We start from the raw sequence: 41,852 nt of genomic DNA on the forward strand, positions 1-41,852 counted from the left end.
AATTATCTCTGTAATATTTTTTAAAACCCATAGTTGACATTTTTACTGAATAAAATTATCCTTTTTGAGGTGACATTTTCACAGACTATTGACATAATGGTGATAAACATCTTGACCCTATCGCACTTTTAAGCTATAATTCGATTCGTTGACTCTTGTATTGACTTTTGACAAGGAAAGAGTGAGGGATCATATGGAATTGGTAACAGAGATAAATACGCTACGCCAAGAACTGCACAATATAATATTAAAAAACCAAAAGCTGTGTAGTGAACCGGTAGTCAAATACAGTCAAAAGCTGGACAAACTGATTGAGCTTTATTACTCTCAAACGTACAATGCATCAAAAAAAGGGGCTTCAAAAGAGTGAGCCCTTTTTTTATTCCCCTTCTTCCTTTATCAGCTTTTTTACCCTCTTTTCAAACTTTTCTCTGTCCATCATGACTATTCTACCGCACTTTAAACATTTTATCTTGAAATCTGCTCCCACTCTTATTATTTCCCATTGGTCATTGCCACAGGGGTGTTGCTTGCGCGTCTGTACGATATCACCTACCGAATACTGATTTGGCATCACTGTTTCTCCTCCTTTTCGGACTGAATTATAACCCTGCGGGGATAAGGTATCCCTATATCGTTTTCATCGAAAGCCTCTTTGATTCGCTTTTTCAACTCTCGTTCTACTTCCCAATGTTTTAAGGGTAAAGTACGGGCTACGGCACGAATGGTTATCTGGGAATCCCCCATATCTATAACCCCCAAAACCTGGGGCTGTTCAACTATGTTTTTATTCTCCTGAGCATACCTCTTTGCAACGTCTTCTATGAGCTTAATGGCCCTATCAATATCGGTCTCGTAAGGCACGCTTATGTCGACCACAGCCAGCACATTGCCCCTCGTATAGTTTACCACTTTTTGTACTTGTCCGTTAGGTATAATGGTCAAATCGCCTTTAAAACCGCGTATCTTGGTAATCCTTAAACCTATTTCCTCCACCGTGCCTGTCGTATCGCCTATAGTAACAAAATCTCCCACTGCATACTGGTCCTCAAACAATATAAAAAATCCACTGATCACATCCTTTACCAAACTCTGAGCTCCAAAGCCTATGGCCAATCCCCCTATGCCAGCCGTAGCTAAAATAGAAGTAGTATCCACAAATTGCCCCAAAACAGTAAGGCCTGTAACAAAATATACGGTATATTTCAATATGCTATGAGCCAGAGCCCGTAGGGTATTTACCTTTCTTACATCTACACCAATTTTTGCCTGAATCTGTGCATTAAAAAATCTATCTATTAAAACCTTGACTATCCTGTATACAACGCCTGCCAAAAACAATATGGCCAATATCTTCAAAGCTATGAAAGCTAAATGTTGGTAGTTTTCTATTGTGAATCCTTCAATCCAGGCATTCAGTTCCCTGCCAATGCTAAGCAAAAATTCCTTCACAATATTGATTCCTCCTTCTCCTCATTAAACGCCTCTATCTTTTATGGCTTGCTCATGCTGCACGCCTCCACAAAAGCTTTAAATAGTAGCAACATGTTTTGATGATGCCTATACATCCGCTCAGGATGCCACTGAACCCCTACCGCAAAGGTATGCTCTCTGGATTCGATAACCTCAATGACGCCGTCATCGCTTCGGCCGGTGGCACAAAAAGGAGGAGCCACTTCTCTTACAGCCTGATGATGAAAGCTGTTTACCCGTATATGCTGCTGCCCCATTATAGAGCTTATCCTGGAACCGGGTTCAAGCCTGACCCCGTGAATGGGATGCCACCCGGGCGCTGTTTGACGATGATTTATGGTAACTTCAGATTTCAATTGAGTGGCTATATCCTGATAAAGCGTCCCACCCATAGCCACGCTCATCACCTGAATCCCCCTGCATATGCCCAGTACAGGCTTGTCATTGTCCATAGCCCAGGCGCAAAGCCTTATCTCTGCCTCATCACGAATTGGATTTACCTGCCCTAAAGCGTAATGGGGATATTCGCCAAAGTAATGGGGGTCTATGTCGCCGCCTCCTGTAAACATGATGCCGTCCAGTCTGGAGGCCAAAGAACAAACATCCTCAACATCGATATATGGCAACACCACAGGCAGCCCTCCAGCCGCGTATATGGCCCTACAATAGTCGCTGTGCAGCTGAATCCTATCAGCCTCCAAATCATAATCGCAGGTAATACCTATCAAAGGCCTCATGCTCCCTACACTCCCATTTTCATCATAATATCTTTTTATTCCATGTTACGCAACCCCGTTTTATTTTTATACTCCTCTATTTTAGAGCCACGCTTTAACTCATAGGCCCTGTACAATATGCTAAATTTACGGAGACTATTTTATCACATTTTTATGCCTTATTCCCCCTCTTTTTGTAAAAAGATTTGATTGCAATAATTATTCTCAATTGATAATGATGGATATTATCTTTTGTTTGCCGTTCAAATAATTTTTGTTGATTTTTAAGCTATTTTATGTTGCATTTCTCCATGAAATGAAATAATATAATAGTAATTTTATTCTTAATTGAAAATGAAAGGAGTTTTAAACATGGGAAATGCTCGATACGATGCAGGGCAGAGAGCCAACAGAGTAGGCATTATAACAAACGCTCTGTTGACGCTGCTGAAGCTGTTAGCAGGTTTGGTGGCCCACAGCACTGCCATGATCGCTGACGCCGTTGAATCGGCTTCAGATATATTGACCACATTGATTGTAGCACTGGGATTGAAAATAGCAAATAAGCCCGCAGATCAGGAGCACCCATACGGCCATGAAAAGGCAGAGGCTATTGCGGCAAAATTCGTTGCCGGATTCCTGCTGGCAGCAGGGCTGGCGATTGGCTGGAAGGCAGTACAGCACCTGATCACAGGCGACGTCGAAACGCCCGGCGTTCTTGCCCTTTATGCGGCCATTCTAACTATAATCGTCAAGGAAGTTCTGTTTCAGTATACCATCATCGCCGCCAAAAGGATAGACAGCACGGCACTCAAAGCCAATGCCTGGCATTATCGCTCGGATGCCTTGACCTCTATGATAACCCTGATAGGGATTGGTGCAGCCAGGCTGGGCTATGCCGCAGCTGATCCGATAGCAGCCATACTGGGTGCCATACTCATTTTAAAGATGGCATATGAGATATATGCAAGGTCTATCTCAGAGCTGATGGACTCCTCGGCTCCCCCAGAAAAGGTGGAAGCCATACGCCAAATCATACTTTCAGTGCCGGACGTCAAAGGAATAGACCTTTTAAAGACCCGTAGGCACGGCAACATGATATACGTGGATGTTGACATAGTTGTTGACCGTCGCATAAGCGTGCTTGATGGGCACAATATCGCCAATGAAGTAAGAAGTGCTGTAATATCAAAGGTGGGAGATGTAAAGGACCTCATGGTACACGTAAACCCTTGCGAACCAGCATCTCTCCACTCCGCGTGTCAAAAATGCGATAAATCGTGCTAAAAATCAGTCGCCGAAGCGTTTATCTATCATGTCTGCTAGCTCGTCAAGACTTCTATGGTCGATCAGCTTCTCAGCGTCTTTACCATATTTCACAAGGTTATATAGTGGGATGAGCACATCGGCCTGACGTCCCTTCCTCTCGTTCCACGCCTTTAAATCCTCCTTTATCTCGTTGGGCGTCATATAGCTTTTGGGCCGGTATCCTAGGCTGATACAGCGAATCAGAAATCGCCTGTAAAGATACCGCACCTTCTGGGTGACATCGGACAGGTCTTCCCACCGCGGCTCCCTCTCAATCAAGGAGGTCAGCCAGTGCTTCCACCTACTGGCATATTCCTTTCCCAACGTTTTTAGGTCGATCACCTTTTCCTTCACATCCACATATCCAGCATCAGTCCCCATCCACTCCTCTTCCTGTATCAACCTTGCCAGCAGCTTGATAAGCCTCCTCATTACTCTATACAACATCATGGCAAGTGCAGCAACCAACGCAATTACAAACGCTATACTTAAAACATAAGCCAAAACCTCGAATATGTAGTCAAAGATATTTGGAGCTCTAGGCTCTGCCTCGGGCAGCATATCCAGCATCCCACCATCCGGCGGCATCTCCCCTCCCGGCTCACTCATAGGCACAAGGTTGCTTAAAAATAAGATGACCTTGACAATCAACAAAATTATGGCATTAACCAGCCATAAAACCGCTTCCTTAAGGCGGCTCAAATTTGCTACAATGCCTATCAATATAAATGTCAGGGCAATCAGCAGCCTGTTGTGCCGCAAAAGCCCGGAAGAAAGCACAGGCTCACCGTTTCTGGATAGAGTCGCTCTTTTGAGTTGTTGTAGGTTAAATATGATAAGGCTTATGCCGGTATAAATAAAGCCCATCCGCGCTACCAAACCTGCATAGGGCATGAGCGTCATTGAATGCTTGTAGAAAAAGTAGGCTACAAAATATATCAGTATCCCCACCCACAAGGCAGCAGAGGGGAAAACCTCCTCCCACCTGCGCTCAACAAAGGACATCCCTCTGAAAAGCAGCACAACCCCTACGCTGTATGAAGCCCACAGCGGCAGACCCCAGCCGAAAACGCTATATGCCAGAGAAAATGTAATGATGACGCCCAACAGTACAGATGCAATCTTCGGCTTTTTCCTTAAAACGGTCCTCAAAAGGATTCCCGTAATGTAATACACCACTAAAAAGGTCACCCAGCCAAGCGCTACAGATTCGGGAAAAGCAAAAGCCGCTAGCATCAAAATTAAAGGGAAAAAAGCGATGAGTTCTACTGCGGCCTGCATGCTCCGCTTAAGAAACGCCAATGCCTGATTCTTCATGCTCTTCACTCCTTATATCCTGTTGCGGGTGCAGCCAAAGAAATTCCACTGCATTGCCGTATTCCTTCAGCTTTCTTATCTGGTTCTCCATCCGCGGGCTTACGTAAGAGGTGATTATGAGAAAATCCATCCCCGTAACCCCTCTTGCCAGGTCCTGTTCCAGAAATGTAAAGAATGTCACGCTCCTTGCTATAACCAATTTAGCCAGGGCTTCATATATGGTGGTGAGATGCTCCAGGCTGCACCTCGGCAAGATGCGCACCGGTTCCCCTGGCCGGTCTATCAGGTATCCGTTGCTTCCAAACCCCACCTCTATTCCCCGGGAAATAATGTGCTGTGCAATGGAAGCAACATAGGATATGCCCTTTTCAATCCTTTCGGGTTCAGTGACAGCATTCCACATCTCTTCGGAAATGTCAACGTTTAAGTATATCATCAACCTTGGGTTTGCAGTAAAATCGAGGTTATTGACCTTTATCTTGCCAGTACGGGCAGTGGCTTTCCAGTTGATGCGGTTTAGAGGATCGTCGTAAGCATAATCCCTTACTCCTGCCACCATAAACGGGTCATCCACTATCCAGCGCTTCACCGTCACATCTCCCTGCCAGCTGTGAGACGGCAAAGGAATATCCTCCATCGGTATGAGTTTGGGATATACCAGCAGCTGTGCCGACAGCTGAAACTCCTTTGACACTTCCTGAAATCCAAACAAATCACCACAGGTCATCGTAACCGAATTGAGATAATAACATCCCCTCTTTAAGCACTTCACTTTGTGCCGCCGGATGATTCGAGTGTACGGCATCAAGCTGAAAAGGCTTTTGTGAAACTGTTGATGCTGTATATCGAGATTGAACTGCTTTTGAAATTTCAGATTTGCGCTGATTTTGGATTCTATGCGGAGCCATGGGACAGGCAAGAGCTTTTCATTGGATATCACTTCAACCATCTCCACCTCTTGCCCCTCAAACACGGCCGGAACGTTAAAATACCTATGGTATTTGAGGTTTTTTAGCCCCCACTTTCTGAATACCAGCCCTTGTATCATCACAATGACAACGGTTATAAATATAAACCACTGAACAGACATGGTTTAACCTTCCCTTTCCCACAGCCGTTCTTCGGTGGGCACCGGAACCTGCCGCAGTATTTGATCAATGATTTCATCCTGCTGACCGCCCTTGGCGGCCATTACATTTCTCAAAATCATCCTGTGCCTGAGTACCGGCTTTGCCATTGCCTTGACGTCATCGGGAATGACATAGTCCCTCCCTTGCAGTATTGCATATACCTGTGATGCCCTAAGGAGTGCCTGGCTTCCCCGGGGGCTTACGCCCAAATGCACGTCATTGTGCTTTCTGGTCATCTCAACGATATTCACTATATACCGAAGAATGTCATCGCTCACAAAGACGTTCACATAATCCCGTTGAGCGGCTATAATCTCTTCCCGGCTGACGACTGGGGAGATCTCGTCAAACGGGTTTCTCTCCTTAAACCTTTTCAAGATTTCAATTCCCTCCGAAGAGGATGGATAGCCCATCTGAACCTTTAGCAAAAAACGATCCAGCTGTGCCTCAGGCAGCGGAAAAGTCCCCTGGATTTCTATAGGGTTTTGGGTGGCGATAACCATAAAAGGCTGCTGCAGCTTCATGGTCTCACCGTCGATGGTGACCTGCCTTTCCTCCATGCATTCGAGGAGGCTGGACTGCGTCCTGGGCGTAGCCCTGTTTATCTCATCGGCCAGCAGTATATTTGTGAAAATTGGGCCAGGCCTGAATTCAAACTCGCCGATTTTTTGGTTGAAATAGTTTATTCCGCTCAAGTCGCTGGGCAGAAGGTCGGGCGTGAACTGAACCCTTTTAAAGGTGCAGTCCAAGGACTTTGCCAAGCATTTGGCAAGCAAGGTCTTTCCCATACCCGGCACATCCTCCAAAAGCACGTGCCCCGATGAAATCAACGCCACCAGCAAAAGGTCTATTATATCCTCTTTTCCCACAATCACCCGCTGTATGTTTGATTTTACCCTCTTTGCCAGGTCATAGATATGGGCAAATCGCATTCGTTACCATCTCCTTTTTTGGTGTCAATTCATTATATTCGCCATGGATCAGTTAATTCCTTGTACGATTTTCACCATATTTAAACTCTTTTTTGATTTAATGGGTCGCCCCGAACCTGAACATATTTTCATGAATATACTGTTATAAATCCAATATGAAAAAGGGAGGGGTTTTGTTGTACAATACAAGAGCAGAGATGCTCTTCTGGCTGAGCGTTATGTGCGATCATGCCATATTTTTGCAGAGCGCGCTGTCTTCAAAGGAAAAGACTATATGGCTTCTACCTCATTCCCCTGGTTGCAAACCACATGGCACGGGAAGAAAAATATTACCTGTCAAAAATTGAAGATTCCTTGGCCAGGCTTCACTAGATTTTGAGCATGGTTAATGGTATAATTAGGATAATTAATTCTGAAATCCTTTGAGAGCAACCGGGGGATGTAATGAACAAGGGTTCTTGCCGCATACCGCTGTTTTGCATTGCAACCAGCTTGTATTGGTTTTCAATGTATTCCTACGTGCCCATCTTATCGCCTTATGCCAAATCCCTGGGGGCATCCTACAAGATGATAGGCTTCATCGTAGGATCGTATGGGTTTACCCAAATGCTGCTCAGGATTCCCAGGGGAATCCTTTCGGATAAAATGGGCAATAGAAAATTTTTTATAATCATGGGCATTACCGCTTCTCTCATAAGCGCTGTAGGGATGTGGCTTTTCAAGGCGCCGTTTTGGCTGCTGTGGTTTCGCTCCCTAGCAGGAGTTGCTGCCTCGGCCTGGGTAGCATATACAGTCCTGTTCTCGAGCTACTTTGCCCAGCAGAACGCCCCTAAGGCCGTAGGAATTATAAACTCCTTTACCACAATAGGCCAGATGTCAGCCACTCTGATAGGTGGTTACGCGGCGCAACATTTCGGACAAGCCAGCACTTTCACGGTAGCAGCTTTTGGCGGGTTAATAGGTCTTTTATTGAGCCTGTTCATAGTAGAAAACAAAAACGTAGATCGCCAGCCCCTTACCGTATCGCAGCTCCTTTCAGTATCAAGGGATTGCAAACTGCTGCTGGTCTCGGGGCTTGCAATACTCGTCCAGTTCATCACCTTTGCAACCACCTACGGGTTTATGCCGGTTGCAGCCAAAAACATAGGCGCCAGCAATGCGCAGCTGGGGCTTTTGGCCACTTTCTCTGCCCTTCCTGCGGTATTTGCCTCGGCTGCAAGCGGCTCATTTTTCGCAAAACGCTACGGTGAAAAGGAAGTGATTGCTATGGGCTTCGTCATTATTTCTGCCGCCTGTGCCGCAATCCCATTTATTAAAAATATATATTTGCTGTACATATCCCAGGCCATCGGAGGAATAGGCCGTGGACTTGTATACCCCCTGCTTATGGCGCTGAGCATAAAATCGGTAGAAGACTCCAAAAGAGCCACCGCCATGGGCTTTTTCCAAGCCATATACGCCATAGGCATGTTCCTTGGACCAGCCTTTACAGGTCTTATAAGCGATACGCTGGGATTGACATGGGGATTTGTATTGACCGCTGTATTGGGGCTTTCAGGGACCTTGATTTCAGGCAGGTTTATAAAATAGGCAAAAAAAGGTAAGACCGCATATAATGCATATTATACGGTCTTACCTTAATAATTTTAATTGTCATTTGTTCCTAAAACACTCCTTGTCCATTGCAGTAAGTTATGCTAGACTAATTAAAAGGGTGTTGTTTTATGGGTTAACGATTGGGGGGATAAAAAATTGAGGAAAAGGCTGTTTGTCTGGGTCACAATTTTTATTTGTGCGTTTGTCTTTGCCATCCCCGCATATGCCATACAAGTCCCAGTGGAGATATCCAGAAGAAGGGCCTATCCGATTCAAAGCGACAACATAACCCTGGTTTCATTTCAGGCCACCCTGAGAGTGCGGCCGACATTCACAGCTGTTGATACGTCCATGGTCATAAGGAATGACGGCCCTTCAGAGGCAAGCATTACAGTGGGCATACCTTCGAAATATGATGACATAGTGGCCGTAAAACAGCCTTCAGTAATAGTTGAGGGGCAAAGTCAAAGGCTTACCACGGTACGTGCCGCTCAAAATCCAGAAATGCCCGATATGTTTTTGCCTCCCAATTGGAGTACATTTACAGTGAAACTAGCCCCCGGCCAATCTAAAGCCATTAAATCTTCTTTTACGATAGATAACAAATCTGATCAGACCGAACTTCGAACTATATATGTTCCTCTAAGACTTCTTAGCCTTTGGAAGGGACCTATTAACTACATTCAGGTTATAGCAGACTTGGACTTTTATCCCCCCTATGTGTTTGAACCCAATCCCTCAACCATGCCTTCTGAATACGATACCGGAGGCAGGTTGATATGGCGCTTTTTGGATGTCAGGCAAGCCGAAGATTTGCAGCTTTATTTTTACCCTGTTGAGCTGGCTGTGGCAAGCTATCTAAAACAAAAAGCGCAAAATAATACCGACGTGATCGACATAGTCAAATCATACGAAAAAATGGACTATGATGATGCCGTTGCATCGATTGCCAAATTCCTGGAGGCGAATCCTTCTTTTGAATTAAATAATGAATTGAAATATTTAAAAGCCCTGTGCCATATGGAGCTTTATCAGCCGGGGATGGCCTTTGAAATATTTGACCAGCTTCAAGCCTCCCCTGGCTTTGAAGAGCCTCTTTCCAATGTGATACGCAACAAGATAATCTATGACAGGGTATCCCTTTTGAAACTCATGGGAAGGGAACAGGAAATCCTAGATTACCTCAAAGGGGTACAACCCTCTTTAAAAAACAATGCCATTTTTATAAAATGGGTGGAAGATGAGATCAAAAGGCTGTCTCCCCCACCGCCTCCTCCTGAAGAATTAGAAGAAACGGATGAAACCGCAGATGACCAAACCGAATCCCACAATAGCGTCGAAACCAACGATGATAATATTGAATATGTTCACATATTGGGTTATGATGTTCCAGTAGAACTGGTTTTTATAGGCATATTGCTGCTAATTATAATAATGTATATGATACGCAGACGAAGAAATAAAAGGAAAAAGAGATACATATTTTGAAGAAACAGGGGAGTAGATATGAAAGAACTGCTGTTCATTGTAAATCCTGCTGCAGGAAATGGCACAGCGCTTGGTGCCATACCTTTAATTGAACAATTTTGCAGACAATGCCGTTTTAAATATGAGATAACAAAAACTCAATACAAGGGACATGCCACAGCTCTGGCAAAGAGTGCCATTTCTTTGTCATACGATGCCGTTGTGGCAGTAGGAGGCGATGGCACCGTTATGGAGGTTGCAAATGGTCTGGTTGGCTCATTAACTCCTCTGGGCATCCTGCCCACAGGTACAGGCAATGACCTCTCAAAAAGCCTAAACATTCCTTCCAAAATAGATAAGGCCCTATCTATTATCGCATATGGTAAACCTAAATACATAGATGCAGTCTCTTACGGTGATGGTTATTTCTTCAACGTTGCCAGCGTAGGCTTTGATGCCGAGATAGCCCGCGATATACAAAAGGTTAAACGCTGGATTTCCGGTAAAGCGGCTTACTACATAGCGGCATTCCTTAAGTTCATCACTTACAGGCACAAAGACGTTATACTCGAGATCGATAATACCAAAATTAGTGCGAAAATACTACTTTTTGCTATTGCTAATGGTACCTATTACGGAGGAGGAATGAACGTAAATCCCAACGGTTCTATAGATGACGGATACATCGATGCAATATTGATTACGCCCGTCCCGCGGTTTAAGTTCCCTTTTTTGTTTTGGAAATTCGTATCGGGGAAATACCTGGATCTGCCTTATGTTAAGGCTTACAGGTGCAAAAAGGTGAAAATACACAGCAATGAAAGCCTTCCGGTAAACGGAGATGGCGATATAATCGCGACAACCCCTGTCCAATTTTCTGTGTTAAATCAGGGTATCCTTGTATTTTGCTAGAGGTTTTTGCAAGGGGAGAGGGTAACATATGGACTTGTACATAATTTGGGAAGAATACGGCTACTTGATCACAGCTATTTCGGCTGCCTTATCTGTACTGGCGTTTACGATCGTAATAGTTTACTCGATAAAAACTCGAAAAATTATCAGAAAATATAAGCGTTTGATGAGGGGCATGGACAATAAAAATCTTGAAGCGTTGCTGATGCATCACCTTGATTGCGTCAAAAATAATGCCGTTAAAATCCAGGATTTAGAACAGAGATACCAGAATTTAGCGAAAGAACTAGAATTCTGCGTACAAAGGGTAGGAATTATACGGTACAATCCATTTGAACAGATGGGTAGCGATTTGAGCTTTTCGGTGGCCTTACTGGATAAAAACAATAATGGAGTAGTTCTGACAGGGTTGTTCACCAGAAGTTCTTCCTCCATATACGCAAAACCAATCCAAAATGGTACCTCTACCTATCCTTTATCTCAAGAAGAAATTGAAGCTATAAATAGAGCCATCAACCAAAACAGCCCTTCTACTAAGATCTAATTAGCTGTAAAACCAAATATAAATGGTGTATAGAAAACACCTCCTTGAGAAAAAATATCAGTGGAGGTGTTTTTTTATGAAAGTCATAGCCGTTCAAAGGGGGCTGGATTATATAAAAAATCAGTTAAACCAGCTGGGATATAAAGCGGTGTTTTATGACGAAGCCAATTACCCCATTGATGCATTGATATACCTTGAAGAAAACAACGACAACACTCTGCTTAATATTAACAAATATCTATCTCAGCAGTATACAATGCTAACTCCTGCCTATAATTATTCTGGCGCCATCTTGATCAATGCAAAGGACAAGGATATAGACGAGATCGTTCAAATAATCGAAAGGCGCGTATACAGCCCTTTATTTTAAGTCCAAACCGATGCCTCTGCCAACTTTGAAAAGCTCAAATACATTCCTCTGCTGATGATATCGGCCATATTCATGACCAGGCTCAACCTGGTGTTTTGCAGTATGAGATATTCTGCCAAACCGCCCACCATTTACTATTCCTATTATGTACATATCTCCTGCTTTGGGTAGCTTCTTGTTAACGCCCGCCCCCGGAACAATGGGACCTTTATCCACTATTATACACCCAACCTTTTCATGGCTTCCCAGACATGCATCAACAGCTATTATAAACGGACGTTTATGATTTGTTTTTATCGTACTAAGCGTACTGTGCAGGTTTTTGGCGTGTACTGGATTCTCCAAAGTACCATACACAAATACGTTTTGCCACTTGACCATCGAACTGAGTTTGTATCCCACTAAAGGGCCAAGGCAGTCTCCCGTTGATCGATCAGTGCCAATACACAACACGACAATGCTGGTGCATTCCATCTTGTACGCTTCTCTAAAAGTAAAAATAAATCTTTCAGTGAACATCGGTAATGCATTGGGATTTTTAATATCGATAATTCTATTCTCTATTGCTTGCACTGCCTTAAATTCCTCCTGCCTTTTTTATCTCATTTTTTCCTGCTACCCAAAAAGTCATTCAATATAATTTTTATGAAACCTGACTGAAACATAATGCTTGGGCCATAAAAAAATAATTGGCCATGTTAAAAGCAGGATTTTTTCACTTTTTGGCGAAATATCAATATTAATTTCGTATTTTCTTTTCTGATGAAATTATCAATTAATGGAGGATAAGATGAAGAAGATAAAACTAGCCTTACTCATTACATTAATTGTTCTCGCAATCGGCATAGTAATGCATACTCGACTGTATGAGACATTGTTCTATAGACATGAAAGCCTACAGGCCAGCAACTTATTAAACGGGCCTATACAGGTAGAACAAGACGCGCATGTACATTTTTTTAAAGACGGATTTGCAGTTTCAGGTACTAATACCAAATTTTACACGTTTGATGGTAAAGAGATGAGCTTGCCCTTTAAACCAGAAGATATAGCAGTGGTGGGCAATTCCCCTGTTATCAATCAATCTACTTCTCGATATGCGCTAGTAAACAATAGATTCGTATATGAGACTTCACATACACCTTTCAGGTTGGTGTATACCATTGAAGAAGGAAGTGAAGGATTTGATATACGTGAACTGGGTGATATGCTCTTGGTGGTATTAAAGACACAAGGTAACCTGTTAAAACCGTTACTCCTTGAAAAAGACAATGTGTATACCATCAATTTAGAAGGTATGGACCATTCACATTATATGGATGCGTCCTATGATCCTCTTACCAAGGGTTTCTCTATTCTTACCCTAGCTACTGATACTCCATACCCATCGACGCGTGTGTTTAATTTCATCGATGGCGATTCCCCGCAAGGAATGCTGTCATTGAACGATTCAATGTTTTACAAGATTTACAGGACCCAAAAAAGCATTGTTTTGGTTGGCATACATCAGATAATATGTTACAATATTGATGGTTCAATTAAATGGAGCATCAATGCCCCCAACTGTTATATCCATCAGTATGCAGCTTTAGGCAACGACCTGGTGCTCTATTTCCCAAAGGCAAGGTTTAATAAGGCCAACGCTGTGTATGTACGCAGCAACGGGGAAAAGGAATTATTGGAACTTCCATATGGACTGACCAATTTACAGCCATACAAAGAGCAGCAACTCATCGCCCTGAACAGAAACGGCGATTTGATCATTATAGGAAAAAACGGAAACACCGTCAAGGCTTATACTTTAGATGTACATCCAACAAAAGTATATTGGTCGCCTTTTGCCCCTGATCGTTTTTATGTATTAAGCAGAGATAATATGCTACATATATATGCGTTAAATAAAGTTAATTCTTGAAAGAGTCAACAACCCTCCGCTTAAAGAAAGTGAGGGCTTGTGAGGAGCCATGATTGACTAGCCTCTTAACACGATCAAGGAAGCAAATGGTTTTAGGCAATATGACAGAGTAAAATACGGAGGCATGCTTGGGATAATAGCGGGTTTAAGGAGTAGCGGGGGGTATTTTGCTATAAGAAGTCTTTCAGAAAAGAAGATACATGACAGTGCAAAACATAGCAGATTGAGACTTGTGGAGAAAACCAAGACTCTAATGTTAGAAAGGAGAGAAGAGCGCATACCTCTCCATCTTGAAGAAGATGGAGTCTCCTGCGCTCGGATATGATGAATTATATTGACTACATAATCTTGGCTGTTTTATCAATATGTGCACTAATCGGTATATACAATGGTTTTGTGGCTTCGGCTCTGAGTTTTTTGTCTTCCCTTTTTTCATGGTTGGCCTCCCTTATATTTCATCCCTTGCTCTCAAAATTTCTTGTACATCGGTACCCCGATTTAATAAAAAAGCTCGTATATTATACAGAAGGTGCATCCAAAGTTCAGTCGATTGAAGAACAAGCTCTCCATGTATCCTCATTGACAGAAGAGCAAATAATAGACATAGTGACTCGAGCCCAGCTACCTCCCCCTTTCGATCGTTTATTGATGTTTAACATGCTGAATGGCACTTTGCCGCATCTTACTACTGTTGGCGAATACTTCAACTATAGCGTGGCATATATAATACTCAATATATTATGCTTTATAACGCTCTTTGTAATAATTAAAATAACCTGTCAGGTCATCATATCCATTACAAGGGAGGTTATAGGTTTACCTGCTTTAAAGAAGTATGACTGGGTTGCAGGAGCTGGAATTGGGTTGATAAGAGGGATATTTTTAATGTTTCTGTTGTTCTCATTAGTACCAGTTATATTGGCTTTGGTTCCACTCGACATGATCTATTCATCAATAGAGAACTCTTTTCTAGGAAAGTTTTTCTTCAAACTAAACATATTTACTAATTTTATAAAGGGATTCGTATAAACGAATCCCTTTAATTGTTTCACGTGAAACAATTCTGGAATGTTTCACGTGAAACAATGCTATGACATCAGCTTCTCCACTATCCTTTCAAGATCGCTGTCACTATAATACTCAATTTGAATTACGCCCTTCTTTTTCCCTGGGGTAATCTGAACCCTAGTCCCAAAGCGTTCCTCCAGGCTAGCCTCAATTTCTAAAATATAGCCAGGCTTATTTGTACTTGTCTTTTTGTTCTTCTCTTTATCTCCTATACGCCCCTTTAAATTCCTGACTATTTGCTCAACTTCCCTAACACTCAGGCCCTTTTCAACTATCTTCTTTGCAAGCATTAACCTCATCTGCTCATCTTCGACAGCCAGCAGTGCCCTCGCATGCCCCGATGTCAATCTGCCATCCTCCAAATAGCTTTTGATCTCATCGCTCAAAGAAAGAAGCCGCAAGGCATTGGCCACAGCTGACCTGCTCCACCCTATCCTTTCGGCAACCTGTTCTTGAGTAAGCCCGTACTCCTCGATTAGCTGACGTATTCCCTGTGCTTCTTCTATTGGATTCAAATCCTCACGCTGCAAGTTTTCAATCAAGGCTATCTCTACCAGCTCGCGCTTGTCCACATCCCTTACAATAGCTGGTATATGGGTCAAACCGGCAAGCCGTGCCGCTCGCCATCTCCTTTCTCCCACAACGATTATGTATCTGCCGTTGTTTGGCTTGACTATAATGGGCTGAACGACGCCGTACTGCTTTATAGACTGGGCAAGTTCCATTATCTTTTGCTCATCGAACCGCTTTCTGGGCTGATTGACGTTTGGATCAATATCGGTTATTTTTATCTCTTGAATAGCTTCCCGGCCAGAGGAAATCATTTGCGCATCATAAGGCTGAAGAAGGGCATCCAACCCTCTTCCCAATCCGCGTTTAGCCAACTAAATCGCCTCCCTATCATTCTCTATGAATTCTTCAGCAAGCTCGCAATATGCAACAGCCCCTACGCATTTGGGATCATAAAGCGTTATGGGCATCCCATGACTTGGGGCTTCACCCAATCTGACATTGCGAGGAATAATGGTCTTATACACCTTATCGCGAAAATGCCTTTTTACATCTTCCACGACCTGTATTGAAAGATTGGTTCTGGCATCAAACATGGTCAATACAACGCCTTCAAGCTCCAGAGACGGATTTAAGTTCTTCTTTACAATGTTAATTGTATTGATCAGTTGGCTCAAACCCTCAAGGGCATAGTATTCACATTGAATTGGCACTATAACCTTATCTGAAGCAGTCAAAGCGTTTATAGTAAGAAGCCCTAAAGAAGGGGGACAATCTATAAAAATATAGTCGTACTCTTCCCTAATGGGTTCAATAGCTTTTTTAAGAATGGTTTCCCTGGCAATCATGGGTACCATCTCTATTTCAGCTCCTGCAAGCTGTATATTTGAAGGTATGATATCGAGATTATCTATTTTGGTAGACAATATAGCCTGCTTTACATCAATTCCATTTATTAATACGTCATAAATAGAACAGCCAATTTTATTCTTATCAATTCCCAATCCGCTTGTGGTATTACCCTGTGGGTCTATGTCTATAGTCAATACCCTTTTACCTAGAGCCGCTATACACGCACTTAAGTTTACATTTGTCGTTGTCTTACCCACCCCACCTTTTTGATTGGCTATAGAAATCACCTTTGACATGAAATAACAACCCCTTCATTTCATTTTCAAGCAGAGAATAACTGTTCTTTAAACTATATTATATTAAAATATCACATCAATTTAAAGGGCAATAAAAACAAAATACGGCATCACCAATTTTTGCGGTTATGCCGTATTTTACTTTTTTATAAAATATGAATTTTAATAACTTCCGTTTAACGCGCAGCATTACCTTTACGAATACTTAGGTATTTTTACAATTATTTCCACACTGTCCTCGTTGTCAATTTGCGTCATCTGTGGATTAAGCCCATACTCTTTTATCATGTTTACAGCTTTCTTAATAGTATTTATAAAAATCCTCACATCTTTCTTGCATGCCTGCTTCACCTTTGTGCGTTTAATGGTCCCAAGCTTGTCCGACTGAAGCTTTCTCAATATCCTCTCTATCAACATTTCAGTCTCTTTTACATTGTATTTTTTGCTTATGACCTGCTCTAAAACCTTCAATTTCAAATCATCATCGGGCAATCTGAGCAATGCCCTGGCGTGCCGCTCGGTTAGATTATTCTCCAACAACATCTTCTTTATATTGTCCGGGAGCTTGAGAAGGCGCATCTTATTGGCAATGGTAGATTGATTTTTCCCTATCCTCTTGGCCAACTCCTCTTGGGTAAAGCCATGATCTTGTATCAGACAGGCATACCCCATTGCCTCATCTAAATAATGTAAATCTTCCCTCTGAAGGTTTTCTATCATAGCTATAATTGCCGAATCCCTCTCATGGATGTTTAGGACTATTGCAGGTATATACTCCATCCCTATCATTTGACAGGCGCGCAATCGCCTTTCGCCAGCAATCAATTCATAAGCATCAGAGCCGACCTTTCTAACAGTTATTGGTTGCAGCACCCCATACTGCCTTATGGATTGAGATAGCTCTTCCAGCCCCTGCTTTGAAAACTCCTTTCGGGGCTGATAAGGATTTGGCCTTATCTTATCAATCGGGATCTGCTGCACCATCATGCAGTTACCCGATACGCCTTTTCTTATAACCCTTAACACCTCTATCGCCCCCATTCGCTTTATAATATTCGCCATAAATTCTTAAATTCCTTCTTAATTGCTTAAATTTTTTTGAAATTTTTGTTTATTATTATATTATTAAAATTTTCTCTTTTTATTTTCATTTTTCTTCATTTTTCTCTATATTTGTATGTTGACACAAAAAAATCGCCATCACAATGGCGATTTTTGAGGTTTTCCGGGCGATCGAGGATATCTATTCGGAGTCCTTTTTTCCTTTCGTATCACCACAATATTATGAGTTTTCTCTGAAAACGGCACTTTAATATTTCTTATCTCAACAAAGTTCCCACCCAGAACATCAATCGCGTTTTTTGACGCTTCAAGCTCTTCCAAAGCACCAGGCCCTTTATACGACAAAAAAAATCCTCCCGGGCGCAAAAAAGGGATGCAATATTCACAAAGCACCCTGAGAGGAGCCACCGCCCGGGATACCACCACATCAAACGCTTCTCTATACTGAGACCGTCCCAACTCCTCCGCTCTTCCATGAACAGCCGTTATCCCATCAAGCCCCAAAGATCTTATGACGTAGTTTAAGAAGTTCACCCGCTTTTTAGAAGCGTCTAGCAACACCATATCCAATTCGGAAATGGCTATCTTTATAGGAATGCCAGGAAAACCGGCACCAGAGCCCACATCCATTATCCTCATCCCGGGCTGCAAAATGTCCATAGTCAAAGGGCCAAGAGAATCCAAAAAATGCTGTATTATAATCTCCCTGGGTTCTGTAATGGCAGTCAAATTTACCTTTTCGTTGTATTCGACCAAAAGATAGACGTACTTCCTAAACTGTTCAACTTTTACGTCATCTATCTCGATACCCCACTGCAAAAGGCCGCTTTTCAAAAGTTCAACTTCACTGCTGAAGTTCTTCACTGGCCTTTTTCCTCCTCATCTTTTCCATGTAAATCATTAAAACCGATATATCAGCCGGCGATACTCCAGAAATCCTGGAGGCCTGTCCTATGGAACGCGGCCTTATCTCCTTGAGTTTCTGCCTTGCCTCGTTTCTAAGCCCGGGTATATCGTCGTAGGCTATATCCTCCGGTATTAGCTTATTTTCCATCTTTCTGAACTGCTCCGCCTGTTGAATCTGCTTCTTAATATATCCTTCATATTTTACCTGGATTTCGACCTGCTCCTTTTCCTGCCTGGTCAGCTCAGGATTGGCAAGCCCCAGCTCTTCATAGTCGCTGTATTGAATTTCAGGCCTTTTGAGCAGGTCATACAGCGTAATCCCACTCTTTATCAGTGAACTCCCCTTTTTTCTCAGAAAATCGAGTATCTTATCAGTAGGTCCTACCACTACTTCCTTCAGCCTGGCCAGTTCCTTTTCTACCATCTCCCTTTTTCGCATGAACAAATCGTACCTTCTGTCATCCACCAGCCCAATTTTTCGGCCTATTTCTGTAAGCCTTAGATCAGCGTTGTCCTGCCTGAGCAGCAAGCGATACTCGGCACGCGAGGTCATCATCCTGTATGGCTCATTGGTGCCTTTAGTAACAAGGTCATCAATCAATACCCCTATATAGGCCTGTGAACGGTCTAAAATCAACGGAGGCTGATCTTTTATATACTGTACAGCGTTTATGCCGGCTATAATTCCTTGAGCTGCAGCCTCCTCATAGCCCGAGCTTCCGTTTATCTGCCCGGCAAAGAACAAACCCTTTATTTCCTTGCTTTCCAGTGACAGCTTGAGCTGAGTGGGATCGATGCAATCATACTCAATAGCATAGGCGGGCCGCATAATCTGGACGTTTTCCAGTCCAGGGATAGTTCGATACATGGCAATCTGCACATCGATGGGCATACTGGTGGACATACCTTGCACATACATCTCAAGCGTATTGAGTCCCTCAGGCTCTATAAATACCTGATGGCTTTCCTTATCCCTGAATTTGACCACTTTATCTTCTATGGAAGGACAGTACCGTGGCCCAATTCCCTCTATAACGCCCGAATACAAGGGCGAACGGTGCAGATTCTCCAAGATGATTTCATGGGTACGCTGATTGGTATAGGTAAGCCAGCAGGACACCTGCTCCCTCTTTATGGTATCGTGCAAGAACGAAAAGGGTATTATAATCTCATCTCCGGGTTGCTCTTTCATCTTTGAAAAATCTATGGTTTTACGATTGACCCTAGCGGGAGTCCCTGTTTTAAATCTTCTAAGCCTAAAACCCAAGTCCTTCAAGCACTGCGATAGATAATTTGCCGGAAAAAGGCCGGAAGGACCGCTGTTTACAGAATACTCCCCTATGATCACTCGTGACTTCAAATAAACGCCAGTAGCTACCACAATCGCACGGCAACTGTAATACTCGCCGGTGCTTAAAACGACGCCTTCAACAGTCCCTCCCTTAACCTTTATCGAAATCACTTCACCCTGCCTTACATCAAGATTTTCTTGCCTTTCCAGCGTCTGCTTCATCTGAAGGTGATAGTTCCTCTTATCGGCCTGAGCCCTCAAGGAATGGACGGCAGGGCCTTTACCGGTATTTATCATCCTTATCTGGATAAAGGTCTTGTCGGTATTTATACCCATCTGCCCACCCAAAGCGTCTATCTCCCTCACCAGGTGACCCTTGGAAGTACCGCCTATTGAAGGATTGCACGCCATAAGCGCTATTCCCTCGAGGCTTATGGAAAAAACGGCCGTCTTGCAGCCCAATCGCGCCGCGGCAAGGGCTGCCTCACATCCCGCATGACCAGCTCCTATTACAATTACATCATAATCCCCTGCATAAAATTCCATAGCCGCATTCAACCCCTACTTTCCTACGCAGAATTCTGAGAATATCTTATCAATCAGGTCCTCTGTCACCGTTTCTCCGGTAATCATGCCCAGCGCATCACAAGCACTTCGTATATCAATTGAGACCAGGTCCACCGGCACACCGCTTTCCAAAGCCCGTAACGCTTCCACAACATGCTCTTTTGCCCTTAGCAGTACCTCCTGATGCCGCAGATTGGTTATGAGCACCCCATCGTTTGCTTCTACTTTGCCCTCCATTACGGTATCGTATATGCATTTCTCGATATCCTCTATTCCCTTATTTAAAACCATGGAAGTGTGTATGACGGGCGCATCCAATTCAATATCCTTTAAATCCAAAACGATAGGCTTATCGGTCTTGTTGAGCACCACTATTACCCTTTTGCTGGCTATTTCAGCCATAATTCGCCTGTCCTCATCATCAAATGGCCTGGATGCATCTAGCACCCACAATACCAAGTCTGCATCCTCAATGCTTTTCCTTGACCGTTCAACTCCCAGCCCTTCCACCACATCAGTGGTCTCCCTTATACCTGCCGTATCGAGTATCCTCACCAAAAGGCCGTTTATGCTGAGCGATTCCTCGATCACATCCCTGGTGGTACCAGGTATATCGGTAACGATAGCGCGGTTTTCTCTAAGTAAAGCGTTGAGAAGCGAAGACTTGCCCACGTTGGGTTTGCCCACAATCACTACCTTGACACCCTGCCTGATTATCTTGCCCTGTTCGGCCGTACTTAACAGATAGTCAATCTCTTTTACCGCGTCATTGAGTCGCTGCAAATAATCCTCTACCGGCACTTCTTCTATATCTTCTTCCGGGTAATCGATGGTTACCTCTATGTGTGCCATAATATCCAACAATTTCCCTCTTATACGGCGGATTTTTTCAGACAAAGCGCCCTCCATGTGCTGTACCGATGCCCTGGCCTGGGCCTCCGTCTTGGAATATATAAGCTCCATTATTCCCTCGGCCTGGGCCAGGTCAATCCTCCCGTTCAAAAACGCCCGTTTGGTAAACTCTCCTGGCTCTGCCAGCCTAGCCCCGTACTCAATGGCAAGCCTCAGTATCTGCCTGAGTGGAATAATCCCACCGTGACAGTGTATCTCGACTATATCCTCTTTAGTGTAAGAATGGGGGGCTTTCATGACTACCACAAGGACCTCATCGATGATCCGCCCATCGCCATCTACTATATGCCCATAATAAAATCGACGATTTTCAAAATCGGCCGGCAGTCTGCCGCTTTTGGTTCTGAACATCTTCCTTAAGATATCCTGGGATTTACCTCCGCTCATCCTCACGATGCCAATGCCGCCTACACCGATAGGCGTTGAAATTGCCGCAATCGTATCTTCTAAAGCCATTGCCATAACATCTCATCCTCTTTTTACTTGCCTAGCAAAATAGTATTTACTATAAGTTTATCATTTTAAACATAAATATTAACCCAGTAATTATCTACTGGGTTAACATGAAAAAATAGCCATTATTTCAGCTTTATAACCACTTTTCTGTACGGCTCTTCTCCTTCGCTGTATGTGGTCACATATGGATGATTCTGAAGAGTAGAATGTATGATGCGCCTCTCATAAGGATTCATTGGTTCAAGTACGATGCTCTTTTTGGTACGCTGCACTTTATTGGCCAGCCGCTTCGCCAGCTTCCTCAAAGTCTCCTCCCTCTTGCTACGATATTCTTCAGTATCTATGATGATCCGCTTGTAATCGCTCTTATTCCTATTTACAGCGAGATTTGTAATGTATTGAAGTGCGTCCAGCGTCTCCCCCCTACGACCTATTACCAATCCCATATTTTGACCGCTCAGCTTTACCATTATCTGTGACTCTTCCTCAGTTATCTCTATCTTCGCCTCAATCCCCATCAACTCTAAAACCCTGGACAAAAACTCCTTTATCTCGTCCTTCACGCTCCTCTTTATAGTAGCTCGAATTCTGGCATTCCTACCACCTATTATTCCGAATAAACCCTTAACGGGCTCTTCAAAAATTTCTATATCTAGGTTGTCCCTTTGTACACCCAGCTTTGCCACAGCCATCAAAATAGCTTCTTCAATGGTCTTGCCGGTGGTCTCCACGCTTCTCACGATTTTACACCTTCCCCTTTAGGTGAATTTGTTCGATTATATACAATTTGCTGGATTATTTGAAATATATTATTGGTCACCCAGTACACGCCAAATGCCGCTGTATACATAGCAGTGAACCATACTGACAAAATAGGAAAAATTGCAGTGAACCCACTTGTTTGTTGATTACCAGACGAGGCATTTGCCAGCTTTGTCTGATAATAAGACGTAACACCTGCAAGAATGGGGAGTATGAACAGGCCGTTCCACTCATTTGAAAATAGCTCTATAGGTCTTCCCACCACACTTACAAGGGGAGAGTCAGCAATCCATATGTTTTTAATCCAGAGAAATCTGTAAGCGCCGTACTGCGCATTGAGAAAGCTGTATATTTCTTGATTGCTTATGTTCTTGATTGCCTCCAAAAGCAAGGAGACATTTTCTGCCCCCGCAATCTCTTTCATCTGGTCAACGATTGGTAAATCGGTCCTGATAAATAATTGAGGTATGATATCCACCATTCTTTGCTTAATGGCGCTCGAAGACTCAACAGCTTTTGTAATTTGATCCAAAACAGGTATTATTGAAGGGTCATGATGCTTGATCACATCGATCAAAAAGCTCCCAAGCTCCATGCTTGAAATCTGCCTTAAAGCAGCAAACAGAGCAAAAAATATCGGGATCTGTATCAATAAAGGAAGACAACCCCCCAGCGGATTCACACCGTGCTTTTGATACAATTCAGCAGTCTTTCTGTTCCTCTTATCAGGGTCATACTTGTACTTTTCATTTATCTCTTTCAGCAGAGGCTGTAGCTCGTTGATCTTCTTTGTCGAAGCCCTGGCCTTTAAATCCAGAGGTAACAACACAAGCCTCATCAATATAGTAAACAGCACCACTGAAAGGCCGTAATTGTTGGTTATGTTATTTATAAGCTGCAATACGTTTGCCAAAAAATTGACAAATGAGCCCCATAATCCTGGATTGGCCGCCTCCGCAACGACGACTATATTTAGCATTAGTTGATCCATTACATTCACTACCCCCATTGACTACTCTACCGGGTCATAGCCTCCCGGATGAAATGGATGACACTTTAACACTCTTTTTATTCCCATATACAGTCCTTTTAAAACGCCATACCTTTCCACTGCTTGTACAGCGTATTCGGAACATGTGGGATAAAAACGGCAGCTATTGGGCAGCAAAGGCGAAATCGCTCGCTGGTAGCAACGTATAATGCCTATTAAAAAACTTTTCATCAATGCGACTATCAAATCAACCCATCTCCTTGAAAAGCTCTGCCCTTCTCAACAGATTGTCCACTGCTTCCTCAATCTTAGAAAACTCTACATCACGAGCATTCTTTCGCACTACAAAGATAAGGTCAAATCCCTCTTTAACATACGGAATCCTCTTACGATATATCTCTTTTAGCTGACGCCTTATCCTGTTTCTCTTAACAGACTTACCGAACTTTTTGCTTACCGAAAAACCTGCGCGGGTAACAGGAAGGCCCGAACGACGATACACCAGTACCAAATACTGATTGGCAACTGACTTTCCTTTTTTATAAGTATAATTAAAGTCTCTTCGCTTTCTCAACCTGTAAATCTTCTTCACTTTTCTCCTCCAGAGAATAACCCGCTTAATGTCAGAAAAGGCCACTTACCAGCGGCCTTATTATGCTGTCAAAACCTTTCTGCCCTTTTTCCTCCTTCTCTTGATTACCATACGACCACTCTTTGTGCTCATTCTCTTCCTAAAACCGTGTACCTTCTTACGCTTTCTATTGTTGGGCTGGTACGTTCTCAGCATCCCTTTCAACCCTCCTTCCTGCTAAAATTCGCCCTCCACTCCCCATAACATCCTTACAATACTTGAGTACGATAGTATGAGTACGATAGTATTATAAGCGAAACATCTCCAGCATGTCAAGAAAATCAAGATACTTCAACATTGATTATCCACAAATAATCTGATATTATATTATTGCTTGTTGATAACTTTGGGATATATAATAAGGAAGGAATCCCCTAAAGTTATACACACGTTGTGGATAACTCTGTGTATAACTTCTGAATTTTTCCCCAGCCGTACTTAAAAATTAAAGATTTTAGCTATGTGGATAATGTTGATAATCGACTTCAACTGTTGTTCAAAATTAACTGACGAATATTATTATTGATAATTTTGGCAAAAATATAACTTAGAAAGTTTTCCCAAAATCGTAGGAGGTTTTTTTGATGAGTAAAAACATCAACGACTTGTGGGCCAGAGCTCTTCAATACATGAAAGCCCAATTATCTGATGTCAGCTTTGATACATGGATAAGGGTCATACAGCCATTGCTTTTAAAGGACAACGAAATCGTGCTGAGCGTGCCCAACGAATTTACAAAGAACATCCTTCAATCGAGATATATGGAGACAATAGCCGGTTCTCTAAGAGAAGTGGCAGGAATACCTATTTACGTCAAATTTATCTTAGAAAACGAGGTAGAACATTACCTTGAAAGCATAAATAGCAGAGATGTGGACAACACCCAAACTCACAGCGTATTAAATCCGAAATACACTTTTGATACTTTTGTAGTAGGCAACAGCAACAGATTTGCCCATGCCGCGTGTCTTGCAGTAGCTGAGGCTCCTGCAAAAGCATACAATCCGCTCTTCATATACGGGGGCGTAGGATTGGGGAAAACTCATCTTATGCATGCCATTGGGCATTACATTTTGGCCCGTAACCCCAAAGCCAAAGTGCTGTACGTTACATCCGAAAAATTTACAAATGAGTTAATAAATTCTATACGCGATGACAAAAACGTAGAATTTCGCAACCGCTACCGCAACATCGACGTGTTGCTGATCGACGACATACAGTTTATAGCCGGCAAGGAAAGGACCCAGGAAGAGTTCTTCCATACCTTCAACGCGCTGCATGAAGCAAACAAACAAATCATAATATCCAGCGATCGTCCACCAAAAGAGATCCCAACGCTGGAGGACAGGCTGCGCTCCAGGTTTGAATGGGGTTTAATCGCCGATATACAGCCCCCAGACCTTGAAACCCGGGTGGCCATCCTAAAGAAAAAAGCAGAACTGGAAAACATAGAAATCGATGACGAAATACTTTTATTCATTGCCAAACGCATTGAATCCAACATCAGAGAGCTGGAAGGCGCCCTAATAAGGATTATGGCCTACGCTTCTCTTACCAACAACAAGCTGGATATATCCATAGCCGAGGAAGCACTAAAGGATATATTGTCCACTGCTCAGCCCAAAGAAATAACCATACCGTTGATACAGCAGGTGGTGGCCGATTACTTCCACCTGAAAGTAGACGATTTTAAGTCCAAAAAGAGGAGCAGGCCCATAGCATACCCAAGGCAGATCGCCATGTACCTGTGCAGAGAGCTCACCGACCAATCGCTGCCAAAAATCGGAGAAGAGTTTGGGGGGCGCGACCACACAACAGTTATACATGCATGCGAAAAAATCCAGGAGGATATGCAAAAAGACAGCCAGCTCAGAAGGACCATCGATGAGCTCAAGAAAAAGATCAGAGAGGGCTAAATATGCACAACATGTGGACAAAGTAGGACAAAATGGACAAGGATATCCCCATGACTATCCACAGGGGTTTTGTGGATTTCGCCCCTTTCGACATAAAAATCCACATATCCACAATCCTTATTACTATTACTCCTAGCTATCAAGATAAAATTCAACTACAATCAGGAGGTATGCCATGAAATTCAGATGCTTCCAAGAAAACTTATCTAACGCAATAGCCACAGTACAGAAGGCCGTTCCAACCCGTAGCACGCTGCCCGTACTACAGGGCATACTGGTAGAAGCAAAAGAAAACACAGTAAAGCTGACAGGTACTGACCTTGACATCACAATTGAAACGCGCATACCCGCAGAGGTCATTGAAGAAGGCTCTGTTGTCATGCCTTCACGCATCTTTGGAGATGTCATAAAGAAGTTTCCCGAGGCTTACATAACGGTGCAGCTCAACGAAAGATTTCAAATGGACATAATCTGTGAAGACAGCATATTCACTACTCTGCAGGGGTTGGAACCTTACGAATATCCCGAAGTACAGCAGGTGGAAAAAAAGGAACAGGTAAAGCTGAGACAAGACGTATTTAAAAAAATGATCCAACAAACCACCTTTGCTGTGGCTACAGATGAAACCAGGCCGATTTTGACGGGTGCCTTGCTGGAGATAGAAAATGGTTCGATTGTAATGGTTTGCCTTGATGGGTATAGGTTGGCACTAAGAAAGGAAATTCTTCCTGAAAATACTGTAAATACCAGCATAATTGTACCGGGCAAGTCCCTCAACGAGATCAGCAGAATACTGGAAGACGAAGAGCGTGACTTATATATAAATGTGGGAGAAAAGCACGTACATTTTGACCTGGGAGATACCCAGATCATATCGAGGCTGCTGGAGGGCGAATTTGTAAATTACAGGCAGATAATACCTCAAGAATATAAAACGCGGGTTAAAGTTGACAGGCTCCTTCTGCAACAGAGCCTTGAAAGGGCGTCTTTGATGTCGCGTGAGCTTGAAAACAACCTGATAAAGCTGAACGTTCAGGATGACAAGCTGGTGATCACATCGAATTCAGACATAGGTAAGATATACGAGCAGATTCCAATAATTGTAGAGGGGAAGAATATCGAGATTGCTTTTAATGCGCGGTATTTGTTAGATGTGATGCGCGTTATAAAGGATGACGAAATTTGCCTGGATTTTACTACAAACGTCAGCCCATGTATCGTGCGTCCTCTGGAAGGAGAGGCCTACTGCTACCTTGTGCTTCCTGTTAGACTATACAGTTAGGAGATGGAAATATGCAGGAAATTAGGATACACACCGAATACATAAAGCTTACTCAGTTTTTAAAGTGGGCTAATATAGCTGCTACGGGTTCTGAAGCAAACCAGATGATAAGAAGCGGTATGGTTAAGGTAAACGGGCAGGTGGAATTAAGAAGGGGCAGAAAGTTGTATCCTGGCGATTGTGTCGAGGTTAAAGGTGCGGGCCTATATTGCGTTATCGGGGGAGGAAGTGCTGAGGGTGCATCTGAAGGAATTGACCCTGAACAATTACAGAAATTACCAGAGTCTTAGTTTAAAATTTGACGGCGGTAGAATACTATTTGTCGGTAGAAATGCGCAGGGTAAGACCAACATACTGGAGTCTATATTCCTCACATGTACAGGGCGTTCTCACAGGACGCCCAGGGATAGCGAGCTTATAAGATGGGGGCAGGATAGCTGCTATATAAAGGTGCTGGTTGAGAGAAGGGTGGGATACAACTCAATAGAGGTTTTTTTGAGCCTCAAGGATAAGAAGAGGATAAAGATAAATGGAGTAACAATACAGAAGCTGGGACAGTTGATGGGCCACTTCAATGCCGTCATCTTTTCGCCAGAGGATTTGAGGCTGGTGAAAGAGGCTCCTTCAGAGCGGCGGCGGTATATGGACATGGAGATATCTCAGATAAGGCCTCAGTATTTCTATAACCTTCAACAGTATAACAGGATACTGGCGCACCGCAATAATCTTTTGAAAGAGATCGACAAAAACCCTGAGGCCAAAAAAATGCTGGCGGTCTTTGATGAACAGCTGTCTGAGGTGGGGGCGTTCATAATAAAGCAGAGGTATGAATTTATAGAGAGCCTCTCTAAAATAGCCAGGGAAATTCATGCTAGGATCTCTTCGGGAGCTGAAAGGCTGGATATAAAGTACAGGCCATCGATTAGGGCCAGCAGCCTGGATGCTGGCGATATCCGGAAAGAATTTTTTGCGGCTCTGGAAAAGAACAAGTGGGAAGATATACAGCGCGGGAGTACCGGGGTAGGTTGCCACCGTGACGATATTGGGTTTGAGATAAACGGCGTGGATGTGCGGGTGTTTGGATCGCAGGGGCAGCAGCGAACGGTGGCGCTATCGCTCAAGCTTTCTGATATCGAGCTCATGTATAGGGAAACGGGGGAGTACCCCGTTCTATTATTGGATGACGTAATGTCGGAGCTTGATGAGTGGCGGCATAGGAGGTTGTTTGAGGAGCTGGGGGATGTTCAGGTGTTTGTCACAGCAACTGATTTGAATAGCATACCGCCGTGCGAGTTAGAAAAGTTTGATATTTACGAGGTAGAAGAAGGTAAAGTAACAAAAAGGCAAATTTACGAGTAAAATGACTGATATTCAAAAACAGGGCTTTAAAACTGGGCAAAAAACAGTTATAATAGGGCTATAAGCGTGATTTTAGGCCGTATTGGAGGAATAACCATGATATTACACCTTGGAGGAGACGTAGTGGTTTCAATGAGGAATATCATTGCAATCTTTGATATAGAGACCATCAATGCATCCCGTATAAACCGGGAATTTTTGCATATTGCTGAGGAAGAGGGCTTTGTCCGAAGGATATCCGATGATGAGCCCAAAACCTTTATACTGGCTGAAATCGATAAAAAAAGCGTGGTGTTTTTGTCGCCTATTTCTTCTTCTACCCTTCTTAAAAGGAGTTCATTTATAGACGGGATTGCTTTGGATAGTAAAGAGACGGAGGGAGCATGAGATGGAGCACCACAGGAAAGATAATGTACCCGTGTATGACGAGACTCAAATCCAGGTTTTGGAAGGGTTAGAAGCGGTCAGAAAAAGGCCAGGAATGTACATTGGAAGTACAGGCATCAAGGGCCTTCATCAGCTTATCTACGAGGTTGTAGATAACAGCATTGATGAAGCCATGGCAGGCTTTTGCGATCATATACGCGTCATAATCCATAAGGACCTCTCGGTTACCGTTTCGGATAACGGTAGAGGTATACCGGTGGGCATCCATCCCCAGATGGGCAAGCCGGCCGTTGAGGTTGCGCTTACAGTCCTTCATGCAGGCGGAAAGTTTGGCGGACAGGGTTACAAGGTATCGGGTGGACTCCATGGGGTGGGCGTTTCAGTGGTGAATGCTCTGTCGGAGTGGCTGGAAGTAGTTGTAAAAAGGGATGGCCATATATACAGACAGCGATATGAGCGCGGCAAAACCGTCTCAGATCTAGAGATAATCGGTGATACCGATGAGACGGGTACCACCATAACTTTCAAACCTGATGCCGAGATATTTGAAGAGGTAAATTTTAGCAGTGAAACGGTGGGCAATCGCCTGCGTGAACTGGCTTTTTTAAATAAAGGGCTGCGCATTGTGTTTGAAGATGAGCGCGAAGGGATAAAGAAGGAGTTCCACTATGATGGAGGAATTGCATCTTTTGTTAAGTATCTGAACAAGAATAAAAATACCTTGCATCCAGAGCCCATATATATTTCGGGCGAGAAGAATACTACCTTCGTGGAGGTAGCGCTTCAATATAACGATTCGTACATGGAAAATATATACTCATTTGCCAACAATATTGCCACCCATGAAGGCGGCACGCACCTTATAGGTTTTAAATCGGCTCTGACCCGTGCGCTTAACGATTATGCTAAAAAGTACAACATCCTGAAGCAGAATGATGATAACTTGACAGGGGAGGATACCAGAGAGGGCCTTACGGCTATTATAAGCGTAAGGCTGGTTGAGCCGCAATTTGAGGGACAGACCAAGACGAAACTCGGCAATACCGAGGTACGCGGACTGGTAGACAGCATTGTCTATGAGGGGTTGACCGTATTTCTGGAGGAAAACCCTGTCATTGCCAGGGCAATAATCGAGAAAGCCATAAGCGCAGCAAGGGCCAGAGAAGCGGCAAGAAAAGCGCGGGAGCTGGTGAGGAGAAAGAACGCCATAGAGAGCACTTCTCTGCCCGGCAAGCTGGCCGATTGTACCGAGAAGGACCCTGCGCTCAGTGAGATATTTTTGGTGGAGGGCGACTCAGCAGGCGGTTCTGCAAAACAGGGCAGGGACAGGCGTTTTCAGGCTGTGTTGCCCTTGAGGGGTAAGATTTTAAACGTTGAAAAAGCCAGGCTTGACAAGATACTGGCCAACGAAGAGATAAAAGCCATGGTGACGGCTTTTGGAACGGGCATCGACAATGAGTTTGATATCAGCAAGCTCAGGTATCATCGCATCATATGCATGACCGATGCTGATGTGGATGGAAGCCATATACGTACGCTGCTCCTTACGTTCTTCTATCGATACATGAGACCTCTTATAGAGAATGGGCATGTGTATATAGCCCAACCGCCTCTGTACAGGGTGGCCAAGGGCAAGGATGAATATTACGTGTACAGCGATGCGGAGCTGGATAAGCTGCTCAACGATATAGGCCGTGACGGCGTTGAAATACAGCGGTATAAAGGTTTAGGTGAGATGAACCCGGAACAGCTATGGGAGACCACCATGAACCCTGAAACCAGGACTATACTAAAGGTTAAGATGGAGGATGCTATAGCAGCCGATGAGATATTCACAATACTCATGGGAGAAAAGGTTGAACCTAGGCGCGAATTCATTGAGAAAAACGCGAAACTGGTAAAGAATCTGGACATATAAAACTCGAAAGTAGAGGGGAATGTTTGCTATGGAGCTCACAAACCAGAAGGTAATAGAGGTAAACATAGAAGATGAGGTAAAGAGGTCTTTCATCGATTATGCTATGAGCGTTATAGTGAGCCGGGCGCTTCCCGATGTTAGGGATGGTTTAAAGCCCGTTCACAGGCGGATATTGTATTCGATGTTTGAGCTGGGTGTCACTCCCGATAAGCCGTACAGGAAGTCGGCCAGAATCGTGGGCGATGTGCTGGGTAAATACCATCCCCACGGCGATGCAGCAGTTTATGAAGCCATGGTGCGCATGGCACAGGATTTCTCTATTCGATATCCTCTTGTGGACGGCCACGGGAATTTTGGTTCCATAGACGGCGATTCGGCTGCCGCAATGCGCTATACCGAAGCCAGGTTATCTAAAATTGCCATGGAGCTCATGGCCGATATAGGTAAAGAAACAGTGGATTTCATGCCCAACTTTGATGAAACCCTCAAGGAGCCCACTGTGCTTCCTTCGAAGTTCCCCAACTTGCTGGTCAACGGTTCGTCGGGCATTGCGGTAGGGATGGCCACCAACATTCCTCCTCATAACCTGGGAGAAGTGATAGACGGCACCATTGCGCTTATCGATAACCCAGACATTACCATAGAGCAGCTTATGAAATATATAAAGGGGCCAGATTTTCCAACCGGTGGGATAATCCTTGGCAAAGAAGGTATCCGTGAAGCTTACACCACCGGAAAAGGGAGAATAATAACCAGGGCCAAAGCCGAGATTGAAGAGATGCAGAACGGTAGGGCACGTATAGTAGTTACTGAGATACCTTATCAGGTAAACAAGGCAAAATTGATCGAAAGGATTGCCGAACTGGTACGCGATAAGAGTATAGAGGGCATATCGGATATACGGGACGAATCGGATAAATCTGGAATGCGGATTGTAATCGAGCTTAAAAAAGACGCCAATCCTAACATAGTTTTAAATTACCTGTACAAGCATACCCAGATGCAGGAGACCTTTGGTGTCATCATGTTGGCTTTGGTGGACGGAGAGCCCAAAATCATGAATCTCAAAGAGATGCTGACCCATTATATCCTTCACCAGAAGGAGGTCATAACCCGTCGTACCCGTTATGACCTGGACAAGGCACAGGCAAGGGCGCATATATTGGAGGGCTTGCTCATTGCTCTGGATCATATCGACGCGGTGATTTCGTTAATCCGCAGTTCCAGAACCGTTCAGATCGCCAAAGAGGGGCTGATGAAGAATTTCTCGTTAACTGAGAAACAGGCTCAGGCCATACTGGACATGCGTTTGCAGCGGCTCACTGGACTGGAGCGGGAAAAGGTTCAGCAGGAATACGCAGAGCTTCAAAATACCATAAAATATCTGCAGGAAGTTTTGGCCAATGAACGCATGGTGTACGACATTATAAAGGAGGAATTGCTGACCATCAAAGAGAAGTATGGGGATGAGCGAAGAACGCAGATCTCCTCGGCATCTGATGAAATAGATATCGAGGATTTAATTCAGGAGCAGGATGTGGTAATCACCTTGACGCATTATGGGTATGTAAAGAGGACTCCTCTTAGCGTGTATAAGAGCCAGCACCGTGGGGGCCGGGGAATTGTGGCCCTTCAAACCAGGGAAGACGACTTTGTGGAGGACATATACGTTACTTCCACCCATGACAGGCTGTTGTTCTTCTCCAGCCTGGGGAAGGTTTATGAACTCAAGGCCTATGAGATACCCGAAGCTGGAAGACAGGCCCGAGGGACCCCCATAATAAACTTGATCCAGGTGGCACCGGGGGAAAGGATACAGGCGGTCATCCCTGTAAAGGATATCGACGACAAGAAATATATCATGATGGCTACCCGCAAAGGTTACATCAAAAAAAGCCTGCTGGATGAATTTATAAATATACGCAAGGGAGGTCTTGTGGCCATCACTCTTCGCGACGACGATGAGCTGATACAGGCGCAGCTGACCGATGGCGACAGGGAGATAATAATGGCATCGCATAATGGGATGGCCATACGCTTCCATGAATCGGAGGTACGCCACATGGGCAGGACAGCTATGGGAGTGAAAGGCATGGAGCTCGATGAAGGAGACTATATTATCGGTATGGAGCTTGTAAAGGAAGGGGCTTATGTCCTTTCAATAAGTGAAAATGGATATGGCAAGAAGACGGCCGTTGACGAGTATAGGGTGCAGGGGCGGGGTGGAAAAGGCATCATAACCATGAACGTCACCAAAAAGACCGGCAAGCTGGTCGCTTTGAAGGTAGTTACCGATGATGATGACCTCATGATCATCAACTCGGAGGGAACGGTTATACGCATAGATTCCAGGGAGATTGCCAGCACCGGCAGAAATACCCAGGGAGTCATGCTGATGAAGCTGGATGGAGGCGTATCGGTGGTCTCAGTTGCAAGAGTTAAGCGCTCTGAAGATTCCGAGGATTGAGAGGCCTGCCGTTTTTGGTAGGCTCATTTTTTATGAAAATTTCAAAAAATGAATCTGTTATATGGAAAAGCAAGCACAGAGGTGATATAATTTACAGATGATGAATTTTTATACATCCCTAAATCAAGACAATGGGAGGCATATTTATGAGCAACATTCAATTCATAAGGAACCAGAATCCAAAGCCAAAGCCCAAAAGCGATGAGCTCAAGTTTGGCACCATATTTACTGATCACATGTTTGTCATGGATTACAGTGTAGAAAAAGGATGGCATGACCCCAGAATCGTACCTTATGGTCCCATCAGCCTCGAACCGTCTACCATGGTATTCCATTATGGGCAGGCCATTTTTGAAGGTTTGAAGGCATACAGGAATATAAAAGGAGAAGTGGTTACATTCCGTCCCATGGACAACATCGCTCGGTTGAACCGCTCGGCCGAAAGGCTGTGTATTCCTCAGGTAGACCAAGAGCTGCTGTGGGAAGGTTTAAAGATGCTGCTGGAGATTGAAAAAGACTGGGTCCCTGCGGCAGAAGGTACAGCCTTGTATATCAGGCCTTTCATTATCGCTACAGATCCTTATTTGGGAGTAAGGCCTTCGCATACCTACAAGCTGTTTATCATACTCTCTCCTGTTGGGGCATACTATACGGAAGGGTTTAAGCCCGTGAAGATATATGTTACAGACAAGTATGTACGGGCCGCCAGAGGTGGCTTGGGCTATACCAAAGCTGCTGCCAATTATGCTGCCAGCCTTTATGCTGCCGAAGAGGCAAAGAAGAAAGGGTATACCCAGGTGTTGTGGCTGGATGCCTGTCACCACAGATACGTAGAGGAAGTCGGTACCATGAACATATTCTTTAAGATAGACGGTGTGGTGGTGACGCCATCGCTGGAAGGAGGCAGCATATTGCCGGGCATCACTCGCGATTCGGTGATTACCCTTGCAAGGTCCATGGGCTATAAGGTGGAAGAGAGGTTGATTTCAATTGAAGAGGTGTTTGAGGCCCACGAAAAGGGCAAGCTTGAGGAAGTATTTGGTACAGGCACTGCTGCTGTCATATCCCCTGTTGGCGAGCTCAACTGGAATGACAGGGTGATAAAGATAAACGATGGTCAGATGGGAGAGTTTTCTAAGCTGATGTACGACAAGCTAACCGGTATTCAGTATGGCAGAGAGGAAGACAAGTTCAACTGGGTAAAGAAAATATGCTAGTTGGTTCAGTAAAAGGGGTACTCGTATAAATACCCCTTTTACTGATTTTTATCTTTAATTTTGTACTTTTTGTTCGAGTTCTTGTCGCCTGTTCTGCATTTGGCTTGAAATCTGCTGGTCCACTTCTTGCTTGGCAGCCTGGCTGGGATGGGCGGCTTCTACGGTGTACCACCCACGATGGTGCATGGCTTCGAAAAACAGCTGTGCATGGTTTTGTTCTTCCTGCTGGATATGCTGTAAAGCTTGGATTATGTTTTGGTTGACGGATTCCATGACGGTGTTGTTGTACGCGTCTGAAACGTATTTTTCGGTCATAATCGAATCGTAAAGCATTTCTCTTTCAGTCAGTTGATTTTGAGGCATAGTCCTTCCCTCCCTGTACAATTTTATTGCTGTTTTGGTGGATTGAAGCCACCCTGCTGGAGCAACATTTTGAGAGTATTTGCGTGCTGTTCTTCCTGTTTTGCTACCAGGTCAAAAAGATATTTGATCTCTGGGTCCACCGCTTGTGCGGCATATGCCCTATATTTGTTTATGCACATGTATTCAGCCCGAAGCTGATCTTCCAGCAATATCCTCTCTTTATTTGTGAGCTCCATCCTTCCCTATCCTCCTTTCTTTGAATAGTTTCTCCTAAAATCGAGTTTTAATAAATCAAAAATTTTTTGTAAAAAATTTAACTGAAAAGAAGGATTTTTAGAAAACTTGTAGAAGTATAAATTTGTAATAATTTCGTAAAATATATTTAACAATTTTAAAAGAGAAAGAAGGTGTAGCGGAAGGCAGGGCAAAATGGGAAAGAAAAGCATTGCTGTGATTTTATTTTTGACGGTATGCTTCATGTTTTTGACGGGTTTTACTTATAGCGATGAGAGGGACCGCAACACAACGGCCTATGTCATGTATGTAAACGATGTGGAAGTGGGTGTGTTGAAATCGGCAGCCAAGGGGCTCAGCATCTACGATGAAGTTATAGAAGGCGTAGAGCATAAATACGCGGGTCAGCGAATATACATAAATGCCGAAGTCTATTTTAAGGAAAGGGTAGTACATAGCGGTCAATTTACCAGCGAATACGATTTGGCAGGGGCCATCCAGGAAGTCATAGAGGTAAAGACTGATGCGTTTGCCATAGTGATAAATGGAGAGCCCGTGTGTTTTTTAAAGACCTATGAGGAGGCCCAGGAGGTACTGGAAAGGGTTAAGAATTCATATCGGTCAATGGTTGAACAGTCTGAAAATGCGGTGTTGGAGAATATAGGATTTAAAGAAAGCGTGGAAATTAAACCCCAGACGGTGTTGTACAGCAATATTGTTGACGTTGATAAGGCCTTTAAGATAGTTACGACGGGCACAGTAGAAGTTGAAGAATACGAAGTAAAAGAAGGGGATACGCTGTGGAGCATTGCCCGCCAGCATGACCTGCACGTGTCGGATATACAGGCAGCCAATCCAGATTTGGATCCCGAGATGATAAAGCCCGGCCAAAAGCTCAAGCTTCAAGCTCCCAAAAGCCTTGTGACGGTTGTGATGCGCGAAAAAGTGACGTATACCGAGGAGATACCGTTCAATACCGTTGTGAAAAATACCTCTGACCTCTATAAAGGTGAGAAGAGGATAGAGCAGCAAGGTCAGAACGGCCAGAAGCAGATTGAGATCTATATAACGAGGGAGAATGGGGTCGAGGTATCCCGTGAGAAGATAGGCGAAACCATACTAAAGCAGCCGGTGGATCAAATAGAGCTTATAGGTACAAAAGACAGGCCGGTTGCACGTACAGCTAACCGCAGCTATACAAGGCCGTCAGACCTTACACCCATATCAAGAGACGGTGTGGAGATGATGCCTTGGTTTGGTGGAGCAAACAGGATTTTTACCAGAGGGTCTATCGCAAAGGTTACCCATGTGGGGACGGGACTGACTTTTTATGTAATACGGTATGGTGGAACAAATCATGCTGATTGCGAGCCACTGACTGCGGCTGACACCGCTGTTATTAAGCGAATATACGGAGGCACCTTTAGCTGGGATCGTAAACCCATAATAGTGCAGGTGAATGGGAAGAAGATGGCGGCTTCCATGAATGGTATGCCACATGGTGGATACAGCATAAGGAACAACAGTTTCCCGGGACATTTTTGTATACACTTTTATGGCAGCCGGACCCATGGTACAAACAGGATAGACCCGGACCACCAGGCGATGATAAGGATTGCAGCAGGTGGGTAATGTTTTCTTGGAGGCATGTGGTTGATAAAAATTAAGAGCTCTTCGCTTGAGGCGAGGAGCTCTTTTACTCTTTTATGCGAATCTATTGATTATCTCCATGATGTTTCTTGTACCCGAGGTATGGTCTTCTGCAGACATGGCATTTATGTACTGGTGTCGCTTGTTATAAAGGTCCAGGATTGAGAGGTACAGCGAATCTTCTGTCATATCCTCCTGCATGAGAACCTTGCTGTAGCCCTTCTTTTCAAAGGATTTGGCATTTAAGATTTGATCTCCACGGCTGGCTTTGAGGGGTAAGGGAATTAAAAGGCAGGGCTTTTTAAGGGCCAGAAATTCGTGGATGGAATTGGATCCAGCCCGGGATACCACTATATCCGCCAAAGCCATGACGTGTGGTAGCTCTTTATCTAGGTATTCAAACTGGGCATAGCCCGGAATATCTGCATAATTCGAGTCTACATTTCCTTTACCGCATATGTGTACGATTTGAAATCTGGTGAGCAGTTTTTTGACTATCTTACGCAGGCAGTTATTTATTGCTACTGCTCCGGAACTTCCTCCCATTACCATTATAACCGGCTTTTCTTGTGTAAAACCACAGAGCTTTCTACCGGTTTCAGCGTTGCCTTGAAATAATTCTTTACGTATAGGAGTGCCGGTATATATGGCCTTGTTTCCTTTAAATTGAGAGACAGTTTCAGGGAATGTGGTGCATATAACCTGTGCGAACAAGGAAGCTATCTTGTTTGCCAATCCAGGAGTAATATCGGATTCGTGTACGATGACAGGAATACGGTTTGCCCACCCGCCGATTACAACCGGAACCGACACAAACCCTCCCTTTGAGAATATGACATTGGGCTTTATCTTTTGTATTATGCGCATAGATTGGCCTATACCGTACGCGACTTTAAACGGGTCGGTGAAGTTCTTAACGTCTAGGTATCGCCTTAATTTGCCCGACTGTACGGCATGATATATGACCCCACTTTGCTTTGATATGAGGTTGTATTCGATGCCGCTTTTTGTGCCTATATAATGGATTTCCCAACCGTTGCGCTTAAGCTCTGGGATGAGCGCTATATTGGGGGTCACGTGCCCTGCCGTGCCCCCGCCGGTTAGTACTATTCTTTTCATGATGTTACCTCCTACACCCTTTCGAGGGGTTTGAGCCCTATGAGTTTAAGCCCATTGGCCAGCGTGATCCGCGTGGCTTTCACCAGTGCCAATCGCGCAGTTCTCAGCTGTTGGTCATCCACCAGGATGGGGTGTTCGTGGTAAAAGCGATTGAAGTCCTGGGCCACATCCACGAGATAACGGGTTATGATAGAGGGTTCAAGCTGGGTTAAAGCCATCATAACTTTTTCGGGGAACTGGTACAGCGTTTTGCATAGCTGATACTCCTCTTTGGTCTGAAGCAGGCAGGGATTAAAGCTACTGACCTCCTGTTCAGGGGCCTTTCTGATGACGCTGCAGCATCTTGCATGAGTGTATTGTACATACGGGCCTGTTTCTCCATCAAAGTTCAGCACCTCATCCCAAGAGAAGGATACGTCTTTGATTCGATTGCTGTACAGATCGCTGAATATGACGGCGCCCACCCCCATATAACGGGCCACTTCTTCCTTGTTCTCCAGGTCGGGATTCTTGCTTTCGATTATTTCAAGGGTTTTCTTGATGGCCTCGGATAGTATATCTTCAAGCAGTACCACTTTCCCTTTGCGTGTGGACAGCTTTTCTCCGCCTAGGCTTACAAGCCCAAAGGGAACGTGTATGAGGTCCTTTGCCCACTCGTATCCCATGAGTTCTATGACTTTGAACCACTGCTGGAAGTGAAGGCTTTGCGCAGCGCCCGTTACGTATATGCATTTATGGAAATCATATGCCTTTTTGCGGTATATGGCGGCAGCTATATCGCGTGTGGCATACAGGCTGCTGCCATCTTTCTTTAGTATCATACAGGGGGGCATTCCATATTCTTCTAGATCTACGATCATGGCACCTTCGCTTTCCTTAAGCAGGTTCTTTTGTTTAAGCTCTTCAATTACGGCATCCATCTTATCGTTGTAAAAGCTTTCGCCGGCGTATGAATCAAAATGTACGTCGAGAAGGTCATATACCTTTTGAAATTCTTTGAGGCTTATGTCCTTGAACCACTGCCACAGCTCCAAAGCCTCGCTGTCTCCTTTTTCCATGCGGGCAAACCAGCTTCTTGCCTCATCTTCCAGCTTTGGATCCTTTTCGGCTTCTTCATGGAATTTTACGTACAGGCGCATAAGCTCTTTTATGCCATGGGCTTCTACTTCCTCTTTATTGCCCCATAGCTTGTACGCCACTATAAGCTTGCCAAACTGGGTTCCCCAGTCACCCAGGTGGTTTACGCCGATGCACCTGTATCCCATAAACTCAAAAATTTTGCGCAGGGAATTACCGATGACCGTAGAGCGAAGGTGCCCCACATGGAAAGGCTTGGCTATATTTGGGGCCGAATAATCTATGACGATGGTCTTGCCCTGTCCGATGGGTTGGGAACCATACCTTTCCTGTTCTTCTAATATACGCTTTAAAGTCTGCTCTACAAACAGGGGCTTGTTGAAAAAGAAATTGAGGTATCCGGATACGGGTTCCACCTTGTCGATAAATTCCATATCTGAAATGTTTGATGCCAGTTCTTGAGCAATCTGCACCGGAGGCTTTCTGAGCGTTTTGCTCAGCTTAAAACACGGCAGGGCTATATCGCCCATCTCAGGGTTAGGAGGATATTCCAGCATATCGTAAATCTGGTCACGGCTCAGTTCGGGAAGCTGTTTATGTATTGCCTGTGCAATAATGTCCTTGACGTCGAACATGGCCACTACTCCTCTTCCTTAATTTTTTCTTTATAGTCTATAATACCACACTGCTACGTCAAATAACAATAACCATCGGCAATTTCTTGGCCTAAAGGAATAATCGGCTTGACAGATTTTCTATAATAGTATTATACTACACTTGGGAATAGACTGGTAAAAGGCGGCCTTTCTCCCTGCGACAAGGGTGGAAGGCTTTGTAAGTTATAAAAGGTTGTCGGGGTAAAAGGGATTTAAAAAACGAAAGGAGGAAAAGGCGTTTTCCCATTTTAGAGCATTTTGGGATTTAACGCCATAAGGCCGATGAGTGAAGTCAGGACGCGATTTGCGCCAAGCCCTACAGGTTATATGCATATCGGTAACTTGAGAACAGCGCTTTATGCCTATCTGATTGCCAAAAGCCAGGGTGGGAAGTTTATATTGCGCATTGAAGATACGGATCAGGAGAGGTTTGTGGAAGGAGCTATAGATGTGATATACAAGACGCTGAAGATTGTGGGGCTTGACTACGATGAAGGGCCTGATATTGGGGGACCTTACGGGCCTTACATACAGAGCCAGCGCAAGGAGATTTACCAGCAATACGCAAAGAAGCTGGTGGAGATGGGCGGGGCATATTACTGCTTCTGTTCCAAAGAGAGGTTGGAAGCCCTGAGAGAGGAGTGCCAGAAGAGAGGGATTCCGTTTAAATACGATGGGCACTGCAAGAACCTGACCAGAGAAGAGGTTGAGCAGAGGATTCGAAACGGCGAGAAATACGTTATAAGGCAGAGGATACCATCGACAGGCACCACCTCATTTCATGACGAGGTATTTGGTACCATAACGGTGGAGAATTCAACTTTGGACGAAGGCGTGCTCATAAAATCAGATGGTATGCCCACCTATAACTTTGCCAATGTAATCGATGACAGCTTGATGAGAATAACCCATGTGGTGAGGGGGAGCGAATACCTTTCTTCTACTCCCAAGTACAATCTGCTTTATCAGGCGTTTGGATGGGAGATTCCCACTTACATTCATCTACCCCCTGTGATGAAGGAAGCGGGCAAAAAGCTCAGCAAGCGCGAAGGCGATGCCTCTTTTGAAGATTTCTACAACAAGGGGTATCTCGTGGAGGCTATAATAAACTACATCGCATTGCTGGGATGGAGCCCTGGCACAGACAGGGAGTTTTTCACCCTCGAGGAGCTTAAAGAGCATTTTTCCATAGAGGGGCTTAACAAATCTCCGGCCATTTTTGACGTAAACAAGCTGCGCTGGATGAATGGCGAGTATATCAGAAAGAAGAGCCTGGAGGAGTTTTATGAGCTGGCCCTGCCTTACTACAAGAAGGCTATAAAGAGGCAGGATATTGATTTGATGAAGTTGAGCCGCCTGTTGCAGACCCGTATAGAGATTTTAAACGACATAATAGAGAGCGTTGATTTTATAGATGAGCTCCCAGATTACGATGTCCAGATGTTTGTACATAAGAAGATGAAGACCAATCTGGAAAACTCCCTGGAGCACCTTAAAAAGAGCTATGAGGTGCTGGAGAAGCTTGATAACTGGAATGAAGAGGAGATCCATAGAGTATTGATGGAGCTTATACAGCAGCTGGGCGTCAAGAATGGCCAGGTGCTGTGGCCCATACGTACTGCCATATCGGGAAAGCAGTATACGCCGGGTGGGGCTATAGAGCTGCTGGACTTGCTGGGTAAAGAAGAGTCCTTGAGGCGGATAAGGATAGGGATTGAAAAGCTGGAAAAAGCAGGTGTCTGATGACACCTGCTTTTGATTTATATAGCAGACTTGGCTATCAAAAATGAAGGCATATCGAATCGCATCAAAAATTTGTAATGAAAATTTCACTGGTGAGGTGCAAACGAGAATCGGTTCTTCTGGAACGGTATTTGACGGCACTCTCATGGTATCAAAAACGTTTAATTATGTTACCTGTATCTCTATCAGGTTAAAAATGTAAGATCCAAATATAAAGATGGTTTTGATATATTGACAGGCATAGATGATGTATGCTAAGCTATAATAGAATCTTGAAAGTGCATGTTTTTCAGCATTAACAGGCTTCAAATTTCAAAAAAGGGTATTGACAAAGGGGAATTGATTTGATAGTATATAATTCGCCGCTTTTAAGGGGCGGCGGGGAATGGTCCTTGAAAACTGAACAGTGGTTGGAAGGCCAGGTCAATTCTGGAGAGGTAAGACTCATTTGCGGCAAGATGCGAGTTTAGGATATAGATT

At 44.1% G+C, this 41,852-nt stretch carries 42 protein-coding genes and 1 pseudogene; 21 read left to right on the forward strand and 22 right to left on the reverse strand.

Features of this window, described 5'->3' with window-relative positions; genetic code table 11:
• Positions 1-193 precede the first annotated feature (193 nt).
• Positions 194-370 carry an aspartyl-phosphate phosphatase Spo0E family protein gene (locus BM241_RS08315; protein ID WP_084054779.1) on the forward strand — a complete coding sequence of 59 codons (177 nt, stop codon included), beginning with the start codon at positions 194-196 and terminating at the stop codon, positions 368-370.
• Between the two features lie 9 nt (positions 371-379).
• Here BM241_RS08315 and BM241_RS08320 read toward each other — a convergent pair whose 3' ends face one another.
• From BM241_RS08320 to BM241_RS08330, 3 genes are read right to left on the reverse strand one after another with little or no spacing between them, the layout of a single operon-like run.
• A complete protein-coding gene (locus BM241_RS08320; protein ID WP_025748767.1) occupies positions 380-574 on the reverse strand; it encodes a DUF951 domain-containing protein in 195 nt (64 codons plus the stop codon).
• On the reverse strand, positions 574-1,452 hold the full coding sequence (locus BM241_RS08325) for a mechanosensitive ion channel family protein (protein ID WP_207648985.1): 879 nt from the start codon (positions 1,450-1,452) through the stop codon (positions 574-576). Before BM241_RS08325 ends, BM241_RS08320 begins: the two co-directional genes overlap by 1 nt.
• A gap of 41 nt (positions 1,453-1,493) precedes the next feature.
• Positions 1,494-2,210: a gamma-glutamyl-gamma-aminobutyrate hydrolase family protein gene (locus tag BM241_RS08330; protein ID WP_092282507.1), complete on the reverse strand. Its 717-nt coding sequence runs from the start codon at positions 2,208-2,210 to the stop codon at positions 1,494-1,496.
• A 351-nt stretch (positions 2,211-2,561) separates the two neighbouring features.
• On the opposite strand from BM241_RS08330, the gene BM241_RS08335 reads away from it, so the two are divergent.
• Entirely contained in the window at positions 2,562-3,476 is a 915-nt protein-coding gene (locus BM241_RS08335) for a cation diffusion facilitator family transporter (RefSeq protein ID WP_092282508.1), read from the forward strand.
• A 3-nt stretch (positions 3,477-3,479) separates the two neighbouring features.
• On the opposite strand, the gene BM241_RS08340 is transcribed toward BM241_RS08335, so the two are convergent.
• The 3 genes from BM241_RS08340 to BM241_RS08350 are packed head-to-tail and all read right to left on the reverse strand — an operon-like array spanning position 3,480 to position 6,876.
• Entirely contained in the window at positions 3,480-4,814 is a 1,335-nt protein-coding gene (locus BM241_RS08340) for a hypothetical protein (RefSeq protein ID WP_092282509.1), read from the reverse strand.
• Positions 4,786-5,904 carry a DUF58 domain-containing protein gene (locus BM241_RS08345; protein WP_092282510.1) on the reverse strand — a complete coding sequence of 373 codons (1,119 nt, stop codon included), beginning with the start codon at positions 5,902-5,904 and terminating at the stop codon, positions 4,786-4,788. Before BM241_RS08345 ends, BM241_RS08340 begins: the two co-directional genes overlap by 29 nt.
• 3 nt (positions 5,905-5,907) lie before the next feature.
• On the reverse strand, positions 5,908-6,876 hold the full coding sequence (locus BM241_RS08350; RefSeq protein WP_092282511.1) for an AAA family ATPase: 969 nt from the start codon (positions 6,874-6,876) through the stop codon (positions 5,908-5,910).
• 176 nt (positions 6,877-7,052) lie between these two features.
• Between BM241_RS08350 and BM241_RS12475 the strand changes: the two genes are divergently transcribed.
• The 6 genes from BM241_RS12475 (at position 7,053) to BM241_RS08375 (ending at position 11,765) form a co-directional block, all read left to right on the forward strand.
• Positions 7,053-7,223, forward strand: a complete 171-nt coding sequence (locus tag BM241_RS12475) for a hypothetical protein (protein WP_177206132.1) — start codon at positions 7,053-7,055, stop codon at positions 7,221-7,223.
• Between the two features lie 97 nt (positions 7,224-7,320).
• Positions 7,321-8,466, forward strand: coding sequence for an MFS transporter (locus tag BM241_RS08355; protein ID WP_092282512.1), 1,146 nt, complete (start codon positions 7,321-7,323; stop codon positions 8,464-8,466).
• 162 nt (positions 8,467-8,628) lie between these two features.
• On the forward strand, positions 8,629-9,960 hold the full coding sequence (locus tag BM241_RS08360; RefSeq protein WP_092282513.1) for a hypothetical protein: 1,332 nt from the start codon (positions 8,629-8,631) through the stop codon (positions 9,958-9,960).
• A gap of 18 nt (positions 9,961-9,978) precedes the next feature.
• Positions 9,979-10,851 carry a diacylglycerol/lipid kinase family protein gene (locus tag BM241_RS08365; protein WP_025748757.1) on the forward strand — a complete coding sequence of 291 codons (873 nt, stop codon included), beginning with the start codon at positions 9,979-9,981 and terminating at the stop codon, positions 10,849-10,851.
• Between the two features lie 28 nt (positions 10,852-10,879).
• Positions 10,880-11,395, forward strand: coding sequence for a DUF4446 family protein (locus BM241_RS08370; protein ID WP_025748756.1), 516 nt, complete (start codon positions 10,880-10,882; stop codon positions 11,393-11,395).
• Between the two features lie 76 nt (positions 11,396-11,471).
• Positions 11,472-11,765 (forward strand): YkuS family protein, encoded by a 294-nt coding sequence (locus BM241_RS08375; RefSeq protein WP_025748755.1) that lies wholly within the window; start codon positions 11,472-11,474, stop codon positions 11,763-11,765.
• Here BM241_RS08375 and yyaC read toward each other — a convergent pair.
• Positions 11,762-12,284: pseudogene (gene yyaC / locus BM241_RS08380) on the reverse strand (spore protease YyaC). The gene BM241_RS08375 and the pseudogene yyaC sit on opposite strands and share 4 nt — an antisense overlap.
• A 271-nt stretch (positions 12,285-12,555) precedes the next feature.
• Between yyaC and BM241_RS08385 the strand changes: the two are divergent.
• Both BM241_RS08385 and BM241_RS08395 read left to right on the forward strand, forming a co-directional pair.
• Positions 12,556-13,680, forward strand: a complete 1,125-nt coding sequence (locus tag BM241_RS08385) for a hypothetical protein (protein WP_025748753.1) — start codon at positions 12,556-12,558, stop codon at positions 13,678-13,680.
• A 321-nt stretch (positions 13,681-14,001) separates the two neighbouring features.
• Complete coding sequence (locus BM241_RS08395; RefSeq protein ID WP_092282514.1) at positions 14,002-14,709, forward strand: CvpA family protein; 708 nt, start codon at positions 14,002-14,004, stop codon at positions 14,707-14,709.
• Between the two features lie 59 nt (positions 14,710-14,768).
• Here BM241_RS08395 and BM241_RS08400 read toward each other — a convergent pair whose 3' ends face one another.
• From BM241_RS08400 to rpmH, 11 genes are all read right to left on the reverse strand, one after another.
• On the reverse strand, positions 14,769-15,632 hold the full coding sequence (locus BM241_RS08400) for a ParB/RepB/Spo0J family partition protein (RefSeq protein WP_177206133.1): 864 nt from the start codon (positions 15,630-15,632) through the stop codon (positions 14,769-14,771).
• Positions 15,633-16,406 (reverse strand): ParA family protein, encoded by a 774-nt coding sequence (locus BM241_RS08405; protein WP_092282515.1) that lies wholly within the window; start codon positions 16,404-16,406, stop codon positions 15,633-15,635.
• Positions 16,407-16,601: 195 nt separating this feature from the next.
• Positions 16,602-17,393, reverse strand: a complete 792-nt coding sequence (gene noc, locus BM241_RS08410) for a nucleoid occlusion protein (RefSeq protein WP_092282525.1) — start codon at positions 17,391-17,393, stop codon at positions 16,602-16,604.
• 213 nt (positions 17,394-17,606) lie between these two features.
• Positions 17,607-18,332 carry a 16S rRNA (guanine(527)-N(7))-methyltransferase RsmG gene (gene rsmG, locus BM241_RS08415; RefSeq protein WP_092282516.1) on the reverse strand — a complete coding sequence of 242 codons (726 nt, stop codon included), beginning with the start codon at positions 18,330-18,332 and terminating at the stop codon, positions 17,607-17,609.
• Positions 18,313-20,211: a tRNA uridine-5-carboxymethylaminomethyl(34) synthesis enzyme MnmG gene (gene mnmG / locus BM241_RS08420; RefSeq protein ID WP_092282517.1), complete on the reverse strand. Its 1,899-nt coding sequence runs from the start codon at positions 20,209-20,211 to the stop codon at positions 18,313-18,315. Before mnmG ends, rsmG begins: the two co-directional genes overlap by 20 nt.
• Positions 20,212-20,226: 15 nt before the next feature.
• Positions 20,227-21,600 carry a tRNA uridine-5-carboxymethylaminomethyl(34) synthesis GTPase MnmE gene (gene mnmE, locus BM241_RS08425; RefSeq protein ID WP_092282526.1) on the reverse strand — a complete coding sequence of 458 codons (1,374 nt, stop codon included), beginning with the start codon at positions 21,598-21,600 and terminating at the stop codon, positions 20,227-20,229.
• A 122-nt stretch (positions 21,601-21,722) separates the two neighbouring features.
• Positions 21,723-22,343, reverse strand: coding sequence for an RNA-binding cell elongation regulator Jag/EloR (gene jag, locus BM241_RS08430; RefSeq protein ID WP_092282518.1), 621 nt, complete (start codon positions 22,341-22,343; stop codon positions 21,723-21,725).
• Entirely contained in the window at positions 22,337-23,353 is a 1,017-nt protein-coding gene (locus BM241_RS08435; protein ID WP_169729774.1) for a YidC/Oxa1 family membrane protein insertase, read from the reverse strand. The genes jag and BM241_RS08435 overlap by 7 nt, the downstream gene beginning before the upstream one ends.
• A gap of 21 nt (positions 23,354-23,374) precedes the next feature.
• The gene (yidD, locus tag BM241_RS08440; RefSeq protein ID WP_084054781.1) at positions 23,375-23,587 is read right to left on the reverse strand and encodes a membrane protein insertion efficiency factor YidD; all 213 of its coding nucleotides are present in this window, start codon (positions 23,585-23,587) and stop codon (positions 23,375-23,377) included.
• Positions 23,588-23,600: 13 nt separating this feature from the next.
• Positions 23,601-23,945, reverse strand: coding sequence for a ribonuclease P protein component (rnpA, locus tag BM241_RS08445; RefSeq protein WP_177206135.1), 345 nt, complete (start codon positions 23,943-23,945; stop codon positions 23,601-23,603).
• A 60-nt stretch (positions 23,946-24,005) separates the two neighbouring features.
• Positions 24,006-24,140: a 50S ribosomal protein L34 gene (rpmH, locus tag BM241_RS08450; protein WP_025748740.1), complete on the reverse strand. Its 135-nt coding sequence runs from the start codon at positions 24,138-24,140 to the stop codon at positions 24,006-24,008.
• 428 nt (positions 24,141-24,568) lie between these two features.
• On the opposite strand from rpmH, the gene dnaA reads away from it, so the two are divergent.
• From dnaA to BM241_RS08490, 8 genes are all read left to right on the forward strand, one after another.
• Positions 24,569-25,900, forward strand: coding sequence for a chromosomal replication initiator protein DnaA (dnaA, locus tag BM241_RS08455; RefSeq protein ID WP_025748739.1), 1,332 nt, complete (start codon positions 24,569-24,571; stop codon positions 25,898-25,900).
• A 175-nt stretch (positions 25,901-26,075) separates the two neighbouring features.
• The gene (gene dnaN / locus BM241_RS08460) at positions 26,076-27,182 is read left to right on the forward strand and encodes a DNA polymerase III subunit beta (protein WP_092282520.1); all 1,107 of its coding nucleotides are present in this window, start codon (positions 26,076-26,078) and stop codon (positions 27,180-27,182) included.
• Positions 27,183-27,193: 11 nt separating this feature from the next.
• Positions 27,194-27,472 (forward strand): RNA-binding S4 domain-containing protein, encoded by a 279-nt coding sequence (locus tag BM241_RS13160; RefSeq protein WP_025748737.1) that lies wholly within the window; start codon positions 27,194-27,196, stop codon positions 27,470-27,472.
• Positions 27,420-28,541: a DNA replication/repair protein RecF gene (recF, locus tag BM241_RS08470; RefSeq protein ID WP_025748736.1), complete on the forward strand. Its 1,122-nt coding sequence runs from the start codon at positions 27,420-27,422 to the stop codon at positions 28,539-28,541. The genes BM241_RS13160 and recF overlap by 53 nt, the downstream gene beginning before the upstream one ends.
• A gap of 96 nt (positions 28,542-28,637) precedes the next feature.
• Positions 28,638-28,928: an extracellular matrix regulator RemB gene (remB, locus tag BM241_RS08475; protein WP_025748735.1), complete on the forward strand. Its 291-nt coding sequence runs from the start codon at positions 28,638-28,640 to the stop codon at positions 28,926-28,928.
• Position 28,929: 1 nt separating this feature from the next.
• Positions 28,930-30,846, forward strand: a complete 1,917-nt coding sequence (gene gyrB, locus BM241_RS08480; RefSeq protein ID WP_025748734.1) for a DNA topoisomerase (ATP-hydrolyzing) subunit B — start codon at positions 28,930-28,932, stop codon at positions 30,844-30,846.
• Between the two features lie 28 nt (positions 30,847-30,874).
• The gene (gyrA, locus tag BM241_RS08485) at positions 30,875-33,313 is read left to right on the forward strand and encodes a DNA gyrase subunit A (protein WP_092282521.1); all 2,439 of its coding nucleotides are present in this window, start codon (positions 30,875-30,877) and stop codon (positions 33,311-33,313) included.
• Between the two features lie 146 nt (positions 33,314-33,459).
• A complete protein-coding gene (locus BM241_RS08490) occupies positions 33,460-34,530 on the forward strand; it encodes a branched-chain amino acid aminotransferase (RefSeq protein WP_025748732.1) in 1,071 nt (356 codons plus the stop codon).
• Between the two features lie 54 nt (positions 34,531-34,584).
• On the opposite strand, the gene BM241_RS08495 is transcribed toward BM241_RS08490, so the two are convergent.
• Together BM241_RS08495 and BM241_RS08500 are read right to left on the reverse strand one after the other, a co-directional pair.
• The gene (locus BM241_RS08495; RefSeq protein WP_051456428.1) at positions 34,585-34,893 is read right to left on the reverse strand and encodes a spore coat protein; all 309 of its coding nucleotides are present in this window, start codon (positions 34,891-34,893) and stop codon (positions 34,585-34,587) included.
• A 23-nt stretch (positions 34,894-34,916) separates the two neighbouring features.
• Positions 34,917-35,129, reverse strand: a complete 213-nt coding sequence (locus BM241_RS08500) for a ferritin-like domain-containing protein (protein ID WP_051456427.1) — start codon at positions 35,127-35,129, stop codon at positions 34,917-34,919.
• 193 nt (positions 35,130-35,322) lie between these two features.
• Between BM241_RS08500 and BM241_RS08505 the strand changes: the two genes are divergently transcribed.
• On the forward strand, positions 35,323-36,759 hold the full coding sequence (locus tag BM241_RS08505; protein ID WP_025748731.1) for a G5 domain-containing protein: 1,437 nt from the start codon (positions 35,323-35,325) through the stop codon (positions 36,757-36,759).
• 72 nt (positions 36,760-36,831) lie between these two features.
• Here the strand turns inward: BM241_RS08505 and BM241_RS08510 are convergent, their stop codons facing one another.
• Together BM241_RS08510 and argS are read right to left on the reverse strand one after the other, a co-directional pair.
• Complete coding sequence (locus BM241_RS08510; protein WP_025748730.1) at positions 36,832-37,896, reverse strand: undecaprenyldiphospho-muramoylpentapeptide beta-N-acetylglucosaminyltransferase; 1,065 nt, start codon at positions 37,894-37,896, stop codon at positions 36,832-36,834.
• An 11-nt stretch (positions 37,897-37,907) separates the two neighbouring features.
• Positions 37,908-39,608, reverse strand: coding sequence for an arginine--tRNA ligase (gene argS, locus BM241_RS08515; protein WP_092282522.1), 1,701 nt, complete (start codon positions 39,606-39,608; stop codon positions 37,908-37,910).
• 303 nt (positions 39,609-39,911) lie between these two features.
• Here argS and gltX point away from each other — a divergent pair, with 303 nt between their 5' ends.
• Both gltX and BM241_RS12960 read left to right on the forward strand, forming a co-directional pair.
• Complete coding sequence (gene gltX / locus BM241_RS08520; protein ID WP_025748728.1) at positions 39,912-41,372, forward strand: glutamate--tRNA ligase; 1,461 nt, start codon at positions 39,912-39,914, stop codon at positions 41,370-41,372.
• A gap of 344 nt (positions 41,373-41,716) precedes the next feature.
• Positions 41,717-41,842: a hypothetical protein gene (locus BM241_RS12960; RefSeq protein WP_278292558.1), complete on the forward strand. Its 126-nt coding sequence runs from the start codon at positions 41,717-41,719 to the stop codon at positions 41,840-41,842.
• Positions 41,843-41,852 lie beyond the last annotated feature (10 nt).

The sequence above is a fragment of the Caldicoprobacter faecalis genome (assembly GCF_900115765.1).
Taxonomy (GTDB): domain Bacteria; phylum Bacillota; class Clostridia; order Caldicoprobacterales; family Caldicoprobacteraceae; genus Caldicoprobacter; species Caldicoprobacter oshimai.

What these genes read in the sequence shown, in the direction of transcription:
- BM241_RS08405 (WP_092282515.1), bottom strand. Translation starts at nt 16,406, where the DNA reads ATGTCAAAGGTGATTTCTATAGCCAATCAAAAAGGTGGGGTGGGTAAG.
- gyrA (WP_092282521.1), top strand. Translation starts at nt 30,875, where the DNA reads ATGGAGCTCACAAACCAGAAGGTAATAGAGGTAAACATAGAAGATGAG.
- BM241_RS08435 (WP_169729774.1), bottom strand. Translation starts at nt 23,353, where the DNA reads ATGGATCAACTAATGCTAAATATAGTCGTCGTTGCGGAGGCGGCCAAT.
- dnaN (WP_092282520.1), top strand. Translation starts at nt 26,076, where the DNA reads ATGAAATTCAGATGCTTCCAAGAAAACTTATCTAACGCAATAGCCACA.
- gltX (WP_025748728.1), top strand. Translation starts at nt 39,912, where the DNA reads ATGAGTGAAGTCAGGACGCGATTTGCGCCAAGCCCTACAGGTTATATG.
- BM241_RS08350 (WP_092282511.1), bottom strand. Translation starts at nt 6,876, where the DNA reads ATGCGATTTGCCCATATCTATGACCTGGCAAAGAGGGTAAAATCAAAC.
- BM241_RS08395 (WP_092282514.1), top strand. Translation starts at nt 14,002, where the DNA reads ATGATGAATTATATTGACTACATAATCTTGGCTGTTTTATCAATATGT.
- BM241_RS08505 (WP_025748731.1), top strand. Translation starts at nt 35,323, where the DNA reads ATGGGAAAGAAAAGCATTGCTGTGATTTTATTTTTGACGGTATGCTTC.
- BM241_RS08315 (WP_084054779.1), top strand. Translation starts at nt 194, where the DNA reads ATGGAATTGGTAACAGAGATAAATACGCTACGCCAAGAACTGCACAAT.
- BM241_RS08335 (WP_092282508.1), top strand. Translation starts at nt 2,562, where the DNA reads ATGGGAAATGCTCGATACGATGCAGGGCAGAGAGCCAACAGAGTAGGC.
- BM241_RS08355 (WP_092282512.1), top strand. Translation starts at nt 7,321, where the DNA reads ATGAACAAGGGTTCTTGCCGCATACCGCTGTTTTGCATTGCAACCAGC.
- BM241_RS08495 (WP_051456428.1), bottom strand. Translation starts at nt 34,893, where the DNA reads ATGCCTCAAAATCAACTGACTGAAAGAGAAATGCTTTACGATTCGATT.
- argS (WP_092282522.1), bottom strand. Translation starts at nt 39,608, where the DNA reads ATGTTCGACGTCAAGGACATTATTGCACAGGCAATACATAAACAGCTT.
- mnmG (WP_092282517.1), bottom strand. Translation starts at nt 20,211, where the DNA reads ATGGAATTTTATGCAGGGGATTATGATGTAATTGTAATAGGAGCTGGT.
- rpmH (WP_025748740.1), bottom strand. Translation starts at nt 24,140, where the DNA reads ATGCTGAGAACGTACCAGCCCAACAATAGAAAGCGTAAGAAGGTACAC.
- BM241_RS08370 (WP_025748756.1), top strand. Translation starts at nt 10,880, where the DNA reads ATGGACTTGTACATAATTTGGGAAGAATACGGCTACTTGATCACAGCT.
- BM241_RS08345 (WP_092282510.1), bottom strand. Translation starts at nt 5,904, where the DNA reads ATGTCTGTTCAGTGGTTTATATTTATAACCGTTGTCATTGTGATGATA.
- dnaA (WP_025748739.1), top strand. Translation starts at nt 24,569, where the DNA reads ATGAGTAAAAACATCAACGACTTGTGGGCCAGAGCTCTTCAATACATG.
- BM241_RS08320 (WP_025748767.1), bottom strand. Translation starts at nt 574, where the DNA reads ATGCCAAATCAGTATTCGGTAGGTGATATCGTACAGACGCGCAAGCAA.
- BM241_RS08365 (WP_025748757.1), top strand. Translation starts at nt 9,979, where the DNA reads ATGAAAGAACTGCTGTTCATTGTAAATCCTGCTGCAGGAAATGGCACA.
- BM241_RS13160 (WP_025748737.1), top strand. Translation starts at nt 27,194, where the DNA reads ATGCAGGAAATTAGGATACACACCGAATACATAAAGCTTACTCAGTTT.
- BM241_RS08490 (WP_025748732.1), top strand. Translation starts at nt 33,460, where the DNA reads ATGAGCAACATTCAATTCATAAGGAACCAGAATCCAAAGCCAAAGCCC.
- BM241_RS08330 (WP_092282507.1), bottom strand. Translation starts at nt 2,210, where the DNA reads ATGAGGCCTTTGATAGGTATTACCTGCGATTATGATTTGGAGGCTGAT.
- BM241_RS08500 (WP_051456427.1), bottom strand. Translation starts at nt 35,129, where the DNA reads ATGGAGCTCACAAATAAAGAGAGGATATTGCTGGAAGATCAGCTTCGG.
- remB (WP_025748735.1), top strand. Translation starts at nt 28,638, where the DNA reads ATGATATTACACCTTGGAGGAGACGTAGTGGTTTCAATGAGGAATATC.
- noc (WP_092282525.1), bottom strand. Translation starts at nt 17,393, where the DNA reads ATGATGGTGCAGCAGATCCCGATTGATAAGATAAGGCCAAATCCTTAT.
- BM241_RS08375 (WP_025748755.1), top strand. Translation starts at nt 11,472, where the DNA reads ATGAAAGTCATAGCCGTTCAAAGGGGGCTGGATTATATAAAAAATCAG.
- BM241_RS08385 (WP_025748753.1), top strand. Translation starts at nt 12,556, where the DNA reads ATGAAGAAGATAAAACTAGCCTTACTCATTACATTAATTGTTCTCGCA.
- gyrB (WP_025748734.1), top strand. Translation starts at nt 28,930, where the DNA reads ATGGAGCACCACAGGAAAGATAATGTACCCGTGTATGACGAGACTCAA.
- BM241_RS08340 (WP_092282509.1), bottom strand. Translation starts at nt 4,814, where the DNA reads ATGAAGAATCAGGCATTGGCGTTTCTTAAGCGGAGCATGCAGGCCGCA.
- mnmE (WP_092282526.1), bottom strand. Translation starts at nt 21,600, where the DNA reads ATGGCTTTAGAAGATACGATTGCGGCAATTTCAACGCCTATCGGTGTA.
- BM241_RS08510 (WP_025748730.1), bottom strand. Translation starts at nt 37,896, where the DNA reads ATGAAAAGAATAGTACTAACCGGCGGGGGCACGGCAGGGCACGTGACC.